The 52,677-nt window shown below is 61.9% G+C and carries 72 protein-coding genes (1 of these 72 only partly in view); 40 read left to right on the plus strand and 32 right to left on the minus strand.

Annotated features, from left to right (window positions below; genetic code table 11):
- The coding region (locus ISG32_RS25510) for a hypothetical protein (RefSeq protein WP_194773825.1) at positions 1-182 on the plus strand (182 nt) is incomplete at its 5' end.
- 73 nt (positions 183-255) lie between these two features.
- On the opposite strand, the gene ISG32_RS25515 is transcribed toward ISG32_RS25510, so the two are convergent.
- The 16 genes from ISG32_RS25515 to ISG32_RS25580 all read right to left on the minus strand — a co-directional run bounded on the left by ISG32_RS25515 (position 256) and on the right by ISG32_RS25580 (position 5,980).
- Positions 256-489, minus strand: a complete 234-nt coding sequence (locus ISG32_RS25515; RefSeq protein WP_194773826.1) for a hypothetical protein — start codon at positions 487-489, stop codon at positions 256-258.
- Positions 486-746 carry a hypothetical protein gene (locus ISG32_RS25520; protein ID WP_194773827.1) on the minus strand — a complete coding sequence of 87 codons (261 nt, stop codon included), beginning with the start codon at positions 744-746 and terminating at the stop codon, positions 486-488. Before ISG32_RS25520 ends, ISG32_RS25515 begins: the two co-directional genes overlap by 4 nt.
- 97 nt (positions 747-843) lie before the next feature.
- Entirely contained in the window at positions 844-1,041 is a 198-nt protein-coding gene (locus ISG32_RS25525) for a hypothetical protein (RefSeq protein ID WP_194773828.1), read from the minus strand.
- A gap of 154 nt (positions 1,042-1,195) precedes the next feature.
- Positions 1,196-1,591, minus strand: coding sequence for a hypothetical protein (locus ISG32_RS25530; protein ID WP_194773829.1), 396 nt, complete (start codon positions 1,589-1,591; stop codon positions 1,196-1,198).
- Positions 1,581-1,799, minus strand: coding sequence for an NrdR family transcriptional regulator (locus ISG32_RS27945; protein WP_456074947.1), 219 nt, complete (start codon positions 1,797-1,799; stop codon positions 1,581-1,583). Before ISG32_RS27945 ends, ISG32_RS25530 begins: the two co-directional genes overlap by 11 nt.
- Positions 1,800-1,803: 4 nt before the next feature.
- Positions 1,804-2,076: a hypothetical protein gene (locus ISG32_RS25535; RefSeq protein ID WP_194773830.1), complete on the minus strand. Its 273-nt coding sequence runs from the start codon at positions 2,074-2,076 to the stop codon at positions 1,804-1,806.
- Positions 2,066-2,431, minus strand: coding sequence for a RusA family crossover junction endodeoxyribonuclease (locus ISG32_RS25540; RefSeq protein WP_194773831.1), 366 nt, complete (start codon positions 2,429-2,431; stop codon positions 2,066-2,068). The genes ISG32_RS25535 and ISG32_RS25540 overlap by 11 nt, the downstream gene beginning before the upstream one ends.
- 106 nt (positions 2,432-2,537) lie before the next feature.
- Positions 2,538-2,951, minus strand: coding sequence for a recombination protein NinB (locus ISG32_RS25545; RefSeq protein WP_194773832.1), 414 nt, complete (start codon positions 2,949-2,951; stop codon positions 2,538-2,540).
- A complete protein-coding gene (locus tag ISG32_RS25550) occupies positions 2,948-3,127 on the minus strand; it encodes a hypothetical protein (RefSeq protein WP_194773833.1) in 180 nt (59 codons plus the stop codon). Before ISG32_RS25550 ends, ISG32_RS25545 begins: the two co-directional genes overlap by 4 nt.
- On the minus strand, positions 3,124-3,285 hold the full coding sequence (locus ISG32_RS25555; RefSeq protein WP_194773834.1) for a hypothetical protein: 162 nt from the start codon (positions 3,283-3,285) through the stop codon (positions 3,124-3,126). Before ISG32_RS25555 ends, ISG32_RS25550 begins: the two co-directional genes overlap by 4 nt.
- A 190-nt stretch (positions 3,286-3,475) precedes the next feature.
- Complete coding sequence (locus tag ISG32_RS25560) at positions 3,476-3,847, minus strand: hypothetical protein (RefSeq protein ID WP_194773835.1); 372 nt, start codon at positions 3,845-3,847, stop codon at positions 3,476-3,478.
- A gap of 31 nt (positions 3,848-3,878) precedes the next feature.
- Complete coding sequence (locus ISG32_RS25565; RefSeq protein ID WP_194773836.1) at positions 3,879-4,022, minus strand: hypothetical protein; 144 nt, start codon at positions 4,020-4,022, stop codon at positions 3,879-3,881.
- Between the two features lie 113 nt (positions 4,023-4,135).
- Positions 4,136-4,267, minus strand: coding sequence for a hypothetical protein (locus ISG32_RS27800; protein WP_267254058.1), 132 nt, complete (start codon positions 4,265-4,267; stop codon positions 4,136-4,138).
- Entirely contained in the window at positions 4,258-4,800 is a 543-nt protein-coding gene (locus ISG32_RS25570) for a hypothetical protein (protein WP_194773837.1), read from the minus strand. Before ISG32_RS25570 ends, ISG32_RS27800 begins: the two co-directional genes overlap by 10 nt.
- Complete coding sequence (locus ISG32_RS25575; RefSeq protein WP_194773838.1) at positions 4,793-5,536, minus strand: helix-turn-helix domain-containing protein; 744 nt, start codon at positions 5,534-5,536, stop codon at positions 4,793-4,795. The genes ISG32_RS25570 and ISG32_RS25575 overlap by 8 nt, the downstream gene beginning before the upstream one ends.
- Positions 5,537-5,746: 210 nt before the next feature.
- Entirely contained in the window at positions 5,747-5,980 is a 234-nt protein-coding gene (locus ISG32_RS25580) for a helix-turn-helix domain-containing protein (protein ID WP_194773839.1), read from the minus strand.
- 127 nt (positions 5,981-6,107) lie between these two features.
- On the opposite strand from ISG32_RS25580, the gene ISG32_RS25585 reads away from it, so the two are divergent.
- The 23 genes from ISG32_RS25585 (at position 6,108) to bluB (ending at position 18,407) form a co-directional block, all read left to right on the plus strand.
- Complete coding sequence (locus tag ISG32_RS25585) at positions 6,108-6,785, plus strand: S24 family peptidase (protein WP_194773840.1); 678 nt, start codon at positions 6,108-6,110, stop codon at positions 6,783-6,785.
- Positions 6,786-6,804: 19 nt separating this feature from the next.
- Entirely contained in the window at positions 6,805-7,671 is an 867-nt protein-coding gene (locus tag ISG32_RS25590) for a hypothetical protein (RefSeq protein WP_194773841.1), read from the plus strand.
- Between the two features lie 320 nt (positions 7,672-7,991).
- On the plus strand, positions 7,992-8,273 hold the full coding sequence (locus ISG32_RS25595) for a hypothetical protein (RefSeq protein ID WP_194773842.1): 282 nt from the start codon (positions 7,992-7,994) through the stop codon (positions 8,271-8,273).
- Positions 8,270-8,449: a hypothetical protein gene (locus ISG32_RS25600; RefSeq protein ID WP_194773843.1), complete on the plus strand. Its 180-nt coding sequence runs from the start codon at positions 8,270-8,272 to the stop codon at positions 8,447-8,449. Before ISG32_RS25595 ends, ISG32_RS25600 begins: the two co-directional genes overlap by 4 nt.
- Before the next feature lie 45 nt (positions 8,450-8,494).
- The gene (locus tag ISG32_RS25605) at positions 8,495-8,779 is read left to right on the plus strand and encodes a hypothetical protein (RefSeq protein WP_194773844.1); all 285 of its coding nucleotides are present in this window, start codon (positions 8,495-8,497) and stop codon (positions 8,777-8,779) included.
- Positions 8,776-8,994: a hypothetical protein gene (locus ISG32_RS25610; RefSeq protein WP_194773845.1), complete on the plus strand. Its 219-nt coding sequence runs from the start codon at positions 8,776-8,778 to the stop codon at positions 8,992-8,994. Before ISG32_RS25605 ends, ISG32_RS25610 begins: the two co-directional genes overlap by 4 nt.
- 2 nt (positions 8,995-8,996) lie before the next feature.
- Entirely contained in the window at positions 8,997-9,221 is a 225-nt protein-coding gene (locus ISG32_RS25615) for a hypothetical protein (RefSeq protein WP_194773846.1), read from the plus strand.
- A gap of 267 nt (positions 9,222-9,488) precedes the next feature.
- Positions 9,489-10,169, plus strand: a complete 681-nt coding sequence (locus ISG32_RS25620; RefSeq protein WP_228530118.1) for a DNA cytosine methyltransferase — start codon at positions 9,489-9,491, stop codon at positions 10,167-10,169.
- Between the two features lie 12 nt (positions 10,170-10,181).
- Positions 10,182-10,469 carry a hypothetical protein gene (locus ISG32_RS25625; RefSeq protein WP_194773847.1) on the plus strand — a complete coding sequence of 96 codons (288 nt, stop codon included), beginning with the start codon at positions 10,182-10,184 and terminating at the stop codon, positions 10,467-10,469.
- Complete coding sequence (locus tag ISG32_RS25630) at positions 10,466-10,609, plus strand: hypothetical protein (RefSeq protein ID WP_194773848.1); 144 nt, start codon at positions 10,466-10,468, stop codon at positions 10,607-10,609. The genes ISG32_RS25625 and ISG32_RS25630 overlap by 4 nt, the downstream gene beginning before the upstream one ends.
- A gap of 147 nt (positions 10,610-10,756) precedes the next feature.
- Complete coding sequence (locus ISG32_RS25635; RefSeq protein WP_194773849.1) at positions 10,757-10,948, plus strand: hypothetical protein; 192 nt, start codon at positions 10,757-10,759, stop codon at positions 10,946-10,948.
- Complete coding sequence (locus ISG32_RS25640; RefSeq protein ID WP_194773850.1) at positions 10,941-11,291, plus strand: hypothetical protein; 351 nt, start codon at positions 10,941-10,943, stop codon at positions 11,289-11,291. Before ISG32_RS25635 ends, ISG32_RS25640 begins: the two co-directional genes overlap by 8 nt.
- Positions 11,288-11,839, plus strand: a complete 552-nt coding sequence (locus tag ISG32_RS25645) for an ERF family protein (RefSeq protein WP_194773851.1) — start codon at positions 11,288-11,290, stop codon at positions 11,837-11,839. Before ISG32_RS25640 ends, ISG32_RS25645 begins: the two co-directional genes overlap by 4 nt.
- Before the next feature lie 25 nt (positions 11,840-11,864).
- Positions 11,865-12,443 (plus strand): lambda exonuclease family protein, encoded by a 579-nt coding sequence (locus ISG32_RS25650; protein WP_228530125.1) that lies wholly within the window; start codon positions 11,865-11,867, stop codon positions 12,441-12,443.
- A 40-nt stretch (positions 12,444-12,483) separates the two neighbouring features.
- Positions 12,484-12,948 carry an HNH endonuclease signature motif containing protein gene (locus ISG32_RS25655; protein ID WP_194773853.1) on the plus strand — a complete coding sequence of 155 codons (465 nt, stop codon included), beginning with the start codon at positions 12,484-12,486 and terminating at the stop codon, positions 12,946-12,948.
- Positions 12,935-13,483 carry a single-stranded DNA-binding protein gene (gene ssb / locus ISG32_RS25660; RefSeq protein ID WP_194773913.1) on the plus strand — a complete coding sequence of 183 codons (549 nt, stop codon included), beginning with the start codon at positions 12,935-12,937 and terminating at the stop codon, positions 13,481-13,483. Before ISG32_RS25655 ends, ssb begins: the two co-directional genes overlap by 14 nt.
- 91 nt (positions 13,484-13,574) lie before the next feature.
- Entirely contained in the window at positions 13,575-14,231 is a 657-nt protein-coding gene (locus ISG32_RS25665) for a hypothetical protein (RefSeq protein WP_194773854.1), read from the plus strand.
- Positions 14,232-14,388: 157 nt separating this feature from the next.
- On the plus strand, positions 14,389-14,619 hold the full coding sequence (locus tag ISG32_RS25670; RefSeq protein ID WP_194773855.1) for a hypothetical protein: 231 nt from the start codon (positions 14,389-14,391) through the stop codon (positions 14,617-14,619).
- A gap of 707 nt (positions 14,620-15,326) precedes the next feature.
- Entirely contained in the window at positions 15,327-15,605 is a 279-nt protein-coding gene (locus ISG32_RS25675; protein ID WP_194773856.1) for a hypothetical protein, read from the plus strand.
- Entirely contained in the window at positions 15,605-16,114 is a 510-nt protein-coding gene (locus tag ISG32_RS25680; RefSeq protein WP_194773857.1) for a hypothetical protein, read from the plus strand. Before ISG32_RS25675 ends, ISG32_RS25680 begins: the two co-directional genes overlap by 1 nt.
- On the plus strand, positions 16,111-16,332 hold the full coding sequence (locus ISG32_RS25685; RefSeq protein ID WP_194773858.1) for a hypothetical protein: 222 nt from the start codon (positions 16,111-16,113) through the stop codon (positions 16,330-16,332). Before ISG32_RS25680 ends, ISG32_RS25685 begins: the two co-directional genes overlap by 4 nt.
- Positions 16,333-16,356: 24 nt before the next feature.
- On the plus strand, positions 16,357-16,986 hold the full coding sequence (locus ISG32_RS25690) for a hypothetical protein (protein WP_194773859.1): 630 nt from the start codon (positions 16,357-16,359) through the stop codon (positions 16,984-16,986).
- Positions 16,987-17,657: 671 nt separating this feature from the next.
- A complete protein-coding gene (bluB, locus tag ISG32_RS25695) occupies positions 17,658-18,407 on the plus strand; it encodes a 5,6-dimethylbenzimidazole synthase (RefSeq protein ID WP_194773860.1) in 750 nt (249 codons plus the stop codon).
- Here bluB and ISG32_RS25700 read toward each other — a convergent pair.
- Together ISG32_RS25700 and ISG32_RS25705 are read right to left on the minus strand one after the other, a co-directional pair.
- Entirely contained in the window at positions 18,389-21,514 is a 3,126-nt protein-coding gene (locus tag ISG32_RS25700) for an Ig-like domain-containing protein (RefSeq protein ID WP_194773861.1), read from the minus strand. The genes bluB and ISG32_RS25700 overlap by 19 nt on opposite strands.
- A gap of 387 nt (positions 21,515-21,901) precedes the next feature.
- Positions 21,902-22,171 (minus strand): hypothetical protein, encoded by a 270-nt coding sequence (locus ISG32_RS25705; RefSeq protein WP_194773862.1) that lies wholly within the window; start codon positions 22,169-22,171, stop codon positions 21,902-21,904.
- 300 nt (positions 22,172-22,471) lie between these two features.
- Between ISG32_RS25705 and ISG32_RS27805 the strand changes: the two genes are divergently transcribed.
- Positions 22,472-22,693, plus strand: a complete 222-nt coding sequence (locus ISG32_RS27805) for a CoA transferase (RefSeq protein ID WP_194773914.1) — start codon at positions 22,472-22,474, stop codon at positions 22,691-22,693.
- On the opposite strand, the gene ISG32_RS25715 is transcribed toward ISG32_RS27805, so the two are convergent.
- Positions 22,665-23,654, minus strand: coding sequence for a tripartite tricarboxylate transporter substrate-binding protein (locus tag ISG32_RS25715; RefSeq protein WP_228530119.1), 990 nt, complete (start codon positions 23,652-23,654; stop codon positions 22,665-22,667). The two genes, ISG32_RS27805 and ISG32_RS25715, sit on opposite strands and share 29 nt — an antisense overlap.
- A gap of 247 nt (positions 23,655-23,901) precedes the next feature.
- Between ISG32_RS25715 and ISG32_RS25720 the strand changes: the two genes are divergently transcribed.
- Positions 23,902-25,179, plus strand: coding sequence for an NAD(P)/FAD-dependent oxidoreductase (locus tag ISG32_RS25720; RefSeq protein ID WP_194773864.1), 1,278 nt, complete (start codon positions 23,902-23,904; stop codon positions 25,177-25,179).
- A 31-nt stretch (positions 25,180-25,210) separates the two neighbouring features.
- Here ISG32_RS25720 and ISG32_RS25725 read toward each other — a convergent pair whose 3' ends face one another.
- The 3 genes from ISG32_RS25725 to ISG32_RS25735 all read right to left on the minus strand — a co-directional run bounded on the left by ISG32_RS25725 (position 25,211) and on the right by ISG32_RS25735 (position 27,599).
- Positions 25,211-26,119: a LysR substrate-binding domain-containing protein gene (locus ISG32_RS25725; protein ID WP_194773865.1), complete on the minus strand. Its 909-nt coding sequence runs from the start codon at positions 26,117-26,119 to the stop codon at positions 25,211-25,213.
- A gap of 162 nt (positions 26,120-26,281) precedes the next feature.
- Complete coding sequence (locus ISG32_RS25730) at positions 26,282-26,506, minus strand: hypothetical protein (protein WP_194773866.1); 225 nt, start codon at positions 26,504-26,506, stop codon at positions 26,282-26,284.
- 157 nt (positions 26,507-26,663) lie between these two features.
- Positions 26,664-27,599 (minus strand): LysR family transcriptional regulator, encoded by a 936-nt coding sequence (locus tag ISG32_RS25735; protein WP_194773867.1) that lies wholly within the window; start codon positions 27,597-27,599, stop codon positions 26,664-26,666.
- Between the two features lie 168 nt (positions 27,600-27,767).
- Between ISG32_RS25735 and ISG32_RS25740 the strand changes: the two genes are divergently transcribed.
- The 4 genes from ISG32_RS25740 to ISG32_RS25755 all read left to right on the plus strand — a co-directional run bounded on the left by ISG32_RS25740 (position 27,768) and on the right by ISG32_RS25755 (position 33,710).
- Positions 27,768-28,964: an acyl-CoA dehydrogenase gene (locus ISG32_RS25740; protein ID WP_194773868.1), complete on the plus strand. Its 1,197-nt coding sequence runs from the start codon at positions 27,768-27,770 to the stop codon at positions 28,962-28,964.
- 228 nt (positions 28,965-29,192) lie between these two features.
- Entirely contained in the window at positions 29,193-30,443 is a 1,251-nt protein-coding gene (locus ISG32_RS25745) for a CaiB/BaiF CoA transferase family protein (protein WP_194773869.1), read from the plus strand.
- 134 nt (positions 30,444-30,577) lie between these two features.
- Entirely contained in the window at positions 30,578-31,576 is a 999-nt protein-coding gene (locus ISG32_RS25750; protein ID WP_194773870.1) for a tripartite tricarboxylate transporter substrate binding protein BugE, read from the plus strand.
- A gap of 382 nt (positions 31,577-31,958) precedes the next feature.
- Positions 31,959-33,710 carry a hypothetical protein gene (locus ISG32_RS25755; RefSeq protein ID WP_194773871.1) on the plus strand — a complete coding sequence of 584 codons (1,752 nt, stop codon included), beginning with the start codon at positions 31,959-31,961 and terminating at the stop codon, positions 33,708-33,710.
- Positions 33,711-33,740: 30 nt separating this feature from the next.
- Here the strand turns inward: ISG32_RS25755 and ISG32_RS25760 are convergent, their stop codons facing one another.
- From ISG32_RS25760 to ISG32_RS25770, 3 genes are all read right to left on the minus strand, one after another.
- A complete protein-coding gene (locus ISG32_RS25760) occupies positions 33,741-34,988 on the minus strand; it encodes a sugar transporter (RefSeq protein ID WP_194773872.1) in 1,248 nt (415 codons plus the stop codon).
- 166 nt (positions 34,989-35,154) lie between these two features.
- The gene (locus tag ISG32_RS25765; protein ID WP_194773873.1) at positions 35,155-35,544 is read right to left on the minus strand and encodes a VOC family protein; all 390 of its coding nucleotides are present in this window, start codon (positions 35,542-35,544) and stop codon (positions 35,155-35,157) included.
- A 91-nt stretch (positions 35,545-35,635) separates the two neighbouring features.
- Positions 35,636-36,295 (minus strand): NAD(P)-dependent oxidoreductase, encoded by a 660-nt coding sequence (locus tag ISG32_RS25770; RefSeq protein ID WP_194773874.1) that lies wholly within the window; start codon positions 36,293-36,295, stop codon positions 35,636-35,638.
- Between the two features lie 122 nt (positions 36,296-36,417).
- On the opposite strand from ISG32_RS25770, the gene ISG32_RS25775 reads away from it, so the two are divergent.
- The 3 genes from ISG32_RS25775 to ISG32_RS25785 all read left to right on the plus strand — a co-directional run bounded on the left by ISG32_RS25775 (position 36,418) and on the right by ISG32_RS25785 (position 39,013).
- Positions 36,418-37,356, plus strand: coding sequence for a LysR family transcriptional regulator (locus tag ISG32_RS25775; protein ID WP_194773875.1), 939 nt, complete (start codon positions 36,418-36,420; stop codon positions 37,354-37,356).
- Between the two features lie 195 nt (positions 37,357-37,551).
- Complete coding sequence (locus tag ISG32_RS25780; RefSeq protein WP_194773876.1) at positions 37,552-38,244, plus strand: hypothetical protein; 693 nt, start codon at positions 37,552-37,554, stop codon at positions 38,242-38,244.
- Between the two features lie 64 nt (positions 38,245-38,308).
- Positions 38,309-39,013 (plus strand): DUF4124 domain-containing protein, encoded by a 705-nt coding sequence (locus tag ISG32_RS25785; RefSeq protein ID WP_194773877.1) that lies wholly within the window; start codon positions 38,309-38,311, stop codon positions 39,011-39,013.
- 18 nt (positions 39,014-39,031) lie between these two features.
- Here ISG32_RS25785 and ISG32_RS25790 read toward each other — a convergent pair whose 3' ends face one another.
- Positions 39,032-39,979, minus strand: coding sequence for an NAD-dependent epimerase/dehydratase family protein (locus tag ISG32_RS25790; RefSeq protein WP_194773878.1), 948 nt, complete (start codon positions 39,977-39,979; stop codon positions 39,032-39,034).
- Between the two features lie 95 nt (positions 39,980-40,074).
- Here ISG32_RS25790 and ISG32_RS25795 point away from each other — a divergent pair, with 95 nt between their 5' ends.
- Positions 40,075-41,133, plus strand: a complete 1,059-nt coding sequence (locus ISG32_RS25795; RefSeq protein WP_194773879.1) for a CDP-6-deoxy-delta-3,4-glucoseen reductase — start codon at positions 40,075-40,077, stop codon at positions 41,131-41,133.
- A gap of 78 nt (positions 41,134-41,211) precedes the next feature.
- Here ISG32_RS25795 and ISG32_RS25800 read toward each other — a convergent pair whose 3' ends face one another.
- Positions 41,212-41,562 carry a four-helix bundle copper-binding protein gene (locus ISG32_RS25800; RefSeq protein WP_194773880.1) on the minus strand — a complete coding sequence of 117 codons (351 nt, stop codon included), beginning with the start codon at positions 41,560-41,562 and terminating at the stop codon, positions 41,212-41,214.
- 176 nt (positions 41,563-41,738) lie between these two features.
- Here ISG32_RS25800 and ISG32_RS25805 point away from each other — a divergent pair, with 176 nt between their 5' ends.
- Together ISG32_RS25805 and ISG32_RS25810 are read left to right on the plus strand one after the other, a co-directional pair.
- Complete coding sequence (locus ISG32_RS25805; protein ID WP_194773881.1) at positions 41,739-42,716, plus strand: Bug family tripartite tricarboxylate transporter substrate binding protein; 978 nt, start codon at positions 41,739-41,741, stop codon at positions 42,714-42,716.
- A 136-nt stretch (positions 42,717-42,852) separates the two neighbouring features.
- Complete coding sequence (locus ISG32_RS25810; protein WP_194773882.1) at positions 42,853-43,413, plus strand: SMI1/KNR4 family protein; 561 nt, start codon at positions 42,853-42,855, stop codon at positions 43,411-43,413.
- A gap of 41 nt (positions 43,414-43,454) precedes the next feature.
- Here ISG32_RS25810 and folK read toward each other — a convergent pair whose 3' ends face one another.
- Genes folK through hda form a run of 4 tightly spaced genes read right to left on the minus strand, consistent with a single transcriptional unit; the run spans position 43,455 to position 47,040 of the window.
- Positions 43,455-43,964: a 2-amino-4-hydroxy-6-hydroxymethyldihydropteridine diphosphokinase gene (gene folK / locus ISG32_RS25815; protein WP_194773883.1), complete on the minus strand. Its 510-nt coding sequence runs from the start codon at positions 43,962-43,964 to the stop codon at positions 43,455-43,457.
- Positions 43,961-45,592, minus strand: coding sequence for a polynucleotide adenylyltransferase PcnB (gene pcnB, locus ISG32_RS25820; protein ID WP_194773884.1), 1,632 nt, complete (start codon positions 45,590-45,592; stop codon positions 43,961-43,963). The genes folK and pcnB overlap by 4 nt, the downstream gene beginning before the upstream one ends.
- Entirely contained in the window at positions 45,589-46,290 is a 702-nt protein-coding gene (locus tag ISG32_RS25825; protein WP_194773885.1) for an HAD family hydrolase, read from the minus strand. Before ISG32_RS25825 ends, pcnB begins: the two co-directional genes overlap by 4 nt.
- A gap of 54 nt (positions 46,291-46,344) precedes the next feature.
- Positions 46,345-47,040 (minus strand): DnaA regulatory inactivator Hda, encoded by a 696-nt coding sequence (gene hda / locus ISG32_RS25830; RefSeq protein WP_194773915.1) that lies wholly within the window; start codon positions 47,038-47,040, stop codon positions 46,345-46,347.
- Positions 47,041-47,133: 93 nt separating this feature from the next.
- On the opposite strand from hda, the gene ISG32_RS25835 reads away from it, so the two are divergent.
- From ISG32_RS25835 to ISG32_RS25850, 4 genes are all read left to right on the plus strand, one after another.
- Positions 47,134-47,274: a hypothetical protein gene (locus ISG32_RS25835; RefSeq protein WP_194773886.1), complete on the plus strand. Its 141-nt coding sequence runs from the start codon at positions 47,134-47,136 to the stop codon at positions 47,272-47,274.
- A 300-nt stretch (positions 47,275-47,574) separates the two neighbouring features.
- Complete coding sequence (purM, locus tag ISG32_RS25840; protein ID WP_194773887.1) at positions 47,575-48,624, plus strand: phosphoribosylformylglycinamidine cyclo-ligase; 1,050 nt, start codon at positions 47,575-47,577, stop codon at positions 48,622-48,624.
- Between the two features lie 20 nt (positions 48,625-48,644).
- Positions 48,645-49,745 carry an AI-2E family transporter gene (locus ISG32_RS25845; RefSeq protein ID WP_194773888.1) on the plus strand — a complete coding sequence of 367 codons (1,101 nt, stop codon included), beginning with the start codon at positions 48,645-48,647 and terminating at the stop codon, positions 49,743-49,745.
- A 268-nt stretch (positions 49,746-50,013) separates the two neighbouring features.
- A complete protein-coding gene (locus tag ISG32_RS25850; protein WP_194773889.1) occupies positions 50,014-50,406 on the plus strand; it encodes a universal stress protein in 393 nt (130 codons plus the stop codon).
- Positions 50,407-50,487: 81 nt separating this feature from the next.
- On the opposite strand, the gene ISG32_RS25855 is transcribed toward ISG32_RS25850, so the two are convergent.
- Positions 50,488-52,677, minus strand: the 3' portion of a protein-coding gene (locus ISG32_RS25855) for an Ig-like domain-containing protein (RefSeq protein ID WP_194773890.1). It continues 360 nt past the right edge of the window; the window shows 2,190 of its 2,550 coding nt (coding positions 361-2,550); the start codon falls outside the window, past its right edge; it ends in the stop codon at positions 50,488-50,490.

Here is a 52,677-nt window from a genome sequence, read left to right on the forward strand (position 1 = left end):
TTTGCAACCGCTTGCGCGAGATTGCATTTGAAGGCGCTGAACCGGACGGCGGGCCGCGCTACGTGCTGGCGCAGAACGCGAGCGCGGGCGCTGATAAGCCGCTGTGGCTGTTCTTCAGCGTGGCGCGGATGGGCGGAAGCCATCGCCCCACGACGTTGCAGCGCTTTCTTGTCATCTCATAGAAACGCTCCATTGCCATGTTCACGGCTTCGGAGGCTCTGCGGGTCTCTGCTTCGATGATTGTTTGCATGGGAGTCATGGCGTCCTCGGTGGTCGGTGCGGCGGAATCTGGCTTGAGGATCGCAGGCCATCCAGCTTCCCCTCAAGCTCTCGCTGTCGAGCGAAGTAGCCATCAAAGTAGTTCACGATCCCGAATGCGGTCAGCACAGCCGACGCAATCCAGTAGCCCGTCCAACCATGAAATCCCTTTACTGTCTCAGTCACAGTAATGAAGATCAGGATGGTGATGATCCAGCGTAGGTGCTTCATGACTGTCCTTCACTCGGCAGGAATATCGCAATCGCGCGATCTGCAGCCTCAGCCCACAACTCACGCTCCCGATTGGAAATCAGAGCGATCCGCAACCTCTTGGTGAACTCGATGCAAAGCAAGGCTGAAGCAGTGCCGCTGCTCACTGATTTGAGCGCGCCCTCGACCACCGCCATCTGGGCATTAACTTCCTTTTCCGCCAACTCACTGATTCGCTCCATGAAGGCGCGTTCAAAGGCTTCACGTGCTTGTGTCATGTCTTTCCTTCCCGCCGCTGCCCGAACAATGCCGAGCTGCGCCGCAAATAAAAAAACCGCCACAAGGACGGCAACCACGAAAGGACAGTGTGGTAATTCAGTTCAGCAGAAGTCCGGGCTGAATCTCAGATTCGAGCCGGTGGATCTCGCCCTGCAGGATCGGCTTGTCCTTCTTACGATCCAGCATCAGGCGCGATCCGAACGAGGCGCGGACGGCAGAGTCCACCTCGCGGGCGATGGCTGATTGCAATTGCTGCCACAGGTTCATGTCACGCTGCTTGAGCGCGTCGCGCATGCGGTAGAACTCGCGCACCAAGTTGATCTTGAAGCCCGCGAGAACGTGAGTCCTGCGGGCTTTGCTTTATCTGGAGACGCCTCCGGCTGCCATAGGGCAACCGGGGCACACGAATCAGTTTCGCGGTAAGTTGTCGCGATTATGCACGACTTTGTCAAGTCTTGCAAGTCCTTGCGCAATAAATCAGCCAAAATTTCCGCAGTCCCATGATTCGGCCTTGGTGCCAGTCCCGATTCGTCAGGCCCAGCTTGCGGCGCGCGGCGCTTGGGTGCTCGCGTTGTGGAACGTAGTAGGCGAACAGCACTCGGCGGAACTGCATCGGCACGACCTGGAGCACTCGTTGCACCTGCATGGCCGACCAGTCCGGGATGAATGGCTCCATCGGCTCATCGCAATCCACACTCCGGGTCGGTGGGTGCTTGTAGTTGCCCTCGGCGCTGGCGCACTGCTGCTTCTTCCAACGGTCTTGCGCCCAAGCTCCGTACTTGCGCAACACTTCCTCAGCCTCGCGAAGCTCTACCGGCACTGTCATTTCAAAATCACGCTTCATAGGCTCCCTTTCCTAGACTTGCAATCCACGCGGCCTTCTTCTTTGCCAACTCAAAGCCGCGAACCTTCTCAACATCCGTGAATCGGTGACCATTCGCACACAGGACACGCCGGTGAATTTCCCCGGATGTTTTGCGCTTGCGCGTCTCCAGTACCTCTGTCCACGCTCCGCACTCGGGGCATTTCGGCGGGATGAATCGCTCTCTCACTTCCTCATCTCCCCAAAAGCTGCTGCACTGTCAAATTCAGCACAGCCATTTCGTCCAGCTTCAACACCTTCCAAATGCGTTGCTGGCCGTGAATGCCATTGAAGCTGCCACGATGGCAGTCTGCGCACAGTGGAATCGAGGTGAACCATTCGCCCTGCCTTAGCTCATGCGCTTCTGACGGGCCGTGAGTGCCGCACACGCCGCAGGGCAAATCCTTGATCCACTCAATATGGGCCTTCTCAGCCTTAGTTGGCGCGGCCTTGTTCTTAGACTGCATTCGTCGGCCCTCCCGTCAGGGTCACGCGGACGATCCCGCCTTTGTGCACGGTGTCATGGATCATCGGATGGCTCACGAATCGGCTGTCATCCACGCCCAGCGCGTCAGCGATACCGTCGCGGGCAGCCTTCATGCTGGCGAGTAGCCCATCGTCATCACGCTTACGCCTATCAGGTGGATAGAAGTCGATCCAAATGTGGATGCGTCCCGGGGGGAACGTATGCACCAGTCCTGAGCCCTTGACCGTGTAGTAGGCGTGTTCTCGGGCGGCTTTCTTGGCCTTGGCAAGCTGCGCCCAGTGCACGCGAGCATTGGGGTGCAGAGTGCGGTCAGGCCATGGCAATTCGATCTTCATGCCATCCCTCCAAAGATCACAGCCGCCAAAAGGAACCAACCCCAGCCACTCGCGCCAAGGGCGGCAAGAACGAACCCACACAGCATCGTGAAAAATGCGATGTCCTTCACTCCATCCCCTCCCATGCCTTGAACCGGACGCCCTGCTGCGCCCCGAATGCTTCCATCAGCTCCTGCAGCTCGCACATCTCGGCCTTGGTCATCTTGGAAGTGCGCGAGCCACAGACCACGAAACCACCGTCGATTCCAGGCACTGCCTTCTGCTTCTTGAGCGACGCGGTGAACACGTCTTTCCATTCGGAATCTGTCAGCCTGTTGCCGTGCCAGTTGACCTGCTCAGACACATCCTTGAGCATCGACCACAGGCGGCGGTTCTGGGCGTCGCTGCGGCGCTCTGGGCGCACTTCCAGCACGAGGCGATGCCCCGCCATCAGCCAAGCCTTTGCGTGCGTCCATGCGTGCATCAGCGCCTTGTGGGCTTGCACTGGCTCCCACAGGGAGAGCGTGATTCGCTCAGTCATTCCGCCCTCTCCTTCGCCAACCACCCGTAGCGGAAATGCGTCCACGCCACCTGTGATGCCATGTACTTGTATTCACCGTTGGCGTTGCGCTCGCTTGCATGGGCCGGGGCATCCGCGAAATACTCCCGCTCAAACACTTGGCGGCACTTGCTGTCGTTGCTTGGTTGTGTGGTCATGCTGCCCTCACGTACTTGACTACTCGGGTCTCATGCTTCAGGCCGCGCCAGAACTTGGCTTGCCTGCGGGCCATTTCGCGCGAGTCCTTGGCCACCTGCCAGTGCCATTCACGCGTCTTGTCTTTGCGCACCTCCACCACCCACAGAACTGATTTCATGCTGCCTCCTTGACTGGCTTTGGCTCGAATCGCATCACGCACTTTTGGTCGCGTGGAATTGAAGCCTCACACGCCTCTTTCATACCGCGCCAGCCTTCTGGCCTTGAGTCGCGAAACTCAATCACTCCCGCCGCGAAGAACATCCCGAACAAAAGGCCAAGTACGAAACCACACTGCATGTCCGCTGTCCTCACACCCCCTCCTTTGCTTCTTGGATGGCTGCGGCGGCACGGGTGATGGCGCGGCGAGTGGCTGCGGCCAAGTCACCATCCTCTTGCACGTAATCGGCATGCCACGCTTTGCCAGTGGGGTCTGGATCCTCGCCATTGGGAAGGGACTTCGCCGCACTGGCCTGATCGCCCTCATCCCACACAAATACAGTAAGTCGCAGCTTCACCATCAGCTCAAACGCTGCCGCCGAGTTCTTCAGCGGGTTGAAGTTCACGATGGTTGCGCCACCACCCACATGAACATTGATGCCGCCGCACTGGCGCTCACTGTTCGGCACCATTGCCCATCCGCATGCCTTGGCTGCCATTTCCATCAACTTGTGATCAGTCATCTGCTCTCCAATCGTTTAAGTTCTGCCCGCCTCAGGACTTCTTCTTTGCAGGCTCCACAGCCCACGCATCCAGCTTTGCCAGCCGCCTGATTTCCGTCTCGGCATGACCCCAATCCATCGCTTCCTGTAGCGCCTCCCGGCACTTCGCCACCTTCGTGTCCTTGCTCACCTTCATCACGCGTTGGATGAACTGGATTCGTCTCGCCGCGCAGTACAGGCACTTGGGACAAGTCACTGAAACTCTTCCAGGAGAGCCATGTGTTCTCACGGTTGCGCATTCGGGACACGTCATCCACGCGGAACCTCGCTGAATAGATCGCCCGTCATCCAGAGGGCGAACAGAATCTCCGATGCACTGGCGATGCCGCCGTTGCGCACGAAGTCCAGGAATTGGTTTGCCTCGGCGCGAGTCATTGCCAAACCTGCCTTCCTTCCAAGCCAAGCGCTTCACGGGCGAACTTCAGGCAGATCGGGTGGATGCTTTTGTCGCCCTTTTCGTGACGGCCCATGAGACTGCGCGCCCAATCCTTACCGTCGTTGCGCTTTTCAAGATCCACCTTGATTGGCTCCACCTTTGGCGCTGGCAACGCTGGAAGACCCTGCTCTTGCGCGTATGTCTTGCGCTGCGCGCAGGCCTCACACAACCTTTCAAACTGCGGAAGGTTTGGCGCGAATTCGGGGCACTCGCTACGCAGACGACTCGCCGCCGTTTCAACCACCTCAGGCGCAAACTTGCGCAGGGCGCTATCCCAAACCAGCATCGCAGCGCGGACGCCTTTGTCCTTTCCGTTCTCGTCTTTTTCGCCAGTTGAGAACTTGGACAAAAACTGATTACCGTATGCGCCGTGCAGCATCACGAAAAGTTTTTGAACCAGCATCGAAGCGGTGCGCGTCTCGGGCTTGCGCTGCACGTCGCGGATCGCATCCTGAGCGATTGTGGATACATCATTCATCGAAAACTCCGTCGTAAATTGCTGCGGCTGCGGCTGCGTATTTGTGTTCAGCGGTGGAGCGGCGGGATGGGCGCATTGCGGTGGGCATCGTGTCGCGGGCGTACCACTCGGCGCGAAATCCTTGCCATCCATTCGCGCAGCAAACCTCAATGGCCTCGGCGTCTGTCAATCCGGCCTTGGCAGCTTCGCGTTTCAAGCCCTTCACTGCTGCGGAGGTGGCATTACCTACGCGCTTGGCGGCGCGGACTTTGTTCCAGTCATCGAGCAGTTGATCATCAACCTCATCGAGGCCGAGCGCTTGCGCTTCGGTTCCCTGATGGTTCTTTGATGGTTCTTGACGGTTATTTGCGGGTGCAACACGCTGCACCCTTTTCTGCTGTGGATTGCACCCTTTAATGTCGTCAGTTGCACCCTTTTTGTCGTCAGTTGCACCCTTTTGAATGGGTGCAATTTCTGCGCCCTTAATCCAATCGCTGGAAATTCGGTACTCCGACGTCATGCTCCGGCCACCATTCCCGGTGTTTACAAGGATCAGCCAGCCAGCCTCTTGCATGCGGCGCAGTTGGTACTGGATCGTGCGCTCGGATTGACGCGTCTTTTCAGCAAGGGCCTTGATGCTCGGATAGACGCGAGTCCCGTCGTCACTTGCGTGGTCTGCAAGTGCAAGCGCAAGAAGCATCTCGCCGCCACCGTTGGGGTAGCGCTCAAATACCGCCGTCATCAGTTTGATACTCATGCGGACTCCTTACGAAACAGCGGCTTGCCTGTCTTGTTCTCGACGTATGAGACCATGCGATCGATTGCCTGACGCACAGTCAGCCCGGATGAACACCGACGGCTGCTTGCCGTGGAATTCAGCCATCGCCTCTACGACGCGAAGCTCTGTGTCATTGAGGGAAAGATTCACTCGCTTGGAACGGATGTGGGCAGGGTCTGCGTACATAGCTCAGGCCTCCTGTGTTTTTGGTTGGTTGGTGGTGCGCTTAACCGGGGCGGTAGCTGCCTTGAGGTCTATGCCGCGAAGCTGCTTGCGTTTTGCGACTTCGAGATACATCACGCGAGACTTGGGAATGCCGTGGTCGCGCCAGTTGCTCACACTGGACAGGGCGATACCGAAGATGCGAGACACCGCAGCCGTGCCGCCGAGCGTGTCAATGACTTGAGTGGCAAACGTATTCATGCGCCTATCTTAGCCAAAGCTAACGATTAACGCAAGCCTACGCAAACAAATAATTTATTAGGCTAGGCTAATGAGCACAATTCAAGAACGACTGACATCTGTATTCCCCGCCCCAAGAGCGCGAGGCGTGCAAGCCCGTATCGCGCGGCTCTGTGATGTTTCCGCCGCAACAGTGACGGCATGGTTTACGATGTCAGAAAAGGTAACTGGGATTTCGCGCTCACACGCGGAGTTAATTTGCCGTGAGTTCGACCTGAGCATTTCGCCGCTATGGCTCGCGGAAGGCAAAGGCCCGAGAGAGACAACAGGCGCGGATCATCGGACGAACGTCATCGCCCTTCACCCAGAAGATGCGCTCCCCGAAGACGTCGTGCAAATTGAAGAATACAAAGTGCACTTCAGCGGCGGGAATGGAAACACAGTAGTCACCTATGAACTGGAAGAGGATTCGGAGCCAGCAACCTACCGACTTTCTTGGCTGCAAAAGCACCGCCTCAGCGTCAAGCACCTAAAGAGGTTCAAGGTCCGGGGTGAGAGCATGGAGCCAATGCTTTTTGACGAGGACTCCATCCTCGTGAATCTGGCAGAGGGAGAATTCGAGCAGATCAAGGACGGCAAGGTTTACGCGTTTCGGTACGGAGACGAGCTTCGGGTGAAGCGCCTCTACCGGAGGCTGGATGGCGGCCTAACCCTTCGAAGCTACAACTCAGAGTACAAGGATGAGGACTTAACCCCCAGCCAAGTGGCCCAGCACATCACTCTGATTGGGCGTGTGCGCGACAAATCCGGCGCTGGCGGGCTCTAAACAACCACAGGAGGAAGTAATGAGGAAGTTTTTGTTGGCAATTGGCGCTTTCGCGCTCGCAGGGTCGGCCTTGGCGTTCATGCCCCAGGCAGGCACATGGATCGTGACATCCGAGAACACCGGCCAGCCTGGTCGCGGCTTCGGTCTGGACGTTCAGAACAACACTCTGGTCATGCAGATGTATGCCTACGAGGCGAACGGAGCGCCAACGTTCTATCTGTCAGCGGGCGCCATTGCCAACAACAGCTACGCCGGACAACTCAATAAATATGCGGGCGGCCAGTCGTTCGGCAGCGTCCCGCATGCGGGCTATGAGACTGGCTCTGCTGGCACTGTGAGCATGCGCTTTGTCTCTGGGGTCAAGGGCTACATCACATTCCCGGGTGAAGAAGAGAAGGAAATGTCCCGCTTTAACTTCGACTTCTCGTCTTCGCCGGAAAGCCTAAAGGGCAAATGGCTTTTCAGCTCCCTGACATCACTGCTACCCAGCGCAGACTATGTGGAGCTTTCAAAATTAGGATCAAAAGGAGCTAACGGCAGCGGCATGGTGATGTCCACCGATGGAAGGCTTGCTTGTGAGAACCAAGTCTCTGGAGCATCTGCTGGCACCACAGTTTGTGCGCGTGTTTCCGCCACGGGGGCGTTGCTTTGGGGTTATAGCTTCACAATCAATGTGAACGACGGCGAAGGAATTTACACGAATGCTGCTGGCAGCGTGGTGTACCCAGCCGTTGCGCGCCGGGTAGCAAATGCAAACGGAGTCGGCACAGGCTTGGCCCTCAAAAGCGACTCTTCTGAAGTCCAGCGCTCGCCTACAGTCGAGGACAACGAGATGTTGCGCGCCGGAATTGATGCATTCACCGATATGCTGGCCGCCACCAACTAGCGACAAAAAAAGCTGAGCAGCCCCGCTCAGTCAAGCACAAGCACATCAACCCGCCGCGAGCGGGTTTTTTGTTGCCTGAGCAAACAGCATCAGAAAAATAAATTAGCCTAAGCTATTGACTCAATCTTAGCTTTGGCTAACAATACATCCATCGCACCAAACAAAGCAGCACACGCAGCGGTTTGGGGTGGTGGTCGGACTAAGTACCCACGACCTAAAGCCTGGGCAGACCTAGGACCGCGAGCGGACAGCGGAACGCCTAGATGAAATCAAGAGGGCTTTCCACCGAGAGCCCTGCTGATTTCAACCAGGAGCAAATCATGCAAGGACAGACATTTACTGTTGCCGGATCAAGCGACTACCCGGTATGTGACTGCTGCGGCAAGACGAATCTGACGCGTGCAGTCATCGTCCGCAATGAGGAGGCCGAAGAGTTCAATGTGGGGTGCATCTGCGCATCCAAGCTGTTGCGCCAGATGTATCGCGGCAAGCGTCACAAGGTTAGTCCTGACGCCGTGCTGTCGATGGGGAAGGCTGCAAGCGCATCGAGTGCGTGGAAGCAGCGCAACGGTTGGTCGCCCTCTCACTTGGTGGCGGCATGAGCATCACAAGTCTCAATGAAAAGCGCAAGCAAGCCACGCGCACCAAATACAAAAACATGGTGCTCGCGGCTTTCGATTCGCTCACACCAAAGAGCGAGCAGCGCCAACAGATCGGCAAGCCGCAACGCCTCGACACCGATGCAGATGTGCGGCGCAAAGCCAAGCAGCAACTTTGAGCACACCCACCCCCGTGCGCTGCGTGATTAACCAAGGAGAGAGAGATGGAACAAGTAAAGATTGGCGCCCTTCGCGTCTGGCACATCCCGCAGATTCCGGGGAAGCCTTTTCATGTCGCTGTGGACACGCCACGGGAGGCAAAGAAGCTGCTTTCAGTTCTCGCGGACTACGACCTGTTTCAGCTTGAGCACAACATCAAGCCTGACTACTGCAACGTTGGTGGGCTGGAGGTCTATGAGCAAGACGATGGCGAGGGCGCGCCGGGCTGGTGCGAATGGTTCGACGAGGAAACGGGCTATGACATTGGCGAGTGGGAGCCGGAGGAATGAAGATGGAACAAGCACAGCACACACTTGATGATCTGCCAGACCTTGTCAGCAAGGCGATGCGTCAGGCGTGGCAGCTAGGCCAAACCTACTGGCAACAGGCCGACAGCGAATACCTCAGCCAACAAGCGAAGTCTGATGTCACACAGACCCGGTTTAACACGCTGGTCGAGGATACCCGCGCAGCCATCGCCCGAGCCACAGGACAAGGAGAGTAGACATGCAGACAGCACAGCATGACAAGACGGAACAAATCCTGCTCCGCGCCTTGGATGAGGCCGAGAAGCTTGGCGATACACCCCATGAATTGTGGGCAACCGCGATTGGAATCATCGGGTTGGATAGGCCGAAGCTGGCCGAGAGGATGAGCGGATTCAATCACAGCGTTGTTCAAGCGACTGTGAAGCATTGGGCAACTCCAGCGGCGCAGATTCGTAGAGGTTGACGCGCAACGCTCCCGGCAGCGTCAAATGTCGGGGCCATCACGCAGGCGGATTGATTGGATGCGCCACTTAATGCCAGTGGCGATAGAACAGACCGGCAAGGAGCAAACCCTTAGTCCGCCGCCGTGATGGTGAATGCGCAGTTGCGATGCGCGAGGCGTATCCCTCCCGAACACGGCATCCGACACGACCAGAGTCTGCAAAAGCTGCGCGAATAGCCACGAAGCGACGGCGCAGTGGTCATATCGGCGTGAGCGCGGCAATGACTCATGCAGGGCAAGTCGGGCAAGCAACCGGCCACCATCACCCCACCCCTCGCTTCCCACTGTGGAGGCCTCGCCCGCTTCGGTGGGCTTTTTTCTTACAACACCATGAAGATTCTCATAGCCTGCGAGTTCAGCGGCAAGGTGCGCGACGCCTTCTCCGCCCAGGGGCATGCCGTCATGTCCTGCGATTTGCTGCCGACTGAACGCCCTGGTTGGCACTACCAAGGCGACGTGCGTGACGTACTGAATGACGGTTGGGACTTGATGGTTTGCCACCCGCCATGCACGCACCTGGCTGTGTCCGGTGCGCGGCACTTTGCCGCAAAGCAGGCGTCAGGAGTCCAGCAGGAAGCGCTTGATTTCGTGCAGACGCTACTTGATGCGCCTATTGAAAAGATCGCGCTGGAAAATCCGATCAGCATCATCAGCAGCCGCATCCGCAAGCCGGATCAGATCATCCAACCATGGATGTTTGGTCACGGCGAGACAAAAGCCACATGCCTTTGGCTCAAAGGCCTGCCCCCCCTGCTCCCGACAGACATCGTGGACGGGCGAAAGCCACGCATCCACATGATGCCGCCAGGGCCGGATCGCTGGAAGCTCCGCAGTGAGACGTTCCAGGGCGTTGCCGATGCGATGGCCGCTCAGTGGGGCGTGCCGGAACTTGAATTTGAACTTGCCTGAAGGAGGTTTGTTATGAGCTACAGCACAAATCCAGTCCTCGACCAGATGAAGTATCAGGATGCCTGCGATGAAGCCGAGGATGAGCTTGAGGCTCGCGTCCAGAGCCTCTACAACGACACCATGGATGCCGTGAAGCGCGGCGATCTGTCGCGCATCGTAGAGACGTTCGGCCTCGATGAGAAGAACGGATACATCGCGGTGTCAGGCCTGAACTGCGGGCGCGCTCACGGCAGTCCCTATCAAACAAAAGCCCTTGAAACGCTTGCACGCGCTTGGGCACAACATCACGCAAAACCATGAACACCCCCATCCAACTGGCCTACGTGCCATCCCGCAAGAAGCCCGCCACAAACAAGCGGGCTATTTTTTTGGCCGTCGTGGCCCTAGCCCCGCTCTCTTACATCACCATCGTTCAAGGAGGCGTCTATGTTCCGGTTTGATTTGCGCGTGCTGCTCGGGCTCGCGTTTGCCGTCGTCGCTGGAATCTCCTACGGCGGCGCTGCTCAGGACACACAGATCGAAATCGCAGTCCAAGCCGACAAGGCGGACGCACCACGGGCCGCTATGGTGGCTATGAGGGGTGAGTGATGGCAATGAATGATCGAGACGAATTCGCAAAGGCAGCACTTCCGGCTGTTTTGAATGATGCGCTTCGCGTTCTGGAGCGCGAAGGTTTTCCAGATGAAAACTGGCGAGTGGGAATCGCGCAGGAAGCCTACAAGATGGCAGACGCCATGCTCGCAGCCCGCGCCCAGAACCCGGAGGCTAGCCATGAGTGAGCCGACAAAGGGGCCTTGGCGCGAAAAGCAGCTTGGTACATACAAAGAACCTGGATGGTGTGTGTACTGGCCCGATGCCAGCAAGCCCGGTATCCATATGCGACGACTCGATTATCAAGGTTGCTTTACCGAAGCAGACGCCCGCCTGATCGCCGAAGCCGGAGCTGTCTATCACGAGACGGGCCTCACCCCACGCCAGATGCAGGAGCAGATCAAGGAGCTGCGGGAGGCGTTGCGCGGCATGCTCGATTGCTTTGACGACGGCGTGGGGCAAGAGTGGAACGCAAGGCAGCTTATCTCCGCCCGCTCCGCACTGGCAAACACAGAGAGGAAGACAACATGATCACCAGCGAATCACTCGCAAAGATTGCCCCCGCAGTATTGGCGGCACAACAAACCATCACCTTTGCTGCCAAGGATGCTGTCAACGGGCATCTGCGCAACAAGTACGCCGACCTGCCTGCTGTCATCGACGCTGTGAAGACCGCATTGAACGACAACGGAATCGCGTTCATGCAAACCGGATCGCCGTCTGATGATGGGAAGCTTCATCTGACAACCAGACTCCTGCACACTTCTGGCGAATGGCTGCAAGACACCATCGTTATGCCTCTGCCGAAGCAAGACCCACAGGGCTATGGATCGGCAATGACCTACGCCCGGCGTTACGGACTGGCCTCAATCACCGGCCTCTATCAAGATGATGACGATGGCACAAGGGCCGTCGCCCCAGCGAATACTAAGCCAGTAAAAAGGCAGCTCACCGCCAAGATCGCAGACGAACTGATCAAGCGCCTCAAGGGGCAGCAAACCACCATCCACCAGATCGAGGACGAATATGCTCTCTCCAGTGATCAGCGCCAGCAACTGCTTGACGGCGCAATGGCATAACGTCGAGCAGAACACAGATGATTGGATGGCGCTACGGTTCGGGAAGGCCACGGCGTCACAGTTCGGAGTGATCATGGCAAACGAAGGCAAGGCATTTGGCGACCCAGCGAAACGCTACGCGCTCGAACTAGCCTTGCAAATTCTCACTGGCCGTAAGGCGGGCTACTCGTTCAAGTCTGAGCACATGGAGCGCGGCCACTTGATGGAGCCTGACGCGCGCAAGCGCTACGAAGAATTGACCGGCGAGATTGTGACCAACGGCGGATTCTTCGATTGCAATCGCTATGGGGACTCCCCGGATGGGCTTGTGACCGAGAGCGGCATTCTGGAAATCAAGAGCGTGACCGCGCCAGTTCACCACGCGAATCTTGTGCGCGAATCATTCGATCCGGCATACAAGTGGCAGCTTGTCGGGCACCTCCACTGCACCGGATTGGATTGGGTGGACTTCGCAAGTTACTGCACAGACTTCCCGGATGCAAGCAACCTGCTTGTGTATCGACTACACCGAGACGAGTGCGAAGACGAGCGTGACCGTTTGCGCAAACGACTCGCCGAATTTATCGAACTGGTCGATAAGACCGTTGAGCAAATCCCCGTTTAACCAACACCTACCGGGTAGGCCGGTGGGACGAAAGGCAAATATGCATATCGAAGATCGTGCAGGGCATTTGCTTGCCCGCACAGTCACCACACAAGCAGGCTGCATGGAGTTTCAGGGCTGCATCCAGTCCAACGGATATTCCAGAGCAACAGTCGAGCGCAAGACGGATTATGGTCATCGACACATATACCGCCTAACGAAGGGCGAGATTCCCGATGGCATGGATGTATGCCACGTATGCGACAACAGACGTTGCATCAATCCGAACCACCTGTTCCTAGGGTCTCGCCAAGAGAACATGGCGGACGCGGTGCGAAAGGGCCGACATGCTCACGGCTCTACGCTCCCCCACACCAAGCTCACCGAATTCCTGAAGGGTGAGATCGCAGACCTTGCAAGGCAAGGCGTTCAGTACAAGGACATTGCTGCGAAGTTCGGCATCTGCCGCCAGCACGCAGGTCAAATCGCAATCAAAAATGGAGTTCGTCGCAATGGCATCAGTTAATCGTGTAACGTTGGTCGGCAACCTTTGCCGAGATCCGGAACTGCGGACTTTCCCTTCGGGTGATCAGGTAGCGAATGTCACGATTGCCACAACAGACCGTTGGCGCGACAAGACCACCGGAGAGAACAAAGAGGCAACTGAATTCCACCGCGTTACCTTCAATGGCCGCTTGGCTGAAATCGCGGGCCAGTACCTGCGCAAGGGTTCGCAGGTCTATGTGGAAGGCTCATTGCGGACGAGGAAATGGACTGACCAGCAAAGCGGTCAGGAGCGTTACGCCACAGAGATTCGCGCCGATCAAATGCAGATGCTTGGAAGTCGGCAACCGGGCTCTGGCAATGATGGGTACGGTGATGACGACAACACACCGCCACAACGCCAGCGGGCCCCTGCGCCCCGCCCTGCCCCGGCACCAGCCCCGCGCCCGGCCCCTGCGCCGCGTCAGGCGGGTGGTAGCGGATTCGACGACATGGACGACGACATACCTTTTTCCGACCCCATGCGCCGCTCGCTGGGCCTCTGGCTCGCCTGCTAAATCTATACACGTCACCCACGACCTGCATAGATTTCTCGATTCTCTATACACAAGCCGCCCGCGAGGCGGTTTTCTTTTGCCCGGAGGGGATATGGATCACATTCAAGCACTGCGCACCATCGCTGAATATCCGGTGGCTGAGCAGGATGACATGCCAGCCGCGAACATGCGCAAGATCGCGATTGAGGCACTGGAGCGTCTTCGCTCTGCTGAGCCTGCTGAGCCTGCTGAATATCCGCCGCTGCCCGCGCGTTTCCACACGGTTTACGACGACATTGATGGCAAAACCGTTCCGCGCTTCTCCGCCGACCAGATGCGCGCCTACGTTGACGCAGACCGCGCAGCCCGAGCACAGGCACCCGCTGCGGTGGAGCCGGTGGCTGACTTGATCGACTGGGAAATGTTGCCCGAAGACGCCGGCGAGCGGAATAGGTTCGACCGGAACCTGACTCTACTGCATGGCGGCGATGCCCGCGTAGCAGTCACTACAGCACTGCGCCTCTGGGCGGCCGCCCACAGCGGCAGGGACTTCGGCCTGATGTGCGCAATCTTTGCAAACGAAGTAGCGAAGATGCACATCGCACAGGCATCCCCTGCGGATGCGCTGGATGCAAAGCGGTATCGATGGTTGCGTGACGTGCAAATCGGAGACGATCCCGAATCGATAAACCTTCCCCCAGCGAAGCGACGAGGACTTGACGCCGCTATCGACGCTGCTATGGCAGCACAGCAGGATGGAGGGGTGTGATGCTTCACGCTTGGACTGAAATCCTCCCCTTGTTCGTCCTTCGCTATCTCGCTAGACGCCATTGCGGCACGACCGGGGAAGATGGAATCAAAGTCTTTGATGCTCGCCCCGGCGTTCTAATTTTTGTTGCTCAGCGGGCAGCACAGGGAGCGAAGCCATGAGCAGAAAAACCAATGCTCACCCCACCGCAATATTTTCCATGTTGCTTGCGCTGCCGCCGAGCGATGAGTTTTGGCGCAACACATGGATGTTCACAAAACCCGTGTTCATGAACGCGTCTCGGCAGGGCCGCGACGCGACTCAGTTCTTGGCGGCGTTTGAAAACTACCCACTACCGCTTCAGCGCTACATCACTCGCCGCGCATCCCAATCAAAGGAGCCATCGTGATCCGAAAGTTCTTTCAGTCATTCTGGTTTGAGCATTTCCTCGGTCAGCGTTTCCAGTGGTATCGCCGCTGGTACGGAGGTCGATGGGAGCTGCACTGGATCGAGATCTGCTGCAGCTACATCTGGCTATCCATGCATCCTGATCACAAATGGCCTGAGTACCGTCAACCGTGCTCCCACGGCACACCAACGATCGAGGACTACCCGATCAGAACCAAGGAAGAAAAATGATTCGATTGCTTTTCATCCTTGCACCGGCACTGCTTGTCGGGTTGGTGATCTTTCTCTTCGCTCAATTGCTGGGTCTCAACGATCGCGCATCACTACTTCCCGCTGCTCTCATGTTCTTTGGAACTGTATGCATCGGATGGAGCGCTACGACTGCTCACCCTGGGCGAGGAGAAGGCCCATGAAGAAGCGAGTCCTGAGCCTCTCGATTGCCACGGTGCGCAGCCCATTCACAACAAGCAGTGATGCCTCATTTGACTTCAGAAAACTACTGAAATGACACACACGATTCCACAGAACCCTGTTGTCTTGCGTCGTGAGTACCTTGAATTGGCTCGCGTTGTCGCAACGCGTAGTCCAACAGCAACAGATCTCGCAAGACTTGTTGCTCTCACACAGGCCCTGCTTCGTGATCTGACCAATGAACCGTCTCTGGCTCTGCGTGTGCAGATCTCAGCATCAGCATTGAAAGGATGAGCAATGACAGCACAGACACAACCCTGCAAGCATATGCAGTTCGATGCGCAATGCCGCGTTGCGCGTCTTGAGGATAGCGGGCGCTTCATGCTTGAGGTCGGCGTGCGCTGCATCGATTGTGGCAAGCCGTTTCAATTTCTCGGCCTCCAACCCGGGCTGAACCTGAGTGGCGCAACAGCCAGCCTCGATGGGCTGGAAGCCAATATCGCCATCTGCCCGCAAGGCGTTCAGCCCACCCCATTGCAAGGCTTGCAGGGATACACCATCGAGGGGCACAACTGATGACAGCACAGTCACAACCCGAGCAACCAGAATCGTTGCAAATGGCGATTCGCAGCATGATTCAAGAAGCCGCCAGACTCCGTACACGCATCGCCCAGCTCGAAGCCGAGAACCAGCAGCTCAAGGCCGCGTTCGCAGATGCCGATCCGGTATCCGGGCAATGCCGCTTTGCGAACGAGAAGAAGTGGGGATGGTGCGCAGTCGAGCATGTGCGCATGGTGCAGGCCGATCCTCGATACGCCGCCGATGGCTATGAAGTCCGATACCTCTATGCGCACCCGGCAGCCTCCCGCCCTGCTTTGAGTGATGAGGAGATATTCGAAGCAGCAAAGCGCACCTTGCCCGGAAAGGCTCATGCCCTGATCCACGAGACAAACGCAGACTATGCGCATATGTGCGATATGGAGCCGGGCACACGATGGATATGCCAAGAGGTTCGGCCAGAGCACTCACTGTCTTTCGCTCGCGAGATTGAACGACTCGCAAATGGCATTGGAGACCCCACATGACAGACAAATGCAAGATATCAAAGGGCGAAATCACCTTGTGCTCTGCGGCATCGAAGGCTTCATCGCTGGGGTTCATCGAAGTTCAGGCCATGCGCAACCATGAAACAAACGCCCGCCGCGAACGTGTTGCGATCCGCAAGGGTAAGCAGTCAGCGCCACTGGACTATTGCCCATGGTGCCGCGCGAACATCGACACATCATCAAAGGAGCCCACATGACAGACCAAGACCAAAGCCGCTGATGTGGTGTTGCCGGAGCCGTTTGGATACTGGCATGAAGGCGCGACATATGACGAATCCGAGTTCTTCAAACACAGCGAGTCCGGAGATGTAGCGTGCGAGGAATGCGTCAAGCTGCACACAGAGCAGACAGTACGCGCCCTGCTTGCAACTGAGCGCGCAGGGTTGCAAGCTCTGGGTTGCATGCTGCCAGAGGGGTACAAATCCGGCATTCAAACTGGCGCACAGGTAAGCCTGTTCTTCGAATCGCAGTCGAATGCCACCGCATGGCTCGAGGCCTTCATGGATCATTGTGAAGGCGCTGCCCCATCGGTGCCGCAAGGGTGGATGCCGATTGAGAGTGCGCCGAAGGATAAGACCATCCTGCTCGGCTATCGCAACTCCAACGGCCACTGGCGAACACTGCGCGGCGAGTACATGCTCGATGAGCACATGCAGGCCGGGTATCTGCAAGGAGCTTCCGAGATGGTAGCTGCAGGGCTGACAACACCAGAACGCGCGAGTGAGCTTGTGCAAGCCAAGGCTGACGAGATCAACCGCGTCCCGGCGTATGTCCGCCAAGCAGTGAAGATGCTGACCAAAGCCCTGCGCGACCACGAGAAGCGATCCGGAATCGTGGAGGCTGGCTCATAACCACCATCAGCAAACGATTCCGCGAACAAGACGAACCACTGCCCGCCGATTGAGCGGGCTTTTTATTTGGAGATTGAGATGCTCAGAATACTGAAATTCTTGCTCACTGGCGTCTGGCACATGCACACATGGGAAACCATAGATCGGAGAATTTGCACATCAGATCTCGGCGACAAGTGGACTCGCTACTACTGCCGTTGCACGGTCTGTGGCGAACACAAGAAATTTGATTGACCACCCCGCCCCTCATGGGGCGATATTGGGAGAGATGAAAAATGATGAACTTGCTAACGCTGGACGACATTACGGCTATGATCAAGCTCAGCAGACACCATGTACGTGATGTGGTGGTCAAGCAACCAGGATTTCCAGCGCCCGTTCCGGGCTCTGGTGTACGTAAACCCCGCTGGAGCGAGAGTGCTGTGCGAAAATTCTTCGCAGGCAAGCCCGCACAAATTTCCCACAACGCCTGAAACCCCGCGTCAGCGCTTGCTTTCGATTCCGGCCTCGGGCACCACCGCATCATCGCTGTTTTGTGAGACCGCTTCCAGCAAGCCTGCACCTTGAACATGAGGCGCAGGCTTTTTTGTTGGCGCCAAACCCGCAGTGCCCGCCCCGCCGGTGATGCATCGCCACTGCGCCCCGGGCGCCGAAGGTAAAGGCACCACCGCATGCAAGCGCCCCACCGGCCCGACGCCAAGACGCCCACCCCAGCCGCCTCCACCCAGAGCTTCAGCGACGCCGAGCGCGCCGCCGTCTACCGCGCCATCCACGAGCGGCGCGACATGCGCCATTTCAGCGGCGGCAGCGTGTCCGACGAGGTGCTGCTGCGCCTGCTGCGCGCCGCGCACCACGGGCCCAGCGTGGGATTCATGCAGCCGTGGCGCTTCATCCGCGTGACGAGCGGCGCACTGCGCGAGGGCATTCACGCGCTTGTCGAGCAGGAGCGCGGGCGCACCGCCGAGGCACTGGGCGAGCGCAAGAATGATTTCATGAAGCTCAAGGTGCAGGGCGTGCTCGATGCGGCCGAGGTGCTGGTCGTGGCCCTGCCGCCCGGCCGCGAAGCCCACATCTTTGGCCGCCGCACCCTGCCCGAGATGGACATCGCCAGCACCGCCTGCGCCATCCAGAACCTCTGGCTCGCCGCGCGTGCCGAGAATCTGGGGATGGGCTGGGTGTCGCTGTTCGATCCCGCCGCTCTGGCGCAGCTGCTGCAGATGCCTGCGGGTGCCCATCCGCTCGCCGTGCTGTGCCTCGGACCGGTCACCGAGTTCTATGCGCGTCCCATGTTGGAGCAGGAAAAATGGGCCACCCGCGCGCCGCTGCAGCAGATGCTGATGGACAACGTCTGGGCGCAGGAGAGCCGTCTGGAAGCCGAGTCGGACGCAGCCGCGCCGCCCGATCAACTCCCGCGCGACTGACGACGGCGCCCGCGCAGCACGCCCATCCCCGTGACCAGCAGCGTACTCAGCGCTGCGGCCCATCCGGCACCACCCAGCGGCACCGGCTGCGCGGCGGACGGCGCCGCCGCCGTGACCTTGATGCTGACCGTTGCCGTCTCCTGCACACCTCCCGAGGTGACGGTGTAGGTGAAGCTGGTTGAGCCGGTGTAGTCCTTGGCGGGCGTGAACTCCAGTTGCCCGCCCGAGAGCAAAGCGACGCTGCCTTGGCTGACCGTTACCGGCGCTCCCACCACCAGCGGCCTGGAGTCGATGGCGGTGATGGCGCGATCCGGGTTGGAGAAGCTGTCGTTCGCCATCACCGCAATGGTCGTGCTCGTGTTCCTGCTCGCGGCGGCAGCATCGTTGGCGATGTCCTGCACCGGCACGACGGTGATGGAGACCTGGTGCGGCACGGCTTGCGTTCCGTCGCTGGCGCTGACGCTCAACAGCGCGCTGCCGTTGTAATCGGCCGTGGGCTGGAACACCAGCGCCGCAAGCGCCGCCTGCACATCGGCAACCGTGCCGCTCAGCGTGACGGAGGCGCTGCCGCTGCCACCCACCGTGGCGGCCTTGGCAGGGGTGGCTTTGGCGGATGACTTGGATGCGCCTGCAGTCAACGTGCCGTTCGTCACCGTCGCGGTCGCGGTGATCTGGTCGAACGAGCCGCCGCCCAGCCGCAGGCCGGTAACGGGCAGCGGCGTGTCTTCATTCGTCGACAAACTGAGCGGGCCGCTCAACGCCGGGGGCGCATAGGCCTGCACCAAGACGGTGATCTGTCCGCTTTCAGAGATGCCCGACTGCGGACTCAACACCGTGTAGCTGAAGCTGTCGCTTCCATCAAAGCCCACGGCCGGCGTGTAGACGACCGAACCATCGGACTGCATGGAAACCGTGCCGTGCGCAGGCGCGCCGAGTGCCGTGAGCGTGCGCTGCGGATCTTCGAAACTGTCGGCAGCGGCCCCGCCGTCACCGGTCAGCACATTGAAACCTGCCGCTTTGCCGAAAGGGGTGGTGATGCTGTCATCCACCGTATCCTGCACCGCAGCGATCGTGAGCGACGTGCTGCGGATCGGAGCGCTGAGTTCCATGCTGCCCACACTGGCCACCACCACCGCTCCGGTGGCGCTGGCCACCATCGACAGGGCCGTCATCGAATCGGTGGCCACAAAGGTCACGTCGCCACGCTGCCAGTCGTCGCTCACCCCGCTGGACTGAAGCGTGAACAACTGACCATCCACCGTGACGAGCAAGGAGCCACCGGAGTTGCTTCCCACAGTCACCTGCTGCCACTGCAGCGGAACGGTATAAGTTTGCCCCGGCACCAGGCCTGTCAGCGTGGTTTCGACCGCGTCCATCGTGGGATAACCATTGATGTAGCGATGCGTGAGCAGCAACATGGTCGTGCTCACGTCAGGCGCCCCGCTCAGATTGGTCATGGCGCCATCGGGCGTGGTGCCGAAGGCGTCCACGATGGCGGGTTTGCCAGTTCTGGTTCTCCAATCCATGGGAGGCTGCGCTCCGATCCCTCCACTCAACGCTGGCGCGTCCTTGCGCTGAACCCCGCTCGCCAATCCATCATCATGCAGAGTCACCGTGACCGGGACAGGCGTGGCGACCGGCGTATTGAAGTCCGGCAAGGGCACGTACACCATCGAAGCGAGCGCCGCCGACACGTCGACAGGTGCGCCGACCAAAGTCACGCGGCTGGTTCCATCACCCGTCACCGTAGCGGCACCGGGCGTCGACACCTGCAACACTCCGCCTCCCGCCAGACCAGTCGGGATGCTCACCACCAAGGTCACGTTGGCGCTGTCGTCAGCCAATGTCGCCAACGCATTCAACGCGAGAGTCACGTCTTCCGTGCCCGTTACCGAAGCCACGGTCAGTGTGGGCACCTTGTTGACCGGCAGGACCGTGATCGCTATCTGCCCGTTGGCGGTGAGTGCACCACCCTTTCCGGTGTTGCCGTTGTCGTTGAGCGCCATCACCAGCGTATCGCTGCCGACATAGCCCGGCGCGGGCGCATAGGTCAGCGCCTTGATCTTGTCGTTGATCTCGGCAGTGGTCCCGGTGATCACGAGGCTGGCGCCGGTCTGGGCACCCGCCGTGAGCGTGCCGTGGCTGACGGAGATCGTGAGCGACTCGCTGCCCGATTCTCCATCCACATCGCCAACCGTGATTTGCGTGCCGCTGGCTACAGCCCAGGCAAAGCTGGTGTCCATCATCGTGGAGCGCACCGAAAATCCAAGACCCTGCATGCTGATTCTGTTGAGCGCAATGTCGGTACTGTTGGTTGTCGTGCTGGCATCCGCAATCACGATGCGCGTGGCAGCGCCCGGAGCGGTGAAGCTGACCTGCGCGTTCGAGGCGTACTGATCGAGCTTCCATTCGCTGACGGGGGCGCCCCCTTGAAAAAGCGCAATGGGATTTCCCGTCGCCACGTCAATGGCCGAAACTCGCAGAAACTGCCCCGCATCCCCCCGACCGCCAGCGGATGTCGACGCGCTCAAGGTATAGCGCTCGCCAGGCACCGTCGTCGTGCCCTGCCATGCCACTCCATTGGGCGTCAGATCGCCTGCGTTGTAACCCAGCCCGTTGTACACACCGATGTACTGCACGTTGCCGGACATGTTCCATCCCTGCCCCTGCTGGACGAAGTTGCCGTTGGTGATGAGATCTTGTTGAATGGTCGGCGCGCTGTTGACCGCCGCCACATCAAAGTTGAACTGGCACGTGGCGGATGTGTGGGCCGGGTCAGGGTTGCCGGACGACAGCGGAGTCGCCACCGCTCGAAAGTCAAACGCCATGAGACCGTTGAGATCCGTATTGGGCCTCCAGACGACTTGCCCCGACGCAATTTCGCCTGCCGTGACGAAACGGTTCGGGTCGTAGTCCACGCCATTGACGAGCAAGGCGCCCTTGGCATTGACAGCCAGTGTCGTATACAGAAATCCGGCAAAGCCGCCACCCTCCGGATCTGCAAAGGAGTCGAAATCAGTTGTCTTGAGCTGGTAGTTGCCGTTCTCGTCGATCAGGCGCACCAGCGTGCCCGGGCAGGTCGGGACCGCCGCCATCGCGGAGCCCATGGAACAAAGCATCGCCACGGCGGCGGAGGGGAGCGTGCGAGCGAAAGGCTGTAGCAGCGGCATGATTGTTAGAAGATGTGTATTTCTATCAATGGTATGCGCTTCTTAGTTATTCAACAACTTCTTCGATGGCCTTCGCCATCTGCAGAGGCTCAATTGACATTGCGTGGCTCCAGCACCACATCATCCAGGCACGCCCTGCCGATCAAGCGTGCATGACACTGGTCAAAACATCGTGTATGATCGAATCCATCAGAACTGATCAATACCGGTCACTTATTACAAAATAAAAGAATTGGTTTCCGTTCAACACGAATGCTAGCCAGAGAGCCCAAGGCTCTCAGGTCTCAAAGCCGCCTCAGTGCGGCTTCTTTTTTTGTCTGCGCATTACATCGGCAGATGCCCATCCAGCCATCGGTTGACCCGGTCCACGCCCAGCCCGGCGAAGGGCCGCTGCACCGCGACGATGTACACCCGGTCATAGAAATCCAGCACCGGGCAGAGGAAAGCGTAGATCTGATCGGCTTCGAGCGGCGTCGACACCGCATACACGTTGTGGGAGAGCCGGGACCAGCTCGGAAACTCGTGCAGGACCTTCACGATCGCGGCGCGATTCGCTTCCGACACCAGTTCGTAGGTGACAAGGAAAACGGTCATGTCCTCTCCCAGCGTGACGAGTGGGATGAACATGTTAACCAAATGTTACCCATGACAACAATAAATACCCAAAGCCCTTGTCGCTTCATGGCGCACGCTCAATCGCTCGCATCCATCACCATGGCACCCGCTCGCGCCTGAACCACAATCCATTGCCATGATTGGCTGGATCACATATCAAAACATGGGTTGCCCACTGCAGGTCGCATGTCGACACTAGAAGCCCTATGAACACCTCTTCCATCCACTCCAGCGCAGGCCCGCTTCGCTGGGCCTCGCGCCGGTGACACCAAAACTGCGCTGTTCTGGAAGGACACGAATCGCGGAAAGAAAGGCTTCTCGCTCGACATCCGCCTGCCCGAAGGCCAGACGCTGTTTTTCGGGCTTCTGGCACAAAGCGACGCGCCGGTCGAGAACTTCCGCACCGGCACGGCGCATCGCAAGATGGGGCTGCAAGGCGCTGGCGCACTCGATGCATTACCGCTGAGTCACCTCAGTCGCTCTTGTATCCCGTCGCCTTGACGATGGGGGCCCAGTGCGCATTGAGTCGCTGGCGCAGCTGGGTCACTTCTTCGGGCGTCGTGCCAGCAAGCGGTACATAGCCGATGGTTTCGATCTTCTGGCGCACTTCGGGGCGCGCCAGTACCTTGCGGATGGCTGCGTTCCAGCGGTTGACATGGTTGGCGGGCGTGTTCGCGGGCGCATAAAGCGAGTAGCCGGATTCGACCACGAGCGAGGGGTAGCCGCTCTCCGTGAACGTGGGCACGTCGGGCAGTTGGCTCACGCGCTGCTTGCTCGATACCGCCAGAATGCGCAGCTTCTTGTTGCGATGGTGTTCGACAAACACGCCGATGCCATCGACGGCGGATCCGATCTGGTTGCCCATGAGATTGGTGACCATCACCGGCCCGCCCTGGAACGGGATGATCGACATGTCCGCACCCGACTGACGCGTGAAGTCGTAGGCCACGAAGTGCAGCACCGACCCGAGCCCCGACACGCCGACGGCCGCCACCTGCCTGTCCGCCTTGGCCGCCTTCACGTAGTCGGCCAGCGTCTTGTAGGGCGAGCTCGCGTTGACCGCGATGCCGTAGGTAAGTTCGGCCACCGAGGTGATGGGCGTGAAATCCTTGTCCGGGTTGTAGCGCAGATTGTTGTAGACCAGCGGCGCGATGACCATGGTGTCCATCAGCGTCATCAGCACCGTATTGCCATCGGGCGCAGCGTTCTTCAGCGTCTCGGCGGCCACGCGGGTGCTCGCGCCGGGACGGTTGTCCACGATCACCGGCTGCGTGAATTCATCCTTGAGCGCATCGACGATCACGCGCCCCATGACGTCGGCCGCGCCGCCCGCCGGAAACGGCACGATGAATCGCACCGGCACGTTGGACGCCTGCGCGAACGGCGCCTGCGTGGCTGCCAGCGCCGCCGCGCCGTACGTGATGGCCTGACGACGGTTCAGATGAAAGGGCTGATCGGACATTGATGACTCCATGACTTGGGCTGTGGTCCGGTGCGGGCAGCAAACGCCCGGACGAATGGGAAGTGAGTGCACGTGTTCTCGCTGGCGATGACACTGGCGCTGATGAAAAGAAAACTGCAAGTCGATCATCTGCAATGGGTTCAGGAATGTCGAATCATGTTTGGAAATAGCCTATCAGCAAATCGAATTGGCGCCGCCCTCCGGCAGTGGGCAAGATGGGCCCACGTATTCCAGATGCTCCGACCCCATGTCTCGCTCCGCAACGCCCAGCCTTCCACATTCAAAAGCCCCCGACATCACCGTGATCGGTGCGGGCATCGTCGGGCTGTGCACCGCCCTGTCGCTGCAGCGCGCGGGCCTAAAAGTCGCTCTGTTCGACGCGACCGGCGCGGGCAGCGGCGCATCGTTCGGCAACGCGGGGCTGATCAGCACAGGCAGCTGCATTCCGATCTCGCTGCCCGGCATGCTCTGGCAGGTTCCGCGCTGGCTGCTCGACCCGGATGGGCCGCTTGCGCTGCGTCCCGCCTATGCGCTGAAGGCGCTGCCGTGGGTGTTGCAATGGCTGCGCGCCTCCTCCACCGCCAGAGTCACGCGAGCCAGCGCAGCGCTCAACGCGCTGCATTCGCCCGCGCTGTCACGCTACCAGGAGCTGCTGGGCGACGAGCGCTTCGATGCGCTGATCCAGCGGCGCGGACAGCTTCACATCTGGTCGCAGCCGGGCAAGCCCAGCCTCGCCGATCATCTGGTCTCCGAATTGCGTCGACAGCATCAGGTGCCCACGACGCCACTCGACCAGCAGACCTTGCGTGCCCGCATGCCCGAGATCACCGAACGCATCCAAGCGGGGATCTGCTTCACGGAGCATGCCAACACCGTCAGCCCCCAGGCCTTGACCCACGCACTGCTGGATTGCTTTGTGGAACGCGGTGGAGAGCTGCAGATCCGCAGCGTGCAGAAGATCGACGCATTGGATGAGGGCTTTCGCCTTTGGACGAACTCGGGCGATGTCACGACACCTCGAATCGTCGTCGCGACGGGGGCCCATTCAGCGGAGCTGGTGCGACCGCTCGGCATTCGCGTTCCACTGGAATTCGAACGCGGCTACCACGTTGAACTGCCCAACCCCGGCGTCACGGTGCTCCAGCCCTTCATCTACAAGGACAAGGCGGTGGCGGTCACGCCGATGCAGACAGGGCTGCGTTTCGCCGGCACGGTGGAAATTGCGGGGCTGCGCCATGCGCCGCAGCCGCGCCGCATCGCATCGATTCTGAACACCGCGCGCGAGCTCTTCCCCACGATCAACACCGAGGGCGCACGCAGCTGGTTCGGGCTTCGGCCTTCCACGCCCGACAGCGTGCCGGTGATCGATGCACCGTCAGTGCATCCGGGGCTGTATCTCGCCTGCGGTCATGGCCACACCGGCATGACGGGCGCGCCGATGACCGGCGAGTTGATCGCGCAGTTGGTGACGGGCAAGGCATCCGGTCTGAATGCGGCGGAGTATGGTTTGAGCCGGTTTGAATGAGCCATCGCGCATTCCAACTTTTGCTGCTTTCTTAATCGCTTCCTGAAACGCTCGCCAACTCCGCGCGCGCCAGCCCGATGAGCTGTTCGATTTCGGGATTCACGTTCTTGCTCTTGAGCCGGTAAGCGCAGTAGCGCAGTCGGCTCGGTGAGCGAAATGGCCGCACCACCAGACGCGCCGGATCGCAGATCAGCGATGGCAGCGCATCAAAGAGCACAAAGCCCAGACCGGCCGCCACCATCGAGCACGCCAGAATCGCGGCCGGGCATTCGATCACCGATTCGGGCATGCGCTCGCAGCCCTGAAATGCGGCCTTGGCCAGCACGTCCACACCTTCGACGCTGCTCAGGGAAATCATCGGCTCATTGAGAAGATGTTCGGGAAGAATCCATTTCTTGCTCGCAAGCTTATGGCCTCTTGGCAAATAGCACATGATCGGCAGCTCGCCGATGACTTCGCATTCCACGCCCGGCACCGGTGGCACCTCAAGCCCGAATCCCAGATCGCACTTGCCCGAACTGACCTGCGCCGCCACATGGTGGGCCACGCGCGAGTGCACGTAGAACAGGGTCTTCTGCGCGCGCTTGGAATACTCGGCAGTGACACGCGGAAGAACCGACGCGCCGAACGCCGGCGTGCAGGCCACGGACAGGGCGCGGTGCTGGTCGTTGTTCAGCCGTGCGGCGAACGAGTTGATCGACTCCAGCCCCACGAAGGAGCGCTCGATTTCTGCGAACAACGCCTCCGCATGGGCGGTGGGAATCAAGCGCCCGCCCCGGCGCTCGAACAGCGCGAGCCCGAGGCGGTCCTCCGCGTCGCGCAGCACGTTGCTGATCGCCGGTTGGGTGACATGCAGCCGCGTGGCCGCCCCCGTGACCGAGCCGGTCAGCACGATGGCGTGAATGGTTTCAATGTGGCGAAAGCCGAGTTGTCGAGCCATGGCATGAGTAGTGGCGCCTCGCGCATGACGATGTGGCAGCGTGGCGAAAGTTGGAGAAACGAGGTCTGCGTTTGTACAGCAATTTTCGTTCCACTCCGCGCTCCCGGCGTTCCGACACGCCGGCGCAAATGCCGCCGGCCTCCTCGGACAGTGCCCGCGATCTCAAGGAGTGCTGCGCTTGACCTGCTGCCTGCCCAGATCGGTGATCATGAAGTTGCCTTCAAAGGTCTTGCCGACCATGCCCCATTCCAGCAATCGGCCCGAGAGGTGCTTCTTGATGGCGTCCGTGAGGCTGACCAGCTCGCCCATTTCCAGGCGCTTGAGCATGGTGAGCTCATCGACGGTGGGCTCGAAGACGGTGGCGTGATAGACGGCTTCCGATGCCATGGCAGTACTCCTTTGTGTCGCTTGTGTGGGTTCGACCGGAGTGTTCTGGAGCGGTTCCGGGCGCGAAGCGACAAGGGAAGTTCTCCTACAACGGACGGTCTGGAGCTTCCAAGGAGGCCGTCGCCAATGAGCTTAGACCTTTGCCTTGGGTCAATCATCAGGGTAAGTCCCGATCTCCCGCCATGCGCCCGAGCCAGTCGCTGAACGCGATGAGCACCGGCGCTGCGGGCTGCGCGGGCGTCACGAGGTAGTAGGCACGCTCGCCACGCAGCGGACGCGGGCAGGCGATGACGAGATCGCCACGCTCCATCTCGGCCTCAATCAGCATCGGCGGCATCAGCGCCACGCCCAGCCCCATGGTGGCCGCCACGGCGATCATTGAGAACAGTTCATAGCGCGGCCCGTCCAGCGCGCGCGGCGCGTCCACCTCCATCGCGTGAAACCACTGCTGCCACCCGTAGGGCCGCGTGCTCTGCTGCAGCAGCGGCATCTGCGCGAGCTTCGCAGGACTCACCGGCTGGTGCGCGCGCCCTCGCCCGCGCGGCGCGGCCTGCTCAAGCAGGCGCGGGCTGCAGACCGGCACAACGTCTTCCTGCATGAGCAACTGCACCTGCACGCCGGGCCAGTTGGCGACCTGATCCTCGGTGCCCGCATAGAGCGCGGCGTCGAAGCCCGTGTCTGAAAACAGAAACGGCCGCGTGCGCGTTTCAATGTGCACGACGATGTCGGGCTGCTCCCTCACAAGGAGCGGCAGGCGCGGAATCAACCAGCGCGTGGCGAATGTCGGCACCGCAGCCAGCGACAACGAACCGCCGTGGCCCTGATGCGCCATCACGTCGAGCGTGTCGCGCTCCAGCCCCTGCAGCCAGCGCGCCACCTGCTTGCTGTAGTGCCGCCCGGCCTCGGTCAGCGTGACGCCGTGGCGCGTGCGCCGAAAAAGCTGCACCCGCAACTGGTCCTCGAGCGCAAGAATCTGGCGCGAGACGGCGCTCTGCGTAAGCGCCAGTTCCTGCGCTGCGCGCGTGTAGCTTTCATGCCGGGCCGCTGCTTCAAAACAGGCCAGCGCCTGGGTGGAGGGAAGGTGTCTGCGCATCGGCCCATTCTATTCATGTATGCGTAAAGCGCATTTCTGGATGAAAACAACTCGCTTGCGCTACCTGTATTGACGGGAATAACATTCACTCATTCCCCAAGCCATGCGATGCACGCATTCATGACTAGGGCTTACCCTCACTCACCCTCTCACACAGGAGACAGCACCATGGCCAACGCACGCTTTCAATGGGACGACCCTTTTCTGATCGAACAGCAGCTCACCGATGACGAACGCGCCATCCGTGACGCGGCCGCCGCCTACTGCCAGGACAAGCTGGCGCCGCGCGTGCTCGAACAGTTCCGCCATGAAAAGACCGACGTCTCCATCTTCCGCGAGATGGGCGAGCTCGGCCTGCTCGGCCCCACCATCCCCGAGCAATACGGCGGCCCCGGCCTGAACTACGTGGCCTACGGCCTGATCGCCCGTGAAGTCGAGCGCGTCGACTCGGGCTACCGCTCGATGGCCAGCGTGCAGAGCTCGCTGGTGATGGTGCCGATCAACGAATTCGGCACTGAAGCGCAGAAGCAGAAATACCTGCCCAAGCTCGCCAGCGGCGAATACATCGGCTGCTTCGGCCTGACCGAACCGGACCATGGCTCCGACCCCGGCAGCATGGCCACCCGCGCCTACAAGACCGCAGGCGGCTACAAGCTCAAGGGCAGCAAGATGTGGATCACCAACAGCCCCATCGCCGACGTGTTCGTCGTCTGGGCCAAGGAAGTCAGCGAAGGCGGCGCCGTCGGCCCGATCCGCGGCTTCATTCTGGACAAGGGCATGAAGGGCCTCTCCGCTCCGGCGATCCACGGCAAGGTGGGTCTGCGCGCATCGATCACCGGCGAGATCGTGATGGACGACGTGTTCGTTCCCGAAGAAAACGCCTTCCCCGAAGTGCAAGGTCTGAAGGGCCCGTTCACCTGCCTGAACAGCGCCCGCTACGGCATCGCCTGGGGCGCCATGGGCGCGGCGGAATTCTGCTGGCACACCGCGCGCCAATACACCATGGACCGCAAGCAGTTCGGCCGCCCCCTCGCCGCCAACCAGCTCATCCAGAAGAAGCTGGCCGACATGCAGACCGAAATCGCTCTCGGCCTGCAAGCCGCGCTGCGCTTCGGTCGCATGAAGGACGAAGGCATCGCCTCGGTCGAAGGCACCTCGCTCATCAAGCGCAACAACTGCGGCAAGGCCCTCGACATCGCACGCCTGGCCCGCGACATGATGGGCGGCAACGGCATCAGCGACGAATTCGGCGTCGCCCGCCATCTGGTGAACCTCGAAGTGGTCAACACCTACGAAGGCACGCACGACGTGCACGCCCTGATCCTCGGCCGCGCACAGACAGGCCTCGCAGCCTTCGCCAACTAAAGCGGCCTGCCCGCTCCGCGCGAAGCGCCACTGCGCTTCGCAGCGGAAGCGGCGCCTTGATCACCCCCTCCAACGCCAAGACAGCCCCTCAGGCCAGGCGTCGAAGCCGCAGACAGTACTTCTGTACGGCAAGGCTTCGCAACGACGCATGAGGGGGCTGTCTTGGCGCCCCCAAACGACTCGACCTTCGAAGCCGACAAGGCTTCGTGAAGAAAAAACCAAAAAACAATGACCCGCAGCGCACTCTCAGGAATCAAAGTGTTGGACCTTTCCAGAGTTCTGGCGGGCCCTTGGTGCACCCAGATGCTGGCCGATCTGGGGGCAGACGTCATCAAGGTCGAACGCCCGGTGGCCGGCGACGACACCCGCCACTGGGGTCCTCCCTTTCTTCGCGACGACGACGGCGAAACCACGCAGCAGGCCAGTTACTACACCTCCTGCAACCGCAACAAGCGCTCCATCACCATCGACATGGCGACGCCCGAGGGCCAGCGCCTGATTCGACAAATGGCGGCGGAGGCCGACGTGCTGGTCGAGAACTTCAAGGTCGGCGGTCTCAAGCAATACGGCCTCGACTACGACAGCCTCAAGAGCGTCAATCCGCGCCTCATCTATTGCTCCGTCACCGGCTTCGGCCAGACCGGCCCGTATGCCGAGCGCGCCGGATACGACCTGATGGTGCAGGCCATGAGCGGCCTCATGAGCATCACCGGCCATGCCGACGGCGAGCCCGGCGGCGGCCCGCTCAAAGTGGGCGTGGCGGTGATCGACGTGTTCACCGGTCTCTATGCCGCCAACGCGGTGCAGGCCGCGCTGCATGCGCGCAACGTGAGCGGCGAAGGCCAGCACATCGACATGGCGCTGCTCGACGTGGCGATGGCGATCCAGTGCAACCAGGCCTCTGGCTATCTCGCGAGCGGCAAGGCGCCCACGCGGGCAGGCAATCTGCACCCCAGCCTCGCGCCGTATCAGGACTTCCCGTCCGCCGACGGCAACGTGCTGCTTGCCATCGGCAACGACGGCCAGTTCGCGCGTTTCTGTGCAGCGGTGAATCATCCCGAGTGGTCGGCGGACGAGCGCTTCGCGAGCAACTCCAATCGCGTCAAGCATCGTGCCGCGCTGCTCGAGCTGATGAAGCCCGTGATGATGACGCGCACCACCGCCGAATGGGTCACGCTGTTCGAGGACAAGGCCGTTCCCTGTGGGCCGATCAACACGCTGGCCGAAGCCTTCGACGACCCGCAGGTGAAGGCGCGCGGCCTGCGCATTGACCTGCCGCGCTGGGGGAATGGAACCACTGCCGCGCCCGATGGCGTGAGCACCGTGCCCGGCGTGACCAACCCGATCCGCATGTCGGGCACGCCGATCACCTACCGCAACGCGCCGCCCTCGCTCGGCCAGCACACCGATGAGGTGCTGCGGGAAATGGGCCTGACCGACGCGGACATCACGCGCCTGAAAACCGAAAAAATCGTTTGACCCGTCGCAATGCTGCGCCATATCAACCGCGGGGAATTCACCTGCAGCGCTGCGCCCATCCACCCCGGAGAATGGCCAATCACACGCCAGCCCTCCGACACCCCGCCCATCCACACAATGGAGACAAACCCATCATGACGATCCGCCGCAACCTTCTGGCTCTTGGCACTTGGGGCACCTTTGCCGCATTGGGCGCGTTCTGCACCACGGCCGTGCAGGCGCAGGACAACTACCCCACCAAGCCCATCAAGCTGCTCGTGCCCTTCGCGGCCGGCGGCACGACCGACCTGATCGCGCGTATCGTCGCCGAGCCGCTCGGGCGCGAGCTCGGCCATCCGGTCGTCGTCGACAACAAGGGCGGCGGTGGCGGCAGCATCGGGGCGGCCGAGACCGCACGCGCCGCGCCGGACGGCTACAACCTCGGCATCGCCACGGTCTCCACCACCGCGACCAATCCGGCGATCAACCCCAAGATTCCGTACAACGTCGCGACCGACTTCACCCCCATCATCAACATCGCCGCCACGCCCAACGTGATCGCTGCCAATCCCAAGCAGCCCTTCAACAACTACAAGGGCTTTGTCGAAGAGCTCAAGAAGAACCCCGGCAAGTACTCGTATGCCTCGCCCGGCAACGGCAGCATCACGCATCTGATGATGGAGATGTACAAGCTCTCCACCGGTCTCGACATCGCCCACGTGCCCTATCGCGGCAGCGGACCGGCCCTCAACGACGCGGTCGCCGGACAGGTGCCGGTGATCTTCGACAACCTGCCCTCGGCCTTCCCCTTCATCAAGGAAAAGCGCCTGACCGCCATCGTCGTGGCCGCTCCCCAGCGCGTGCCCGCCATGCCTGACGTGCCCACGTTCAAGGAGCTCGGTCTGGAGCCGGTCAACCGCATGGCCTACTACGGCATCGTCGGCCCCAAGAACCTGCCGCGCCCCATCGTCGACAAGATCAACGCGGCCACCCGCAAGGTCATGCAGGACCCCGCCATCCGCAAGCGCATCGAGGAAACCGGCTCCATCGTCATGGCCGGCACACCCGAAGAATTCGCCAAGCAGATGAAGGAGGAGTACACGGTCTACAAGGACGTGGTCGTCAAGCAGAAGCTGACGATGGACAGCCAGTGATCCGCTGACCACCCCATCACCCGAAGACCCCGGCACGACGTGACTGTCGTGCCGGGGTCTTTCGTTGTGGCGCGCGAATATCAAATCATCGGTCGATGTTCATTGCATGACTGCCAGGGAGGCCGAATCAACGCTCTTCCGCTCAGGGGGTGGTCAAGTGAATATCAGCCCCGAAGCGCCCATAGAGCCCGAGAGCAATGGATCATTGAACGCCATGATATTTGCCAAAATCACGCATCCACACACGACCCCTCCCTAGAATAAACACATACTCATACACAGAAATTCCCATCGAATTCAGGGAGTTGAATGACGGCGATTCCGATGAGCGTCGCATTCAAAAATGCAGAGAGGCGAGGACGCAGGTTTTCGTGGAGCCATCATGCATCTTCCACCACGGTCCTTTCGCGGACTGCTTGCCGCACCGCTTCTCTGGTGCATTGCGTTCACCGCCGCAGCCCAGCCCGTACTGACCTGCAACGATGCCAGCACTACGCCTTCGGTGATTCACCGCAGTCAAGTCTGGGACGTGGTCAACACCTACGCGGCTGGCTTCAACGACGGTACCACCACCTACCCCACCAACAACCAGATGAACTGGTCCGCAGGCACCGAGTTCGACGACTCCGGCGGCGATCTGAGCACCGGCGTGCTCACTGCGGCCAGCCCCTACGGCTACAACGCGCCGCCCGCCATTCCCTCGTTTGAAAGCGGCTGGATCGCCTTGGGCGGCACGACGCTCGCACCCTGGATGGTGGGACTCAACGGGAGCGACAAGCCGAACGTGAACCCCAACGTCATGTACTACTATCTCTACCAGTTCAACATGGACCCGCAGGCAGATCCCGCGCAGTTCGGCATGACGTTCGGCGACTACGCGTTTGATGACCGCGTCAAGGGCATCTACCTCAACGGCACGCTGATCCAGACCACGAGCGATCCGAGTTCCCTCACCGCCACCATCGCGAGCCTGTCCCTGCTGCCGCCCACCGCCAACTTCCAGGCCGGGTTGAACGAAATCGTCATCGCCATTCTGAACATCGGCGACCCCGCCAATCCCCCTCTTTACCTCTCGCCCATCGGCAACCCGAGCATCACGGCCCTGCGCCTTGGGCGAGCCCAGATTTCGGATTGCACGCCTCCACCCACCGCCAGCCCGCCCCTTCCGCCTGTTCCACCCGGCGGCATGCTGACGTCGAATTCGGCCATCTCGTATGCAGGCACCGTCACCAATTGGGGCACGGCCACCACGGTGGATGTCTATGTTCAGAACGTCGACACGTCGCAACTGAGCGGCCCCTATGTAGCCACCATCGATCCCATCACCGGAACCTACACCTACGCGAATGCGCCCAACCTGCCGGCGGGCCACTACCTGACGCAGGCCCTGATGACCATTCCGATCACGGATCCCGTCAGGCCGGGGCGGGTGGCCATCTCCGAGATTGGCGAGTTCTTCGTCGCGGGCCTCACGATGGCGCCGCCCGCCAATGTCGACACCGCCACGCCGGCCACCATCTCCGGCCAGATCCTCTATCACGGCAGCGCCACCACCGTGAACGTGACGGTGACGAACACCGACACGCTGCAGAGCTTTGGCCCCTATCCGGCCGCCATCCAGCCCGACGGCAGCTACAGCGTGAACACGGCCCTGCTGCCCGCAGGCAGCTACACGGCGGTGGCGGCCATCGCCGGGGCGGCCGACCTGCAGGTCACCGGCAATTTCACCGTCAACGCAGCACCGGTCACCGGCATCACGGTCACGCCGCCGCCCACGCTCGACCCCACGCAGAGTCCGAACATCACCGGCCAGGTGACCCACCCCGGCACCGCCACGACGGTGAGCGTGATCATCACCAACCCCGCCTCCTCGCAGACCTACGGCCCGTTCGTCGTGCCCATTCAGCCCGATGGTTCCTACGGCGCCACCTCGGCGCCGCTGCCACCGGGCAGCTACACCGTCACGGCAACGGCCAACGGGGCCTCGGCCACCGGAAGTTTCGCGGTGGTCGGGCAGCCGGTGACTCAGGCGGCCACGCCGGTCACCGCGCTCCATGCATGGGCGCTTGCACTGCTGAGCGGTCTGCTCGCGGTGCTGGGTTGGTCGAGGATGCGCGGACATCCGGTCCGCTAGAAAACGACTTGACTGGCGGCTCCCGACCTGTCAATTCTGCGGTGCGGGCGAGAAGGTACCGGCCCACTTCCAGGTGGCGAACGCGCACCAGAGCAGTCCGATGACGGCCAGGCTGCCGCCCACCGTTCCCAGATGCTGCAACCCGGCATGCGTTCCCACCTGACTGCCGAGCAGCGCGCCCGCGCCGATGCCGACGTTGAACAGTCCCGAGAACAGCGACATGCCGACGTCCGTGGCGTCGGACGCCAGGCGCAGCACCTTGGCCTGCAGCGGCAGCACCATGCAGAGCATCGCCACGCCCCAGACCGAGCACACGACGTAGAGCGCCAGTTGCGAATGCGTGCTTGGCAGCAGCAGCCACAGGCAGGACGTCACCAGAGCGATGGCGAGCAGCAAAAAGGCGCGCGGCCAGCGCATGCCGAAGGCGCTGAAGCACACGCTGCCCACGATGCCCATGCCGCCGTACAGCAGCAGCACCCAGGTGGTCACATCGTTGCTCAAGCCCGCCACATGCTGGATCAGCGGTTCGATATAGCTGTAGACGGTGAACTGCGCCGTCACCATCACGATCAGCAGCGCGTAGGTGGCGACCAGAGCGGGGCGCTTGAGCAGCATCGGAATGCTGCTGGCCGAGCCCGCGTTTTCGCTGGGCAGTGACGGCAACAGGCGCCACAGCGTGAGCATCACCACCAAGGCGACAAAGCCGATGGCGCCGAACGTCGTGCGCCAGCCCAGCGCCTCGCCGACGATGCGGCCGAGCGGAATGCCGAGCACCATCGCCAGCGTCGTGCCCGTGGCAAGCAGGCCCAGCGCCTGCGCCTTCTTGCCCGCAGGCGCGACACGCACTGCCAGCGCCGCCGTGATCGACCAGAACACCGCATGCGCGACCGCGATGCCGATGCGGCTGACCAGCAGCGTCACGTAACTCCATGCAAACGCCGACAGCACATGGCTCACGATGAACAGCACGAACACGCCCATCAGCAGACGCCGACGCTCAAGCTGGCTGGTCGCCAGCATGGCGGGCAGCGACACCAGCGCCACGACCCACGCGTAGATGGTGAGCATCAGCCCGATCTGCTCGGTGCGCATGCCGAAGCTGCCGCCGATGTCGCTGAGCAGACCGACCGGCACGAACTCGGTGGTGTTGAAAACGAACGCGGCCAGCGCCAGGGCGATGACGCTCATCCAGGCCTGTGCGGGCGTGCGCGAGTCCTGCACCGCAGAGGGTGCGGAAGAAAAGTTGTCGGGAGAAGAAGTGGTATCGAAAGCGGACATGGAGAAAAGGCAGACTCACGCGCGCACAGAAAATGCTGCGGCGCAACAAGTGAAATTGTCCGCGCATTTCATGTGGCGCTCAGAGCCCCGCCCCTATGGCCCCGAGACCCTATGGGGTCACAGGGCCGTCACTTGGCAGGAATAGTCAACTGTGCACCAACGCCGGTCAGCCTTGCGGATCGTGGCAGACGGCTTCGATGTTGTGGCCGTCCGGGTCGAGCACAAAGGCGCCATAATAGCTCGGGTGATAGTGAGGCCGCACGCCCGGCGCGCCGTTGTCTCGCCCACCGGCCGCGATGGCCGCCTTGTAGAAGGCGTCGACCACCGCACGGGAGCGCGCCCGGAACGCGACATGGACGATGGGCTGATTGGGCGTGCCACGGCTGATCCAGAAGTCAGGCTTGGGCGGCTCGCCAAATCCCGCCGTATCGGTATGCCCGGTCTCTGCGGCGGACACCGCCATCAGCTTGGCGTAGCCGAGCGGCGCAAGCGCCTTTTCATAGAACGCAATGGATTTGGCGAAGTCCGAGACCATGACGCCGGTGTGATCGATCATGAAGTACCCCTCTTGAATGGCTGGATGGAAACCCAGTCATTTGAGTATGTCCGACATGATCGATCCTGTCCACGGAATCGGTGAAGGAAACTCAGTACGCAACCGTGAAGCGCTCGCGCCGGTGCGTGCCCTGCTCCAGCGCATCCACCAGCGCCACGGCCAGATCGGCCGCCGAGATCGTGCCGGGCGCGCCGTCGGGCTGCATCAGCGGCTCGTCCTTGCCGACGCGGTACTGGCCGGTGCGCTCGCCGCGATCGCCCAGATGCAGGGCAATCGGCGGGCTCAGCAGGGTCCAGTCGAGGGTGGTTTCGCCCTGCAGCTCCGTCAGCATGTCGCGCGCCGCGGTGGCTCCCGGCTTGATCGCTGCGGGGAAATCGGGTGAATCCACCAGTTGCTGGCCGTTGATGTAGAGGCTGCCGGCACCGCCGACGACCAGATAGCGTCCCACGCCCGCCGCCTTCGTGCCTGCAAGAATGGCGCGCGAGCCGGTCATGAAATCGTTGTAGATGTTCGGGTTCGTCCAACCGGCGTTGTAGGCGCTGACCACCGCGTCCACGCCACCCACACCGTTCAGGGCTGCCTCGACGTCTTCGGCCTTGAGCACATCGGCGCGCACCACCTTGAGGCGGTCGCGCGCGGCGAGCTTTTCGGGATGACGCGCAAGCGCCGTCACCTCGTGACCGCGTTGCAGCAGCTCGTCCAGCAGTGCTGCGCCTACGAAACCGGTGGCTCCAATCAATGCGACTTTCATGTTCGTGTCCTTTTCGTTCAATACGTTGTCTGGTTCAGGACTCCACTTTAGGTACTTCCGAACCAGCTGATAAGTCAGCAGATTTCGCCATCACTTTGAAGCACTGCTTCATAATCACTCCCATGGACGACTTCAAACGCATGGCGATTTTCGCCACCGTGGTGCAGCAGGGCTCGATGAGCGCCGCCGCGCGCACGCTCGGGATGACGCCGTCGGCCGTGAGCCAGCAGGTGCGCCAGCTCGAGCGCGATGGCGGCGTGACGCTGATGCACCGCACGACGCGCCAGTTGACGCTCACCGACGCCGGTCAGCGCTTCTATGCCGAATGCGCGCGCATGGTCGACGCGGCATCGAACGCGCGCGCCGAACTGCAGGCCGAGCTGCAGAAGCCCAGCGGCGAGCTGCGCATCTCCTCGACCGTGGGCTTCGCGCGCCACATCGCGCCCGCGCTCGGGCCACTGCTCGCCGCCTATCCGCAACTGCGCATGCAGCTTCTGGTGGACGACGCGCAGATCGATCTGACCTCTGCGCGCATCGATCTCGCCATCCGCTACGGCAATCTGCCCGATTCGCAATGGGTGGCGCGTCCGCTGGGAGCGATGCACTGGTGGCCTTGCGCGTCGCCGCAGTGGATCGAGGCCCATGGCGAGCCCGCATCGCTGCAGGATTTGCTCACCGCCAGCTGGCTGGGACTTCCGGCCTCCATCGAGTTCCAGGGGCTGCAGGTGCGCATTCCGTCACCAAGGCCCGGCTCCCGCGCTGTCGACGAACATGTGCTGCCCTTGGCGCCGCGCATCGCCAGCAACAACCAGCTCGCCCTGCTGCAGATGTGCGAGGCGGGGCTCGGCATCGCGCTGCTGGGCAGCATGGACGTGCAGGATGCCCTCTCCGCCGGTCGGCTGGTGCGGCTCTGCAGGCACTGGGACTTCGGCCGCGCGGGCGGACTGCCGATCTGGGCCGTCACCGCGCAGCGCAACATGCAGCCCGCCAAGGTGCGCCTCGCGCTCGCGCACCTGAGCCAGTATCTGAATGACGTACCCGGTGTTTTTCACAATCGTTGAAGGACTGCCGGAAGCTACGTTCTGATTCAACTATGAAGAAATGGCAAAACCTGACAAAGAATTCCGCAGGGGTCAACGAAAATGGAAGTACAAACGTCTTACACGCATCGCGGCACCGTTGTCGAACACCGGCGCCACCACTCATACGCTGTGGCCCGGCCCACCGAGACAGCATTGAAACAAGGGGAACAGACAATGTTCAGCACCACTCTCACCAAGCTCTTCACCGTTGGCACCCTGACCGCCGCGCTGGCGGGCTGCGTCGCCATGGATGATCCCTACTATCAAGGCGGCTACCAGGGCGGCTACGGGGGTGGCTACGCCACCACGACCTACTCCAGCTATCCGGTCTGGCAGGGCCCCGGCTATTACTACGACGGCGGCTACTACCCCAACAATCCCGGCATCAGCGGCGCGATCTACATCCGCAGCCAGGACGACTGGCGCTCGCGCGACTCCGACCGCCGCCGCGAATGGGAACGCCGCCGCGACAATGACCGCCGCGAGGCCGACCGTCGCCGTGACAACGATCGCCGCGAGGCCGATCGCCGCCGCGATCAGGATCTGCGCGAAGCGGAGCGCCGCCGCGAAAACGATCGTCGCGAAGCCGAACGCAACCGCAACTGGAGCAACAACAATAACAACAACAATCGCCCCTACCCCGGCGGCGCAGGCGGATACACGCCCAACAACAATCCCGAAGGCCAGCGCGACTTCAACCGCAGCGAGCGCATTCTTCGCCAGCAGGAAAACCGCCAGCTCAACAGCCCTGACCCACGCGTGAACCGCGAGCGCGCCGAAATCTTCGAGCGCCAGCGCCAGCAACGCGAAGCCGCGCAGCAGAAAAACAAGAACCCTTGGGGCACAGGCAATAGCCAAGGCAACTGATTGTGACGAGAATGGTGGCGAGGCCCGCGCGCCCTGCCCCATCTCCAACCGCCGTGGAATCCACATGAGCATTGATCGCCGCACGCACCGATCCACATCAGGCCGCCTGCCTGGCCGGCTGTGGATCTGCGCGTTGCCGCTGCTGTGCGCGATGGCGGTGCAGGCGCAGGTCATCCGCTGCACCGACCCGGTCACCGGCAAGGTCAGCTACACCGACGGCAAATGCGCGAGCGGCAACAGTGCCCAGGAAATCGAAGCCCGCAAGTCGCCCGACGAGATCCGCGCCGAACGCGAGCAGGCGGCGCAAGCCCGCGAGCGCGTGCAGGAGCGCCAGCAGCAGGACGCCAAGCGGCGCCAGAACAACGCCGAACTGCAGCGCAGCGAACAGGAAAGCCGCGACCGCTCGCAGTCCGCAGCGTCGAACAACCCGGCCAATTCACAGGCCTGCGCGCAGGCCCGCCGCAATCTTGAAGAAGTGCAGGCCAGCATGGGTCAGGGCATGTACGATGAGTCCGCCCGACTCTCCGAAGCCCAGCGCAACGCCGAGCGCGCCTGCCTCACGCCCGACGAATGGGTGCGCACCCAGCGCGATGCGCAATACGCCCCGGCCCCCGGCAACGGCTACTACCAGACCTATCCCTACGTGGTGCGTCCGCCGCATGTGGTGCGCCCGCCCGTGCGCCCTCAGCCCGAGCCCAAGCCGCCGGTGTTCACCAACTGCAACGTCTTTCGCTGCACGGACGCCAAGGGCAACGTCTACCCCCGCTGACATCCCCTCATCTGCCGATCAGCGCCGAGCGGGATCTCCGCGCAGCCCCTGCACGACGGTGGGATAGCGCAGGCGCACGCGCAGCTCGTCGTGCATGCGCCGGGCTTCCAGGCGCCGCGACTCGCTCATGAAGCTCAGCAGCGTGACCGGCAACTGGTCGCGCGCGGCATCCCGCGCCACGCGCGGCGGGCGGGGCAGGCCGAACAGATCGGCAGCCATGTCGAAATAGTCGCCCATCTTCATGTCGGTCTCGTCCCGCACGTTGTAGACCCGCTGCGCCTTGCCGCGCCACAGGGCCGCAAGACAGGCCGCCGCCAGATCGTCCGCCTGAATGTGGTTGGTGTAGACGTCGTCCCGCTCCTTGAGCACCGGCGTGCCGCGCTGCAGCCGCGCCACGGGCGTGCCGCTTGGCCGGTCCAGCCCGTAGATGCCGGGCACGCGCAGAATGCTCACCCGCACGCCGGAGCGGCCCAAGTGGCGCATGGCCCGCTCGGCGTTCACCCGTCGGTGCGCGCGCGGAGTGGCCGGCGCCACCGTGCGAGTCTCGTTCACCCAGACGCCCTCGCAGTCGCCGTACACGCCCGTCGTCGACGCATAGACCAGCGCATCGGGCAAGGCCCGCAGGCGCAGCGCGCGGCCCAGATTCTCGCTGCGCACGTCACGCCACCACTGCGGCCCGGTTTCACCCTCTCCGGGCGGCGGCGCGAGATACAGCACGCGCTGAAAGACGCCCGCCAGCCGTGACAGCGTGGCCTTGTCGTCCAGATTGCCCAGAAGCGGCCTCACGCCGGCCGCGCGCAAGGCGGGAGAGCGCTCCGCCGAGGTCGTCAGGGCAGACAGTGAAACCCGCGACGATTTCAATTGCCGCGCAGCGCGCATTCCCACGTCGCCGCAGCCGATGACCAACACCCGCATCCGGCGAAAGCGTGCCGGGAGCGCTCCTAAGGGACTTTGGTTTGAGGGCAAAATCGATACCTTTGGGAGCCAGCCCGCACCATCCCCGCGATGCGCGCGCCAGCCCCGTGAAAAGCAGACAAAAGAACTCCAAGGATACCCGCAACATGACGAGCGAGCAGACCACAGCCGCCACCTTCCAGATCAACGTTCAGCCCAGTGGGCGCACCTTCTCCGCACAGGGCGACGAAACCATCCTCACCGCCGCCATCCGCGGCGGCGTGGGCCTGCCCTACAGCTGCAAGGATGGCTCGTGCGGCTCGTGCAAGTGCAAGAAGCTCAGCGGCTCGGTGGTGCACAAGGAGCACGCCGAGAAGGCGCTCTCGCAAGCCGAGGAAGAAGCCGGTTTCGTCCTCACCTGCAGCGCCCGCGCGCTGACCGACGTGGTGCTCGAATCGCGCCAGGTCACCGACGAAAGCTCCTTCCCGGTGAAGAAGCTGCCGGTGCGCGTGGCCGCGCTGAACCGCCTGTCGCACGACGTGATGCAGGTGCGCCTGCAACTGCCCGCCGCCGACCAGTTCAGGTACCACGCGGGCCAGTACATCGAGTTCATCCTGCGCGACGGTGCTCGCCGGGCCTACTCCATGGCCACCGCGCCCCACTTCCAGGAAACCGCTCCGGGCGTGGAACTGCACATCCGCCACATGCCGGGCGGCAAGTTCACCGACCACGTCTTCAGCGCGATGAAAGAAAAGGAAATCCTGCGCGTCGAAGGCCCGTTCGGCAGCTTCTTCCTGCGCGAAGACTCCGACAAGCCCATCATCCTGCTCGCCTCCGGCACCGGCTTCGCGCCCGTGAAGGCGCTGATCGAGCACATGCAGCACAAGGGCACGAAGCGTGCCATCACGCTGTACTGGGGCGGACGTCGCCCGGCGGACCTCTACATGGACGCCTGGGTGCGCGAGCGCATGGCCGAGATGCCCCAGCTGAGCTACGTGCCGGTGGTCTCCAACGCCGAGCCCGAAGACCAATGGACGGGCCGCACCGGCTTCGTGCACAGGGCCGTCATGGAAGACTTCGCCGACCTCTCGGGTCACCAGGTCTATGCCTGCGGCGCCCCCATCGTGGTCGATTCGGCCCGCAGCCAATACTCCGCCGAACGCGGCCTGCCCGAAGAGGAATTCTTCGCCGACGCCTTCACGTCGGAAGCCGACAAGCACGCTTGAACGACATCATCTCCAAGGTGCTTCACGCGATCGGCCGCCCATAAAACGGGCGCTCAGCCCCCTAGGCGAGCCCCCTGTTCAAGAGATGAGTTCGCGGCAGAGTTCGGCGCAGTGGCGGCAGCTCTCCGCGCAGTCCTGGCAATGATCTGACTCGTGCTTCTCGCACTCGGTCGCGCAGGCCTCGCAGATGCGCGCGCACAGCTCGCAGATGGCCGACACATGTGCGCTGTCGCGCGCCATGGCGGCCGCGGCCACTCGGCATATTTCCGCGCATTCGACATCCTGCGCCACGCAGTTGAGCATGTGTTCCGCATGCACGTCGCGCAGGCACGCCGCGGCACAGAAGTCGCACAGCAGGGCGCAGCGCGAACAGGCGGCGATGCATTCCCAGTAACGGGACTCGGACAGTGAGGTGGGTGCGTCCAGCATGTCACTCCTTTCCGTCAGGCGGATCGCTGGCGATGTGCATCTCGCGCGCCAGCAGCGCAGCCCTCTTTATAGGCACACGGGAATCCTTCGTTCTGTAGGACTTGACAGCAATCTGCGTATGGAAGTCACAAGCCTTGCCAGCCTCCCATCAGATTTTTTTGCACAATAGACAACCTATGAACCGCAGAAACCTTCTTCTTACGACTGCAGCCGCCACCCTCATGGCCCTGACAGCTCCGCTGGCCGCTCACGCTGAGGATGCGCCCATTCGCCTCGTCGTCCCTTATGCCCCCGGCGGCCCACTCGACGTCACCTCGCGCATCCTGGCCGAGCGCGTTCGTGACTCGCTGGGAGTCGTGGTCGTCGACAACAAGGCGGGCGCGGGCGGCAACATCGGCGCCGACATCGTCGCCAAGGCCGCGCACGACGGGCTGACCATCGGTCTCGCCGCCACCGCGACCCACGCCGTCAACCCCTGGCTGTTCAGCAAGATGCCTTACAACGCGGACAAGGATTTCGCGGGCATCACCCAGATGGTCCGCGTGCCCAACGTGCTGGTCATCAACGCCACGCACGCCGACAAGCTGGGCATCCACTCGGTCGATGACCTGATCAAGTACGCCAAGAACCACCCCGCCAAGCTCAACTACGGCAGCGGCGGCAACGGCAGCGCCGGCCACCTCGCCGGTGAAATGTTCAAGCAGCGCGCGGGCATCTACGCGCTGCACATCCCGTACCGCGGAGCCAACCCCGCCCAGCTCGCGTTGTTGGCCGGAGAGGTGGACTTCAACATCGACAACCTCGCCGCCGCCGCCCCCAACATCAAGGCCGGCAAGCTCAAGGCTCTGGCCGTGACATCGCTCGAAGAATCGCCGATGCTGCCCGGAGTGCCCCCGCTGTCCAAGACCTTCAAGGGCTTCTCCATCGACACCTGGTGGGGCCTCGTCGCCCCCGCAGGCACCCCCAAGGCCGTGATCGACAAGCTCAACAAGGCCTTCACCGACGCCCTCAGGTCACCCGAAACCAAGGCCAAGTTCGCCACGCTGATGGCCGAACCCGTTCCCACCACGCCTGAGCAGTTCGACCAATTCATGGTCACCGAACGTGCGAAGTACCAGAAACTGGTGAAGGCTTCGGGCGCGAAGGTCGATTGAGCGGCTGACTGGTTTCAGGCTTCAGGCGACAAACAGACAAAGCACCTGCGACAGTCATGTTCAGGTGCTTTTCTTCGGGCTCGACAATGCGTGAAAATCCAGACCGAACCAACACGCTTGTTTGATTCAATGCCGTATGACCACTGAAGTCGTGTTTCATCCATTGGGCCCTACCGAAGAACAGCTTCGTTTTGCTCAGGCCCATTTCATCCGCTATTCCAAGTCGCAGAAAAAGGAATTCGAACGCCTGCTTCAACTGCGGCCAGCGACACCTGAAGATATCGACAAGCTGGAACTGCTGGTTGGCAAGATACCAGTGGACTATGCCGAATTTCTAAAGACCCAAAATGGTGGCCGCCCTCATCCATCCCGGTGTCGCGGCAATGATGGTCATATCTATGTCGTGAACGATCTTCTCGCGCTGTCGTTCAATTTGAGGTTTTACGCCAACGTGTTGAACTTCATGGGCATCTACAGGAACCGAATTCCGGATAGAAGCTTGCCTATTGGCAGCAGCCCAAACGGCGATGTGTTTCTGCTGAGTCTTCGGAATGATGATTTTGGCGCTGTACTCTATTGGCTGCATGAACTCGAAGCCGAGGAAAACGGCTCCGAGCACTTTGGCAACGTGAAGAAGGTCGCAAATTCTTTTACCGATTTTTTGGCGCAATATACCGGACGAAAGACCAAAGCCTAAGCCTAAGCCTAAGCCTGAAGTGATGCGACGCAAGGCTCGTTCTACAGCGTAGGACACCAGTCACTGGCATCCATCAGTTTTTCAATTCGCTGCTCTGTAACCCGACTCATTTGCATCGCAGATAACGACTCCATCACACGCGCGCCCATCAACTCCGCCATCGGCCACAGCACGAACGCCCGCTCCTGCCAGCGCGGATGCGGCAGCGTAAGGCGGTCGGTGCTCATCACCAGATCGGCAAAGCGCACGATGTCGAGGTCAAGCGTGCGCGGTGCGTTGCGATAGGGGCGCTCGCGGCCCGCGTCGAGTTCGATCTGCTGGAGGGCATCAAGCAGTGCGAGTGGAGAGAGCGCAGTGCGGATTTCGGCGACGGCGTTCAGATAGTCCGGGCCGGTCGCATCCACGGGCGCGCTGCCGTAGAGCGACGAGACGCGCACCACCTCGGTGTCGGGCAGCGCGGCGATGCTTTGCACGGCCTGTGCGAGCGCGGCGCGGGCATCGCCCAGATTGGCGCCGAGGCCGATCCAGGCGGTCTGCCTTTCAGCGGTCATTCCTGCGCATCGCCCGACGGAGCTGCGCCCTCGCCTGCGGCACCGCCGGGCTTGCGGCGACGGCGGCGGCGCTTCTTGGCGGCGGCGGACGCTGGCGGATCGCCGATTTCCGCATGCTCGAACGAGCCTTCCGGCTCCTGCGGTGCGGTGGTCTTGGGCTTGGACTTGCTGCCTGCGCCATCGCCTTGTGCACCGCCTGCATTGCCTGATTTGGGCGCGCGCTTGGCCGCCGGCTGGGCCTTGCGCTGCTTGGCACGCTGCTCTTCGCGGGCCTGCTCCATCATGTCGTCGCGGCGGGCGTCGTCGGCGTGTTGGAACTCCTGCCACCATTCGGCCAGATGTTCGTCCACCTCGCCAATGTCGGCACGCAGGCGCAGGAAGTCGAAGCCCGCACGGAAGCGCAGATGCGCGACCATGCCATACGGCGTGGAGCCCGAGCGCTTGTCGAAGCGCGGCTGCATGACCCAGATCTCGCGCATGTCGGCGGCGAGCTTGCCGCGACCGGAGACATCGCCGATGCGCTTGTCGAACACGTCGTCGATGGCGTCCTGCAGCGCGGGGAACGGCTGCTGGCGCGGCATGCGCTGCTCCCAGCCGGTCTTCACGTCCTGCCACAGCACGCAGGCGAGCAAGAAGCTCGGCGCCACCGTCTTGCCCTCGCCCACGCGGCGGTCGGTATCCAGCAGCGCGGCCTGCACGAAGGGGTGATCGGCGCGTTCAACGACGATGTCGAGCAGCGGATAAATTCCCTTGGCGAGACCCAGCGCCTTGAGCTGCGCAACCGACGCGAGCGCGTGGCCGGTCTGCAGCAGCTTGAGCATCTCGTCGAACAGGCGCGACTGCGGCACGTCGTGCAGCAGATGCTCGGATTCGACCAGTGGCTTGGCAGTCTTGGGATCGAGCTTGAAGCCAAGCTGCGAGAGCTTGGCCGCAAACCGCACGGCACGGATGATGCGCACCGGGTCTTCGCGGTAGCGCATGGCCGGATCGCCGATCATGCGCAGCACCTTCTTCTTGGCGTCCTCGATGCCCTTGTGGAAGTCGACCACGACCTGGGTTTCCGGGTCGTAGTACATCGCGTTCACGGTGAAGTCGCGGCGCGTGGCGTCCTCGTCCTGCGGACCCCAGACGTTGTCGCGCAGCACACGGCCGCTGGCGTCCACCGCATGCTGCATGCCGGCGAGCTGGGCCTTGCTGGTCTTCTCGTTGCCGCTGACCTGTTCGGCGGCGGAGTTGTCGAGGAACGCGCGGTAGGTCGAGACCTCGATCACCTCATGCTCGCGCCCGCGTCCATACACCACGTGCACGATGCGAAAGCGCTTGCCGATGATGAAGGCGCGGCGGAACAGGCCCTTGACCTGCTCGGGCGTGGCATTGGTGGCCACGTCAAAGTCCTTGGGGCGCAGGCCGAGCAGCAGATCGCGCACGGCGCCGCCGACGATGTAGGCCTCGAAGCCCGCCTGCTTGAGCGTGCGCACCACGTCGGTGGCGCGCTTGTCGACGAGTTCAGGATCGATGCCGTGCACCGACACCGGTACATCCACGCGCTTGCCAAAACGGTTCTTGGCCTTGGCCGGGCTGGCGCCACTGGTCTTGCCGAGCAGCTTGTCGATGAAGGTTTTGATCATGACTCTTGGGGGAACAGGTCCAGAATGCGCCAGCCGCGTTGCTGCGCGAGTGCACGAAGGCGTGGGTCGGGATTGGTCGCCACCGGATGTTCGACCTTTTCGAGAAGCGGCACATCGTTCATGGAATCACTGTAGAACGTGCACTCCACATCGGTCCAGCCGAGGTTTCGCTCCTTGAGCCAGGCCTCCATGCGCTGCACCTTGCCCTCGCGCATGGAAGGAATGCCGTCGATCTCGCCGGTGATCCAGCCATTCTCGTCGCGCGCCAACTGCACGGCGATCAGGTTCTTCACGCCCAGTTCCTTGGCGATGGGCGCGGTCACGAATTCGTTGGTCGCGGTGATCATCACGATCTCGTCGCCCGCTTCGTGGTGCGCGCGCAACAGATCGGTGGCCGCCGGCTGGATGGCCGGGCGGATCACCTCATTCATGAACCGCTCGTGGGCGAGCGCCGCATCGGCCTCGCCGCGCAGTCGCACGGCCTCGGTGGCGAAGCGCACGTAGTCGTGCACGTCCAGACGTCCGGCCAGATAGTCGTCGAAGAACGCCTGGTTGCGGCGGCCGAACTCTTCCTTGTCGGCCCAGCCGATGCGGATGGAGAACTCGCCCCACTCGAAGTCGGAGTCGAGCGGCAGCAGCGTATGGTCCAGATCGAACAGTGCCAATCGCGGCTTGTGCTGCGAAGTTTTGAGATTCATTCTTCTTGATATGTTGATGGTGCCGAGGTGCTTGTGGCACCTGCGGCAACCGGGTCATTCGTGCTGCAGCATGTCCTTCAGCAGGGGAATCGTGATGGCGCGCTTCTCGCGCAGCGAATAGCTGTCGAGCTGCCCGAGCAGTTGCATCAGGCTGCCCAGATCACGCGAGAACCGCTTGAGCATGTAGTCCATCACCTCGTCGGAGAGGAACACGCCGCGCGCGTCGGCTTCCTGGCGCAGCACCTTGCGTCGCTCGGTCTCGTCCAGAAAATGCAGCTGGAACACATGGCCCCAGCCGAGACGGCTGCGCAGATCATCGCGCAGCGGCAGATCGGCCGGCGGCAGATCGCCCGCCGCCAGTACCCAGCGCGGATTGCCCACCGCCGGGTTCAGCGCATTGATGAACCAGTTGAAGGCAGCGGCCTGCTGCTTGCTGTTGTAGAGATGGACCTCGTCCATGATCACCGCCACCCAGCGCTCGCTGAACGCGGCTGGATCGCTGACCGACGCGTCGAGCCAGCCCACCGATTGCCCCTGCTCGCGCAGGCCTTCGTAGGCTGCACGCAACAGATGGGTCTTGCCGCAGCCCGATTCACCCCAGAGATAAGTGGGAACCGGCGAACGCACATAGTGGTGGCCAGAGCCAATCGACAGCTTCAGATGCGCAAGCGCCTCCTGATTGGTGCCGACGAAAAATCGATCCAGAGTGGGTCCGGGAGCCCAGCCGATATCCAGCGCCAGTTGCTTCACGCAGTCACCTCGCTCGCCACGGGCGCGCAGACGCACGGCCGAAGGCCGGCATTGGGGGCGACAGGAACAACGGACTTCGAAATGAAGAATGGCATGGAACAAGCATCTGGAGCCAACCAGCCGGCCATCCGCATCGCAATGCATCGCGACGCCAACGAAACCGGCACGGCCAGCATGAACAGCAGGCGGGAACCCGTTGATTTTAGTGCCTTGAGAGGCACTGTCCTTTCATGAGGTGAAATTGCGAGAGAAACGCGAGAAAAACTCCCGTCACGCACCCGCCCCATCAGGGGGCCAACGCTGCGGACGCGACGCTTGATCAACGGCGCATGAGGGCCCGCATCACAGCCCGCAAGACAGCCCCCAACGAACAGCCAGTCGAAGCCAAAGGCATCACCGCAACAAAAAAACATCGGTATTGCCGGACTATGCCAGTGCGATCTTGCGCGGTATTCCCGGCAATTCGAGGCTAGCCCTTAAAATCGCCAAAGTTCTGCCTGCCTCGCGGGCTTTCCGCACCCTGAATTGCCTTCCATGAGTTCCTCCACACCTTCCACCCCCATTTCCTACAAAGACGCAGGCGTTGACATCGACGCGGGCGACGCACTGGTCGAACGCATCAAGCCGCTCGCCAAAAAGACCATGCGCGAAGGGGTGATGGCCGGTATCGGCGGCTTCGGCGCACTGTTCGAGGTGCCCAAGCGCTACAAGGAACCAGTGCTGGTCTCCGGCACCGACGGCGTGGGCACCAAGCTCAAGCTGGCGTTCGAGTGGAACATGCACGACACGGTCGGCATCGATCTGGTCGCGATGAGCGTGAACGACGTGCTGGTGCAAGGCGCCGAGCCGCTGTTCTTCCTTGACTACTTCGCCTGCGGCAAGCTGCATGTGGACACGGCCGCCGCCGTGGTGGGCGGCATCGCCCGGGGCTGCGAGCTCTCCGGCTGCGCGCTGATCGGCGGCGAAACCGCCGAAATGCCCGGCATGTACCCCGATGGCGAATACGATCTGGCCGGCTTTGCCGTCGGCGCGGTCGAAAAGTCGAAGATCCTCACCGGCCAGAGCGTCAAGCCCGGCGACGTGGTGCTGGGCCTCGCGTCGTCCGGCGTGCACTCCAACGGTTTCTCGCTGGTGCGCAAGTGCATCGACCGCGCGGAAGCCAATGGCACCATCCCCGAGACGCTGGACGGCAAGCCGTTCAAGCAAACCGTCATGGAGCCCACGCGCCTGTACGTGAAGAACGTGCTGGCCGCGCTGGAGCAGCACCCGATCAAGGCCCTCGCCCACATCACCGGCGGCGGTCTGCTCGAAAACATTCCGCGCGTGCTGCCCGAAGGCACGGCCGCGCACCTCAAGGCCGGCAGCTGGCCCCAAACCGAACTCTTCGCCTGGCTGCAGAAGACCGCCGGCATTGACGACATCGAGATGAACCGCACGTTCAACAACGGCATCGGCATGGTCGTCGTGGTGCCCGCCGAAGCGGCGGACGCCACAGCCGCCACCCTCGCCTCGCTGGGCGAAAGCGTGCACCGCATCGGCGTCATCGCCGAGCGCGGTGAAGGCGCAGCAGTCGTCGTCGCTTAAACCATCAAGCGCGGAGATCCATGGAAACCGCGTCGCCTGCGCCCGTTCAGCCAGAACAACAGCACCCACCGGAGCACCCGCACCACCACGGGAACGGGCCCAAGCCCTTTCGCGGTGTGAAGGTGGCGAGCTATCTGCTGATGGCCGCCATGCTCTTTCTGGTTCTGCACTACAGCCTGCTGCCTGGCCTGCTCAGCGTCTGCCTGGGCTTTCTCGCCACACGCTGGCTGGCGGTCAAATTCACCTGGCTGCGCAGGCGCTTTCCGCGCAAGCCCGGCAAGGTCGGATTCGGGCCCGGCCTCGCGGCCACGCTGGTGATCCTTGCGCCCATGGTGCTGGTGGCGCTGGCGCTTTCGCACTCGCGCACCTACATCGTCGACGCCCCGCAGCAATACAAGGAACTGCTGGATTTTCTGGCTGACACGGTGCTGGAGCTGCGCCAGAAGCTGCCCGCCGACCTCGGCGCGATGCTGCCCGCCGGCGCGGAAGAACTTCAGAAGGTCATGGCCGCCTACCTCGGAGCCAAGGCTGGAGCGCTCGCCATGGCCGGCCGCGCGTGGCTCACCGGCCTGCTCTATGCGTATGTGGGTCTGATCATCGGCACGCTGGCCGCCGTGCGCCACATCAGCAACCACCGTGGCCCGCTGGCCGTGCAACTGATCAAGCGCATCACCCTGTTCGGCGAAGCCTTCCGCCAGATCGTCGCGGCGCAGTTCTGGATCGCCTCGTTCAACACCGTGCTCACGGCGCTGTTCCTGCTCGCCATCCTGCCGGTCTGGGGCCTCAAGCTGCCCTACACCCCTGCGCTCATCACGCTGACCTTCTTCGCCGGCCTGATTCCCATCGTCGGCAATCTGCTGTGCAACGCGGTGATCACGCTGGTCGGCCTGTCGGTCTCCCCGGCTGCAGCCGCCGCCTGCCTGCTGTTCCTCATCCTCATCCACAAGGCCGAATACGTCATCAACGCCAAGGTCGTCGGCACGCGCACCCACATGGGCGTCTGGGAACTGCTGGCGGTGATGTTCGTGGCCGAGGCCATCTTCGGCCCCTCGGGCCTCGTCGCCGCACCGCTCTTCTATGCCTATCTGAAGAAAGAGCTGGAAGCGTCGCACCTGGTCTAGATTTCGAAAAGTATGTGCTCGCACACTTGTCAAATGAGTACCAGCGACGGCATCAATCTCTCGCGCATCATCGATTGACAAACGTCAATCCGGTGATGCGCCATCCCCAAAACGAGACCTCCATCCCCCACTTTGGTGCAAGCTTCGGCTATGCTGGATGCCGGACGTGGACTTCGAGCAACTCGCCTTGAAGAAGCCGAAGTCTCCACGCAATCCATCATCGAGACAGCTGCATTTTTTCGAAACGTAGTGAGATTGGAGACTCTGCATGACCATTCTGGTTGCCTATGTCGCGCGCCCCGAAGGCCGCGCCGCCCTCGACAAGGGCATTGAAATCGCCACCCGCCGCAACGAGCCGCTCGTGGTCGTGAACGCCGGCCCCGGTGGCCATCAGGAAGACCCCGCGCTGATCAGCGGCTACGAGGCTGAGCGCGTGGAAGAGCGCCTCGCCTCGCTGGGCATCAAGGCCGAGTTCAAGCAGTTCGTGCGCGGCAAGAGCGCCATCGACGAAATCGAATCGCTGGTGACGGAGCTGAACGTCTCCGTGCTGGTCATCGGTCTGCGCAAGCGCACCGCCGTCGGCAAGCTGCTGCTGGGCAGCATGGCCCAGGAAATCCTGATGAACGTGGACTGCCCGGTGCTGTGCGTGAAGGCGGGTTGATCCTCCAGTCTTCGTCGCTCCCATGAAAAAAGGGCCGCTGTTCAAACCAGCGGCCCTTTTTTGCATCGCGGGACACCCGCATCACCGATCGACGCGTGATTCCTGCGTTCGGACACGCCGCGCCGAGCGCATGCCGCACGCCAGCATCAGCAGCGCCAGCGCCCCAAGAGCGAACTCACCCAAGGTCGGCACGGGCTGCGCATCGCCAACGGGCGGCGCGGCCTTGTCATCATCGAGCACCGTCACCTTGGCGGGCGTCGCGTCCGCAGTGAAGGCCGCATCACCCGCAGCAGGAGCCTGCACCGTCAGCGTGATCTCCACCGAGCCGTCCCCAGCCACATCGTTCGCAACGGCCATGAGCACGCAGCTTGTCGAGGTTGCGCCTTCCGCAATCACCTGCGGCTGGGCGCAGGCCGAAGCGTCATAGCGATCCGCAGCTCCCGCCTTGCTCACGGTCACTTTCCCGGACGACTGAGACTTCACCGCCGCTGTTTTCGCAGGAATCAGCAGATCGGCAATCGCCAGGCTGACCTTCAAATCGCCTGCCGGTGCGGGCGATGATGACGTGATCGTGCAGATCGACTGCTGGTCCGTCGAGTCGTTGATCGTCGCTGGCGTGCACGCCACGCTGACATTGGCGGAGTCATCGTTCTGAATGGCCACGGACGCCGGCCCGGAACCGACCGCATAGGCTGGAGCGCCCGCAGAAGGCGGCAGCACGCTCACCTGCGCGTTGACGGAGCCGTCCCACGGATCGTTGTTGGCTGCCGCCGTGAGTTCGCAGGTCTGTGTGAAAGCGCCGGGTGCGATGAGCAACGTGCCATTGCATGTGGTCGCATAGCGCGGATCTGAACTGGCGGCGACATTGACGCTCAGCCCCGATGCCGGAGCGGCGATCGGCGAGGTCACCGTGCAGATGGCTTGCTGAGCTGACCTGTCAAAAAGTACCGTTGGCAAGCACGCCAGAGTCAATGCAGGCGGCGCGTCGTCGTTGTTCACCTCAATGGGGCCGCTGGACGCGGGGCCCGCGACCACATATTGAAAGGCCGTCGCCGCCGGCGCATTCAGTGTGATCGCGGCCATGCTGACATTGCCATCCCACGGATCCGTGTTGGGCGTCGCGTTGACCTGGCAACTCGCACTGCGCTCCCCGGCGGGAATGAGCTGCAACGCCGTGCAGCCGCTTGCGTCATAGCGGGAGGTGGTCAGCGCCGCTGGCAGCGTCAGATCGAGCGGCAAGCCCGCGGCGGGTGCGGGCGCGCTCGATGTCACGGTACAGGTCGCGAACTGTCCCGTGCTGTCGGTCAACGTCAGCGGGCTGCACAACAGCGAGACATCCGGCGGTGGTGGGAAAACGATACTCACGGTGGCCGTCGCGCAGACCTCCGTCACGACGGAGCACATCTGGTACGTGAAACTGTCCGTCCCCGTCGCGTTGACATGGGCCACATAGGTGATGCTCTTGCCATCGGTTGCAATGCTGGCCGTGCCCTTCGTCGGTGCGGTGGGAATCGCCTTCACCAGCATGTCTTCTTCTTGCACGTTGCTGTCATTGACCAGCACGTCGATCGGGAGGGGACTCGAGCCCGGGATGACCGTGAATGGACCATCGTTCACTGCCAATGCACGATTGGGAAGGGAAGCGAGATCCGTCGCTCCGGAATTGGGGCTCACTGACGTGGTCAGATTCGCTATCACCGTATGCAGATCCGCACCGACCCAGCCCGGCTTGTAGTTGCTGAAATGCACCAGTTTGTCGCCCCCAGATGCATTGACGATCAAGCCTTCGTTGTCTCTGTAGAACCCAAGCCCGCCGTATTGCTGATTGGTCAGCGCGGAAGTGCTCGCCTTCAGCACCGCCCTGTCGGAACCGATCTCCAATTCGCGAACCCTGTCAGCTCCTGTAGCACCCGTGTACCCGGACAGGTAGGCCTTGCCATCCAGGTCGAAGGCGATGTCCCCCAAAGAGCTGCCTTCAGGGTAACTGGTATTGGGATAGACCGGAGTCGTCGAGGCTGGGTCAATCACCACCGGTAATGACTTCAGCGCCGTCCCGGCCTTCACCGCGCCGCTGTCCTCCAAAGCGATCTGCTCAAGCGTGCCCTTGAAGTGATTCAGCGCCCAAAGATTGCCTGACATATCAAAGCCGGCACCGGTCATCAACGCATCGGCACGCATCACGCCCTCACCCACACGCTTGGCCTCGAGTTTGCCGGACGCCGCTTCGCTCGGCGTGAGCGTGACCAGAATCGCGCCCACCTTGCTCGCATT

The organism is Diaphorobacter caeni, assembly GCF_015354245.1.
Classification (GTDB): Bacteria; Pseudomonadota; Gammaproteobacteria; order Burkholderiales; family Burkholderiaceae_C; genus Diaphorobacter_A; species Diaphorobacter_A caeni.

Excerpts from the sequence above, each read along its gene's own strand:
- ISG32_RS25515 (WP_194773826.1), bottom strand. The coding sequence starts at position 489 with ATGAAGCACCTACGCTGGATCATCACCATCCTGATCTTCATTACTGTG.
- ISG32_RS25520 (WP_194773827.1), bottom strand. The coding sequence starts at position 746 with ATGACACAAGCACGTGAAGCCTTTGAACGCGCCTTCATGGAGCGAATC.
- ISG32_RS25525 (WP_194773828.1), bottom strand. The coding sequence starts at position 1,041 with ATGCGCGACGCGCTCAAGCAGCGTGACATGAACCTGTGGCAGCAATTG.
- ISG32_RS25530 (WP_194773829.1), bottom strand. The coding sequence starts at position 1,591 with ATGAAGCGTGATTTTGAAATGACAGTGCCGGTAGAGCTTCGCGAGGCT.
- ISG32_RS25535 (WP_194773830.1), bottom strand. The coding sequence starts at position 2,076 with ATGCAGTCTAAGAACAAGGCCGCGCCAACTAAGGCTGAGAAGGCCCAT.
- ISG32_RS25540 (WP_194773831.1), bottom strand. The coding sequence starts at position 2,431 with ATGAAGATCGAATTGCCATGGCCTGACCGCACTCTGCACCCCAATGCT.
- ISG32_RS25545 (WP_194773832.1), bottom strand. The coding sequence starts at position 2,951 with ATGACTGAGCGAATCACGCTCTCCCTGTGGGAGCCAGTGCAAGCCCAC.
- ISG32_RS25550 (WP_194773833.1), bottom strand. The coding sequence starts at position 3,127 with ATGACCACACAACCAAGCAACGACAGCAAGTGCCGCCAAGTGTTTGAG.
- ISG32_RS25555 (WP_194773834.1), bottom strand. The coding sequence starts at position 3,285 with ATGAAATCAGTTCTGTGGGTGGTGGAGGTGCGCAAAGACAAGACGCGT.
- ISG32_RS25560 (WP_194773835.1), bottom strand. The coding sequence starts at position 3,847 with ATGACTGATCACAAGTTGATGGAAATGGCAGCCAAGGCATGCGGATGG.
- ISG32_RS25565 (WP_194773836.1), bottom strand. The coding sequence starts at position 4,022 with ATGAAGGTGAGCAAGGACACGAAGGTGGCGAAGTGCCGGGAGGCGCTA.
- ISG32_RS25570 (WP_194773837.1), bottom strand. The coding sequence starts at position 4,800 with ATGAATGATGTATCCACAATCGCTCAGGATGCGATCCGCGACGTGCAG.
- ISG32_RS25575 (WP_194773838.1), bottom strand. The coding sequence starts at position 5,536 with ATGAGTATCAAACTGATGACGGCGGTATTTGAGCGCTACCCCAACGGT.
- ISG32_RS25580 (WP_194773839.1), bottom strand. The coding sequence starts at position 5,980 with ATGAATACGTTTGCCACTCAAGTCATTGACACGCTCGGCGGCACGGCT.
- ISG32_RS25590 (WP_194773841.1), top strand. The coding sequence starts at position 6,805 with ATGAGGAAGTTTTTGTTGGCAATTGGCGCTTTCGCGCTCGCAGGGTCG.
- ISG32_RS25595 (WP_194773842.1), top strand. The coding sequence starts at position 7,992 with ATGCAAGGACAGACATTTACTGTTGCCGGATCAAGCGACTACCCGGTA.
- ISG32_RS25600 (WP_194773843.1), top strand. The coding sequence starts at position 8,270 with ATGAGCATCACAAGTCTCAATGAAAAGCGCAAGCAAGCCACGCGCACC.
- ISG32_RS25605 (WP_194773844.1), top strand. The coding sequence starts at position 8,495 with ATGGAACAAGTAAAGATTGGCGCCCTTCGCGTCTGGCACATCCCGCAG.
- ISG32_RS25610 (WP_194773845.1), top strand. The coding sequence starts at position 8,776 with ATGAAGATGGAACAAGCACAGCACACACTTGATGATCTGCCAGACCTT.
- ISG32_RS25615 (WP_194773846.1), top strand. The coding sequence starts at position 8,997 with ATGCAGACAGCACAGCATGACAAGACGGAACAAATCCTGCTCCGCGCC.
- ISG32_RS25620 (WP_228530118.1), top strand. The coding sequence starts at position 9,489 with ATGCAGGGCAAGTCGGGCAAGCAACCGGCCACCATCACCCCACCCCTC.
- ISG32_RS25625 (WP_194773847.1), top strand. The coding sequence starts at position 10,182 with ATGAGCTACAGCACAAATCCAGTCCTCGACCAGATGAAGTATCAGGAT.
- ISG32_RS25630 (WP_194773848.1), top strand. The coding sequence starts at position 10,466 with ATGAACACCCCCATCCAACTGGCCTACGTGCCATCCCGCAAGAAGCCC.
- ISG32_RS25635 (WP_194773849.1), top strand. The coding sequence starts at position 10,757 with ATGGCAATGAATGATCGAGACGAATTCGCAAAGGCAGCACTTCCGGCT.
- ISG32_RS25640 (WP_194773850.1), top strand. The coding sequence starts at position 10,941 with ATGAGTGAGCCGACAAAGGGGCCTTGGCGCGAAAAGCAGCTTGGTACA.
- ISG32_RS25645 (WP_194773851.1), top strand. The coding sequence starts at position 11,288 with ATGATCACCAGCGAATCACTCGCAAAGATTGCCCCCGCAGTATTGGCG.
- ISG32_RS25650 (WP_228530125.1), top strand. The coding sequence starts at position 11,865 with ATGGCGCTACGGTTCGGGAAGGCCACGGCGTCACAGTTCGGAGTGATC.
- ISG32_RS25655 (WP_194773853.1), top strand. The coding sequence starts at position 12,484 with ATGCATATCGAAGATCGTGCAGGGCATTTGCTTGCCCGCACAGTCACC.
- ssb (WP_194773913.1), top strand. The coding sequence starts at position 12,935 with ATGGCATCAGTTAATCGTGTAACGTTGGTCGGCAACCTTTGCCGAGAT.
- ISG32_RS25665 (WP_194773854.1), top strand. The coding sequence starts at position 13,575 with ATGGATCACATTCAAGCACTGCGCACCATCGCTGAATATCCGGTGGCT.
- ISG32_RS25670 (WP_194773855.1), top strand. The coding sequence starts at position 14,389 with ATGAGCAGAAAAACCAATGCTCACCCCACCGCAATATTTTCCATGTTG.
- ISG32_RS25675 (WP_194773856.1), top strand. The coding sequence starts at position 15,327 with ATGACAGCACAGACACAACCCTGCAAGCATATGCAGTTCGATGCGCAA.
- ISG32_RS25680 (WP_194773857.1), top strand. The coding sequence starts at position 15,605 with ATGACAGCACAGTCACAACCCGAGCAACCAGAATCGTTGCAAATGGCG.
- ISG32_RS25685 (WP_194773858.1), top strand. The coding sequence starts at position 16,111 with ATGACAGACAAATGCAAGATATCAAAGGGCGAAATCACCTTGTGCTCT.
- bluB (WP_194773860.1), top strand. The coding sequence starts at position 17,658 with ATGCAAGCGCCCCACCGGCCCGACGCCAAGACGCCCACCCCAGCCGCC.
- ISG32_RS25700 (WP_194773861.1), bottom strand. The coding sequence starts at position 21,514 with ATGGGCTCCGCGATGGCGGCGGTCCCGACCTGCCCGGGCACGCTGGTG.
- ISG32_RS25705 (WP_194773862.1), bottom strand. The coding sequence starts at position 22,171 with ATGACCGTTTTCCTTGTCACCTACGAACTGGTGTCGGAAGCGAATCGC.
- ISG32_RS25715 (WP_228530119.1), bottom strand. The coding sequence starts at position 23,654 with ATGTCCGATCAGCCCTTTCATCTGAACCGTCGTCAGGCCATCACGTAC.
- ISG32_RS25720 (WP_194773864.1), top strand. The coding sequence starts at position 23,902 with ATGTCTCGCTCCGCAACGCCCAGCCTTCCACATTCAAAAGCCCCCGAC.
- ISG32_RS25725 (WP_194773865.1), bottom strand. The coding sequence starts at position 26,119 with ATGGCTCGACAACTCGGCTTTCGCCACATTGAAACCATTCACGCCATC.
- ISG32_RS25730 (WP_194773866.1), bottom strand. The coding sequence starts at position 26,506 with ATGGCATCGGAAGCCGTCTATCACGCCACCGTCTTCGAGCCCACCGTC.
- ISG32_RS25735 (WP_194773867.1), bottom strand. The coding sequence starts at position 27,599 with ATGCGCAGACACCTTCCCTCCACCCAGGCGCTGGCCTGTTTTGAAGCA.
- ISG32_RS25740 (WP_194773868.1), top strand. The coding sequence starts at position 27,768 with ATGGCCAACGCACGCTTTCAATGGGACGACCCTTTTCTGATCGAACAG.
- ISG32_RS25745 (WP_194773869.1), top strand. The coding sequence starts at position 29,193 with ATGACCCGCAGCGCACTCTCAGGAATCAAAGTGTTGGACCTTTCCAGA.
- ISG32_RS25750 (WP_194773870.1), top strand. The coding sequence starts at position 30,578 with ATGACGATCCGCCGCAACCTTCTGGCTCTTGGCACTTGGGGCACCTTT.
- ISG32_RS25755 (WP_194773871.1), top strand. The coding sequence starts at position 31,959 with ATGCATCTTCCACCACGGTCCTTTCGCGGACTGCTTGCCGCACCGCTT.
- ISG32_RS25760 (WP_194773872.1), bottom strand. The coding sequence starts at position 34,988 with ATGTCCGCTTTCGATACCACTTCTTCTCCCGACAACTTTTCTTCCGCA.
- ISG32_RS25765 (WP_194773873.1), bottom strand. The coding sequence starts at position 35,544 with ATGATCGATCACACCGGCGTCATGGTCTCGGACTTCGCCAAATCCATT.
- ISG32_RS25770 (WP_194773874.1), bottom strand. The coding sequence starts at position 36,295 with ATGAAAGTCGCATTGATTGGAGCCACCGGTTTCGTAGGCGCAGCACTG.
- ISG32_RS25775 (WP_194773875.1), top strand. The coding sequence starts at position 36,418 with ATGGACGACTTCAAACGCATGGCGATTTTCGCCACCGTGGTGCAGCAG.
- ISG32_RS25780 (WP_194773876.1), top strand. The coding sequence starts at position 37,552 with ATGTTCAGCACCACTCTCACCAAGCTCTTCACCGTTGGCACCCTGACC.
- ISG32_RS25785 (WP_194773877.1), top strand. The coding sequence starts at position 38,309 with ATGAGCATTGATCGCCGCACGCACCGATCCACATCAGGCCGCCTGCCT.
- ISG32_RS25795 (WP_194773879.1), top strand. The coding sequence starts at position 40,075 with ATGACGAGCGAGCAGACCACAGCCGCCACCTTCCAGATCAACGTTCAG.
- ISG32_RS25800 (WP_194773880.1), bottom strand. The coding sequence starts at position 41,562 with ATGCTGGACGCACCCACCTCACTGTCCGAGTCCCGTTACTGGGAATGC.
- ISG32_RS25805 (WP_194773881.1), top strand. The coding sequence starts at position 41,739 with ATGAACCGCAGAAACCTTCTTCTTACGACTGCAGCCGCCACCCTCATG.
- ISG32_RS25810 (WP_194773882.1), top strand. The coding sequence starts at position 42,853 with ATGACCACTGAAGTCGTGTTTCATCCATTGGGCCCTACCGAAGAACAG.
- folK (WP_194773883.1), bottom strand. The coding sequence starts at position 43,964 with ATGACCGCTGAAAGGCAGACCGCCTGGATCGGCCTCGGCGCCAATCTG.
- pcnB (WP_194773884.1), bottom strand. The coding sequence starts at position 45,592 with ATGATCAAAACCTTCATCGACAAGCTGCTCGGCAAGACCAGTGGCGCC.
- ISG32_RS25825 (WP_194773885.1), bottom strand. The coding sequence starts at position 46,290 with ATGAATCTCAAAACTTCGCAGCACAAGCCGCGATTGGCACTGTTCGAT.
- ISG32_RS25835 (WP_194773886.1), top strand. The coding sequence starts at position 47,134 with ATGGAACAAGCATCTGGAGCCAACCAGCCGGCCATCCGCATCGCAATG.
- purM (WP_194773887.1), top strand. The coding sequence starts at position 47,575 with ATGAGTTCCTCCACACCTTCCACCCCCATTTCCTACAAAGACGCAGGC.
- ISG32_RS25845 (WP_194773888.1), top strand. The coding sequence starts at position 48,645 with ATGGAAACCGCGTCGCCTGCGCCCGTTCAGCCAGAACAACAGCACCCA.
- ISG32_RS25850 (WP_194773889.1), top strand. The coding sequence starts at position 50,014 with ATGACCATTCTGGTTGCCTATGTCGCGCGCCCCGAAGGCCGCGCCGCC.